Genomic DNA, 57,671 nt, shown 5'->3' with positions numbered 1-57,671 from the left:
TAATAATCATTTGAAGCAAATATGTGTGTAAAGGAGTAAAAAAATTGGATTACTTAAAAAGGTTGTTAGTAGGTAAGCCGTTAAAATCAGCTGACAACGATGACCAGAAATTGACTCGATTTGCGGCGCTTGCTCTGCTTTCATCAGATGCGCTATCTTCCATTGCGTATGGGACAGAACAGATCGTAGTGGTTTTAGTTGCATTGTCGACCGCAGCTATCTGGTATTCGTTACCAATTGCAGCATTTGTCATTATTTTATTGATTTCATTAACATTATCCTATCGTCAAATTATCCATGCCTATCCCCATGGTGGAGGCGCTTATGTCGTAAGTAGTGAGAACCTCGGTAAAAACGCAGGGTTGATCGCTGGTGGGTCGTTATTGATCGATTATATGTTGACGGTCGCAGTTTCCGTTTCAGCCGGTGCAGAAGCAATTACTTCGGCGATCCCAGCTCTATATGGGCATCAAGTGGGAATTTCTGTGGCAATCGTACTACTTTTGATGATGTTGAATTTACGCGGGTTAAGGGAGTCGGCTTCATTCTTGCTCTTCCCAGTGTATACGTTCATTATCGTCATCACGTTATTGATTGCTGTTGGTTTGTTTAATATATTAACAGGTGCGATGCCGTTACATGCAACAGCTTTACCAGGTGCTGCTGTACCAGGTGTGTCCATTGCCTTGATTTTACGAGCATTTTCTTCTGGTTCATCTTCACTGACAGGGGTTGAAGCAATTAGTAATGCTGTACCTTTCTTCAAGAAGCCACGGGCGAAAAACGCTGCTGGAACTTTGACGATGATGGCGTTGATTCTAGGCTTCTTCTTTGTAGGAATTACCTTTATCAACTATTGGTACGGAATTGTCCCTGAAAAGGAAGTAACTGTATTATCTCAAATCGGTCAAGCAGTTTTTGGTCATGGGATCTTATATTACATTTTACAATTTGCTACTGCGTTGATTTTAGCTGTAGCTGCGAATACTGGTTTCTCAGCTTTTCCTGTTCTAGCTTTTAACTTGGCAAAAGACAAATTCATGCCTCATATGTACCAAGATCGTGGAGATCGTTTAGGGTACTCTAATGGAATCATGACTTTAGCATTTGGATCAATCATCTTGCTATTCATTTTCCATGGTTCAACAGAGCGCTTGATTCCATTGTATTCAATCGGCGTATTTATTCCATTCGCGTTATCACAAACAGGGATGGTCATCAAATGGAAAAAAGAAGGCAAGAAGTGGTTAGGAAAATCAATTGCAAATATCGTAGGAGCATTTATCTCATACGCCATCATTGCAATTTTGTTTGTTTATCGTCTAGGCGATATCTGGCCGTTCTTTATCATTATGCCGATCGTCATTTTCATTTTCTATAAGATCCACGATCATTATAAAAAAGTAGCTGAGCAACTTCGTTTAGAAACGGATGCGAAATTACATGATTTCGATGGGAATACAGTACTTGTATTAGTCGGAAATGTGACTCGAGTAAATATCGGTGCGTTGAATTATGCGCGTTCAATCGGTGATTATGTTGTAGCGATGCACGTTTCCTTGGATGAAGATGTGGAGAAGGAAAAAGAGATCGAAGCCGAATTTAAAAAGCATTTTCCAGATGTTCGTTTCTCCGTAGTCCATTCGTCTTATCGTTCGATCGAAAATCCGATCATCCGCTATGTGGATCTTGTAAGTAAGAATGCTGCTAAACAAAACTATACAACGACTGTTTTGATTCCACAGTTTGTACCGAACCGTAGATGGCAAAATATCTTGCATAACCAAACAAGCTTGCGTTTACGTCTGCGTTTGTCATGGCGAGAAAATATCGTGATCAGTACGTATAGTTATCATTTGAAAAAATAATTGAAAAAAGTGTGGGGAAAGTAAAAAATACTTTCAGCCCACACTTTTTGTTTAGAAATATTTTATCCTTGATTATTCGATGTCTTCGCAGCTGGATCAAGTCGGCGTTCTAGGATTCCTAAGACCCAGTCGGTAATGATAGCCATCAAAGCAGTTGGCAACGCACCGGCTAGTATGATCGATGTACCATCTGTGGCATTGGTCCCACGAATGATGATATCCCCTAAGCCACCTGCACCAACGAAGGCACCAATAGCAGTGATCCCGATGGCTACGACTAAGGCATTTCTGATCCCAGCCATGATAACAGACACAGAAAGGGGAAGTTCGACCATAAATAGCCGTTGTGTAGCTGTCATCCCCATTCCTTTTCCAACATCAAGGATTCCTTTATCTACTTGGATCATCCCAGTGTAAGTATTTTTGATGATCGGTAATAGAGAATAAAGAAAGACGGTCACGATCACTACATTGACACCTAATCCAAGGCCAATCATCAAAATAGAGATCATTGCCAATGAAGGCACCGTTTGGATGATATTTGCCAAGCGAATCACCCAGTTAGCTAATTTTCGTTTGCGAGAAACCATGATCCCAATTGGAATCCCGATGACTGCTGCAAATAATACACCGTAGATCGAAATCAGAAAGTGGCGGATGAATTGTGAAAAGACATAGGCGCCGTTTTCTTGAAAATAAACGATGAATTGTTGAAACCAGTTCATATTTTCCATTACGCTCACTTCCCTTCAAAATAGTGATTTTCTTTTAAAAATCGTTCAGCTACAACAGAAGGTTCAACGAGATTGTTGTCTGCTTCATAGTTCAACTGCTGCATTTTTTCCGTACTGATGGTGTTGCCTAACTTATTCAATGCTTCTTCTAATCCAGGGGTATTCTTCAATACCTGATTGTCAACAACAGGAGCAGCATCATAAGGAGGGAAGAAGTTGCGATCATCTTCTAACATAACTAAGTCATAGCTTGCAATCCGTCCATCAGTGGAATAACCTAGAACGATATCCATTTTCCCGGCTTCTACAGCGTCGTAAACTAGACCGATCTGCATAGGCAGGATCGAGTCAAAAGAGAAGCCATAGGTTGTTTGAAATCCATCGTATCCATCTCCTTTACGAGTGATCCAAGAGGTATCTACACCAGCGACAAGTTGGTCAGCAACATTTTTTAAATCACTGACTTTTTTTAGATTGTATTTTTCAGCTGTATCTTTTCGCACAAGAAAAACGTAGGTGTTTTCAAAACCGTAAGAAGGGAACCATGTTTGATCGTATCGTTTTTCAAATTCTTGTTTCACGATAGCAAAAGCTTTCTTAGGATCTTTTTCTGGTGGCAAGTTCAAGGTAGTTGTTAAATCTGTTCCAGTGTAACGTGCTGCAGAGATAGAGGCATCGCCATTCATCATCGCTTGATGATTGATCGTGGTTGTCGCCAAGTTGTTGATGATAGCAGTATTTTTATCTGTATAGTGTTCCACCATCCCAGCAACTAAACTAGCTAAAATTTGCGCTTCAGAAGTAATCCCGCCGGTGATGGAGATCGTCTCTTCATCGGTGTTGCTGGCTAAACCAGGAAAAGAACAGCTTGCCAAAAGAAGAGCCGTGACCACAAGTAAGAGACTATTTAGTAATCGCTTCATTCGTCATTCTCCTCTCTTAAGGCAATAGGGGTAAGACGATTTTCTAATAGCCCTAGTAAGAAATCTGCCAGTAGTGCTAGGATCGTTACAGGAATTGTTCCAGCGAAGATCAAATCTGGCTGATAGTTATTCAAGCCACTAAAAATCAGATCACCTAAACCGCCAGCACCGATATAAGAGGCAAGCGTTGCCCAAGCGATGACATAAACGGCAGCTAAACGAATTCCTGCCATGATCGTTGGCATAGCAATCGGCAATTCTACAGAAATAATAGACTGGATATTTGTCATGCCCATCCCTTTTGCAACGTCACGATAGTTCCAGTCAACGTTTTTCATGCCAATAAACGTATTTCGCAAAATCGGTAGTAGAGAATAAATAAATAGTGCAATAATGGCCGGTGTTTTTCCGACACCAAAGAGAGGGATCATCAAAGCTAACAAAGCAAGAGAAGGGACCGTTTGTAGCGCACTAGTGATACCGATTACGATATTGGCGATTTTAGGCAGACGAGTCAATGCTACGCCAAGTGGTACAGCGACTGCGACCCCGAGAATCAAAGCTACAGCGGAGATGTAGATGTGTTCGATACTCTTGTTTAAAATTTCAGCGCCATATTGTTGAAAAAATTCAGTCATCAGTTACTCCTCCTTTGTGTCAACGGAGGTGGATGAACCAATCGCATTGGTGATCGAGTGTTCTTCTCCCCAGATGACATCATAGACGATATCCACCAGAGAAGCTCTTGTCAAAATACCTACGACTTTGTTGTTTTCATCCACAACAGGGACGTATTTCAATCCGCGTTTCAAGATCCGTTGTAAGGTATCACGTAGATAGGCGGATTCTTTTACATAAAAAACTTGTTTATTCAAAATATCACCGACACTTGATACTTTGCCACGTTTTTTATCTAGCGTTTCAACATCGATAAATCCTTTTAGAACATTTGAATTGTCTGTAACTAATAATGTATCGACACGTTTTTCCCGCATGAGTTTGATTGCTTCTTGTAATGATTTTTCAGGCGTGATCGTAATGGCTTTATTCAACATTACTTCGCCTACTCGTGTGGTGTCGGGTTTCGCTTGGAGTAGTCGATCTTCACCGATCAATTCTTCGACAAATTCATTTGCAGGATTGCGTAAAATGTTTTGAGGGGTGTCGTATTGGATTACTTTTCCTTCACTCATGATAGCGATCCGGCTCGCTAATTTGATGGCTTCATCCATATCATGGGTAACAAAAACAATCGTTTTCCCTAAACGTTCTTGCAGATCCTTGACTAAGTCTTGTAAAGAATCACGAGTAATGGGATCAAGTGCGCCAAATGGCTCGTCCATCAAGATGATATCTTGGTTAGCTGCAAGCGCTCTTACTACACCGATCCGCTGTTGTTGACCACCAGACAACTCATGAGGATAACGGTCAAGCATTTCACGTGGAAGTTCAACTAGGTCGATCATTTTTTCCGCAGTTTTATTGCGTTCTTCTTGGCTGACTTTCAGGAGTTTTTGCACGAGGGTGATATTCTCACGAATCGTCATATGAGGCATCAACCCGATACTTTGGATCACGTAACCGATTTGTCTGCGTAGCTCTACAGGATTGATATCTTGGATCGATTGACCATCGATCAATATTTTTCCTTTCGTCGGATCAGTCATTCGGTTGATCATCCGCATCGTCGTTGTTTTACCGCTTCCGCTGGTACCTATAAAGCAAATAAATTCACCTTTTTCGAACGAAAGATTGACATTATCGACGGCTATTTTTCCACCTTTGTAGATTTTTGATACATTTTGGAATTCAATCATGATGCCACCTCTTTTTCACTTTCTATAAAGACTGGTACTAATAATAGTATGCCTAAAATAACGTAGGAATACAAATGTTGCAGCTGTCATTTGTTCTTAGGTTTTTGCCAATCCGCTGGTAAAAATGGTAGAATGATGGGGCACAAGATAGAAAGTGAGTGACGATATGTTAACAACAGAAGATTTTGATTTTGACTTACCAGAAGAATTGATTGCTCAGACACCGTTAAAAGACCGTGACCAATCTCGTTTACTTGTTTTAGATCGAACAACAGGCGAAATGAAGGATAAACATTTTCATGATATCATTGAAGAATTAAATCCTGGTGATGCACTAGTAATGAATAATACGCGAGTGTTGCCAGCACGTCTATATGGAGAAAAGCCAGAAACAGGCGCACACTTGGAAGTTCTTCTTTTGACAAATACAGAAGGTGATACATGGGAAACGCTGATCAAACCAGCGAAACGTGCGAAAGTAGGCACACGGATTTCTTTTGGGGATGGCCGATTGCAAGCTGTGGTCAAAGAAGAATTAGAACATGGTGGCCGCATCATCACATTTGAGTACGAAGGGATTTTCTTAGAAATCCTTGAATCATTAGGTGAAATGCCTTTGCCGCCTTATATCAAGGAACGCTTAGAAGACCCAGATCGTTACCAAACCGTTTATGCTAAGGAGAACGGCTCGGCAGCAGCACCAACAGCAGGCTTGCATTTCACGAAAGAATTATTGGATGAAATCGAAGCAAAAGGGGTAGAACTAGTCTATCTTACGTTACATGTTGGTTTAGGAACGTTCAGACCTGTAAGTGTGGACAAAATCGAAGAGCATCACATGCACAGTGAATTTTATCGTCTAACGGAAGAAGCAGCTGAACGACTAAATCAAGTGCGTCAAAATGGCGGGAAAATCGTAGCCGTGGGGACAACATCTATTCGAACACTAGAAACGATCGGTACGAAATTTGATGGAGAAATCAAAGCGGATAGCGGTTGGACTGATATTTTTATTACACCAGGCTACCAATTTAAAATCGTTGAGGCGTTCTCGACTAACTTTCATTTACCAAAATCAACATTGGTCATGTTAGTTAGTGCGTTTGCTGGAAGAGAGCTGACGTTAGCGGCGTATCAACATGCAATTGATGAACGCTATCGTTTCTTTAGCTTTGGCGATGCAATGTTCGTGAAGTGATTTTAATAAAGAGCGTGAAGCAAAAAAACTCGAAATAATCAAAAAACAGTGGTCGCAGCAGAATTTCTCTGCTTGGATCACTGTTTTTTGATGTTGCTCAGTTTTCTGGCTGATCAACATATCTTTTTAAAGGAATAATATTTAACACTTTTTGTGCATTAGGATAAGTTGCTTGGATAGCGGTCAAAATCGATTGATTTTTCGGATGAACAACATTTCGAACGATTTTTTTCCTCCCCGCGGATTCGAAATAGATTTGATGAACATCCGCATCAGCAAAAATGATTTTTTTTCGTAACAACTCTCTTTGAAAAGGCGGTGCGACATGTCCCCAGTCGAAGAAATCAAGTTGTGTCTGTTGCTGATCAAAATGAATCTTTCGCTTTAATTCGTTTTCCGTCACACAATCGTCTGTAAAGATGAATTGTTTGAACAGATAGTGATTCCCCAATGAATCCGTTTTTTTGTCATATTGAATATAAATTTTACAGTCTAATAAATGCATCTTGCTTCCCCCTGAAGAAAAGATAGCACAAATTAGGGTGCAGAAATATCGATATTTTAGTTAATTTAAAAATTTTTTGAACAAAAAAGAGCCAAGCTCTCGATAAGCTCAGCTCTCTCGTATTCGGAAGGAATCGAATAAACAGAAATAAGTGTAACTTTCCATGATTCATGCAAAGTACGGTGTTGAATTTCTTCTTGATAAACAAAAAATCTTGTTTTCGTTACATCTTCAACAGTTGAAATGTTGAAACATCTCTTGTTCCTATTCAATTTTCAGACGTTCATGTTATTCATTTGTTACGTATCTTGTTACTTCTTGTTTTGGAGACTCGATCATCCAAACATCCATACGCATTCACTATTTATAAAGGTATACTTTACATGTAATCAGTGGTGAAACCTGTACTTCTAACAACTTTGTTTGCCTATTCTAATCTATCGAGAAATTCTTCTGTTTATTTGATGTTATCCTCCTTCCTTACACCCATATAATAGCATAGTTTGATAGCGTTTGCAAAAGAAAAGTATTTTTTTCTACCTATCTAATTTGGATACCATTAAGCGCTATACTTGAATGGATCAAAAAAAAGATGTTATAGTAAAATTAGTACCTTTTTTGTGCGTACAATATTAAAGGAGGAATAGGATGGACAAATACAAGCAGACGGTGAAAGAAGTAGAGCAGGAAACAAAGACAGATATTGAACAAGGACTGACGACGGGAGAAGCAGAAAAACGAAGTCAGCAGCAAGGAAAAAATCAATTTGATGAAGCACCAAAAGAATCGATCACAAAAAAATTTCTGCGGAGTTTATCTGATTTTACAACGATCATTTTACTTATAGCAGCAGTCATTTCGTTTTATACAGCGTTCGCAACAGAACATGGCGACTTATTTGAAGGTCTTTTGATCATTGCTATCGTCATCATTAACTCAGTGTTAGCGATCGTGCAAGAAGGAAATGCAGAAAAAGCGTTAGAGTCATTGCAAGATATGAACAAGCAGACGGCAACTGTTATCCGCGATGGCAAAGTAGAAAAAGTTGATGCAGAAAATCTGGTAGTAGGCGATGTCTTAGTTTTAGAATCGGGTTCTGCTATTGCCGCTGATGCTCGTTTAGTTGAAACATCACAGTTGCGAGTAGAAGAATCGGCACTGACAGGTGAAAGTGAAGAGGTCGAAAAAGAGGCAGATTACATCACTAAAGAAGATGAGTCGCTTGGCGATCAGTTGAATATGGTCTTTAAAGGATGTACTGTAGCGGCTGGTCGAGGAAAAGCAATCGTTACGGCTATTGGGATGGACACAGAAATGGGTAAGATCGCTGGTCTTTTGAATGACCATACAGCCCAAAAAACACCTTTACAAATACGGTTGAATCAACTAGGAAAACGGATCAGCATGATTGCACTAGCTGCTGCTGTATTGGTTTTTATTATCGGGGAACTTCAAGGTGAACCATTGCTTGAAATGTTTATGACGTCAGTTTCTTTAGCAGTAGCCGCTGTACCGGAAACATTGACCGTTATTGTTACGCTGACATTGGCATATGGTGTGCAGAAAATGGCTAAAAAGCACGCGATTATCCGTCAATTACCAGCAGTCGAGACCTTAGGGACAGCCAATGTCATCTGTTCGGATAAAACTGGTACATTGACCCAAAATAAAATGCGCGTTCGTCGTGTTTGGAGCAAAGAAGATGAAGTAACGGATATCGAGGACTCCATGACAAACAGCGCGATGGAAATCTTGAAAATGGCGGCGCTTTGTACCGACGTTACAGTAGAAAAAGAAAACGATGATCTTATCGTGAAAGGAAATCCGACTGAAGCGGCAATTGTACGTGCTGTAGAAGAAAATTATCATACAAAAGAGGAATTAGAAGAAAAATACCCACGAATTGATGAACTTCCATTTGATTCTGATCGTAAGATGATGACGACAGTCCATCAAATGGGGGAGAAATACATCTCAATTACTAAGGGAGCATTTGATGTTTTATCTGAACGCTTTACTTCAGGTGATGTGGAGCAAGCTACTGCTGTTAATGATCGTTTTGGTAAAAATGCGTTGCGTGTGATTGCGGTTGGCTATCGAACATATGACGAAGAGCCGCAAGAAATCACTTCTGAAGCGTTGGAAAACGATCTTCGCTTGATTGGTTTGATCGGGATGATCGACCCACCACGACCAGAAAGTAAAGGGGCAATCAAACGCGCGAAAAAAGCGGGCATCAAAACGGTGATGATCACAGGGGACCATGTCGTGACTGCCAGCGCCATTGCAAAAGAATTAGGGATCTTATCTCATCCATCGGAGGCGCTTTCTGGTTCTGAATTACAAGCATTGTCAGATGAAGAACTAGATGAACGGGTACAGGAGCTTTCGGTTTATGCTCGTGTGACTCCAGAAGATAAGATTCGTATCGTAAAATCATGGCAACGAACAGGTGCTGTAGTAGCAATGACTGGAGATGGGGTCAATGATGCTCCAGCTTTAAAGGCAAGTGATGTTGGCTGTGCGATGGGCATTGCAGGAACAGATGTTGCGCAGAGTGCTTCGGATATGATTTTGACAGATGATAATTTTGCTACGATCGTTGATGCGGTAAGTCAAGGACGCTCGGTTTATCAAAATATCCGTAAAGCAATCAATTTTCTATTGAGTTGTAATATTTCTGAGATTTTCATTGTGTTGATTGCGATGTTATTAGGTTGGGGAGCGCCATTCACGGCTGTTCAGTTGCTATTTGTCAATGTCGTAGCAGATGGATTGCCAGGATTCGCTTTAGGAAGAGAGCCTGCTGAGAAAGGGATCATGAATGAAGCACCGATTCCTAAAAATGAGGGGATATTTGCTCGTGGTCTGATGCAGAAGATCGCCATCAATGCGAGTGTTTTTACAGTCGTTACTTTATTTGGTTACTATTTAGGAACATTTGTAAATACGATCAGTCCATGGGTAGAAGCAAGTCAAGAAGTAGGGCAAACAGTTGCTTTCTTGGTATTGGCGTATTCGTCAATCTTACATGTCTTCAATGTGCGCAGTAGCCAGTCGATCTTCAAAGTGAACCTAGCAACGAATAAATCGTTACTAGAAATGGCTGTTCTATCGATCGTCATCACTACGGCAGTTGCATTATTACCATTTACGCAGACACTATTCAATTTAGTCCACATTAGTTTGAATCACTGGCTCTTAGTGGGATTATTATCGATCGTACCAATTGCGGTCGTCGAGTTGATCAAATTCCATCAATTACCAGAAGCAGAAGAAGAGGAAGAATGATAAATAAAAAAGGTTACTGCTTGGGGCAGTAACCTTTTTTATTTATCTAGAACGTTTAAACTTCTTTTGGTAGTTCATTATAAAATGCTGCTTTTGTTGCAGAGATATAAGGATTCAACCATAGATAACCGATTCCAAATGTTAACATCGCTAAAATGTGCCAGCCGATAAAGGTAAGATCCAACCAGAATAATTTTCCTTTATAGCCATCCATCAATTTACGACTTGCTGTGATCGTATCTAAGACGCCAGGTTTTTCTCCAGTATCTGTGACGATATCATAATAGATAAAGTAACTTTGAGAATAAGAATAACTTTTGATGATCCCAGGAATAACCAAAAGTAATGCCCACAAGGTAATAAAGATTGATGTTAAAAGTGCTAATAAAATGATCCCGCCGATGAACAAACCAGAAAATCCGCGAAAAGCATCTTTAAACGGTTCGATCTGTGTCTTAGTTCCACGTAAGAGATCTAAGTATGTCCAAGAGATCCCACTCATGAACAATGCACTGATGATAGAAGAGATGATCCCGCCACCACTACTTGCCCCACCACTGGTATTGTTTGCCGCCATATCTTGGACCGCTGTAGGATCACTATAGAAATTGACAAATAGCAAAGCAGTAGGGACAGCAATGATAAGGATAATAGCAATGGCAATCAATGTTGGAATCAGATTCAATAAGACTGCTTGCCCCCAACGACCTCTTAAACTGTCTTTTGCCTGTTGTTTCAGTTCTTTTGAAGATAACATATTTTTCACTCCTCTTTTAATTGATGTGAACAGTATAACAAAGAAGAACCATTTTGGCTTTTAAAAAAGTTAGGAGTTATTAAAAAAATTCAAAAAAGGGGTATTAAATAAAAATAGAATAAAGGAAGAGGTCTTGCAAAAAGTAGGTGAAACGATTATGATGGTGGGAGTTGTCATTGCGATTATTTTTAAAGAAAGTAGGGAATTGAATGTCACAACCTGCCATTCGTTATCGTTTAATCAAAAAAGAAAAACACACGGGTGCCCGTCTTGGTGAATTGATTACCCCTCATGGGACATTTCCCACACCAATGTTCATGCCTGTAGGTACATTAGCAACAGTAAAAACAATGTCACCGGAAGAGTTAAAAGCAATGGGTGCGGGGGTCATTTTAAGTAATACCTATCATTTGTGGCTACGTCCTGGCGAAGACCTAGTAGAAGAAGCTGGTGGCTTGCATAAATTTATGAATTGGGATCAGCCGATTTTAACTGATTCAGGAGGCTTCCAAGTCTTCTCATTAAGTGATATGCGAAACATCGAGGAAGAAGGCGTACATTTCAAAAACCATTTGAATGGTTCAAAAATGTTCCTATCTCCAGAAAAAGCAATCAATATCCAAAATAAACTTGGTTCAGACATCATGATGAGTTTTGATGAATGTCCTCCGTTTGATGAAAGTTATGACTATGTCAAAAAATCAGTGGAACGGACATCTCGTTGGGCAGAAAGAGGTTTGAAGGCACATGCCAATCCAGATCGACAAGGATTATTTGGAATCATCCAAGGAGCGGGCTTTGAAGACCTACGTCGCCAAAGTGCAAAAGACTTAGTCGGTATGGATTTCCCTGGTTATTCAATCGGCGGATTATCTGTTGGTGAACCTAAAGCAGAAATGAATCGAGTGTTAGAATTTACGACACCATTGATTCCAGAAAATAAACCGCGCTATCTAATGGGGGTTGGTGCAGCTGACTCATTGATCGATGGAGTGATCCGCGGTGTGGATATGTTCGATTGCGTGTTACCTACACGTATTGCTAGAAATGGAACATGTATGACGTCACAAGGTCGATTAGTTGTTAAAAACGCGCAATATGCACGTGATTTTCGTCCAATCGATGAAAAATGTGATTGCTATACATGTAAGAACTATACACGTGCGTATATACGTCATCTGATCAAATGTGATGAAACATTTGGTATCCGTTTGACTTCCTATCACAATCTATACTTCTTGTTGAATTTGATGAAACAAGTTCGTCAAGCGATTATGGATGATAACTTATTGGAATTTCGTGCAGCCTTTTTCGAAGAATATGGCTTTAATAAAGAAAATGCCAAAAGTTTCTAATATTTTTATCTAAATTTATGTAAAAAACTAGTGTCTAGCAGGTTTTTCTGCTAAAGTTGAGTTTGTAGATACATGTTAGCGAGGTGAAAAAAATGGGCTCATTACCAATGTTAGTGATGTTCGTGGTTATTTTAGGAATGTGGTTTTTTATGTCACGCTCACAAAAGAAACAACAACAAGAACGTCAAAGTTTGCTAGATAGTATGAAACAAGGCGATGAAGTAGTGACTATTGGCGGATTGCATGGTGTTGTTTCAGAAGTCGATAATGAAAAACGCACAGTTGTTTTAGACTGTGAAGGGATTTTCTTAGAGTACGATCGAGCAGCAATCAAGACGGTGAAACCTGGGACTGTCGTGGCAAACGATACTGTCGTTACACCAGTAGAAGAACCAGTTGAACCTAAAGATGCCGAAACAGCTGAAACAGTAGAAGTGAAAGAAGAAATCACTACCACTGTAGAAGAACCAGAGGATCACAAAGAAGTTAAATAAGCAGTTTCACAAAAAATTGTGAAAGAAGCACTTCGCCTTGAGTAAAAAGAGGTCAAGACAAAAGTCGTTTAGGTTTGAGAAATTGGAGAGAAAAACGAACAATATGCTTTTTTGTAGTGTCTGTTTTTCTTGAAATTTCCGAAAAACCTGACTTTTGGACTTTCGTTTATTCGAGATTCTGTAGCAAATCTGATGTTTAGATTTGTCTTATCGCGGAGGCAAGGCTTCTTAAATACAGCTTATTCGAGAGTGTAGGACGCAAGAGATTTTTTACTTGTGTCCTACACTTTTTTGTTAGAAAAAATAAGTTTGTTAATAGTTGAATAAGAGCATTTTGTGGGAATGTATACATAGAAAGTTGGAAACATCTAATGCATCTCCCTCTTTTATTGAATTGATAGGGATTTATACGTATTTTTAAAACTGTGAAAAAAATCACAAAAAAGTGTTTACATAAGAAAAGTTTTATTGTATGATGTGTATGTGAAATAATTAACAAATAACCAGGACCTAGTAGGAGGACTATAATGGCTAAAGTAATGGAAAAAGAACAACCAAAAACGATCGATGTCCAAGCAATGATCGATGAGTTAGCAACCAAAGCAAATGTCGCGTTAAAAGAAATGGAAAATTTTGATCAAGAAAAAGTGGACCATATCGTACATGAAATGGCAATGGCAGCCTTAGACCAACATATGCCCCTTGCCAAAATGGCAGTTGAAGAAACAGGCCGTGGGATCTATGAAGATAAAGCTATCAAAAATATGTATGCCTCTGAATACATTTGGAACAATATCAAACATGACAAAACAGTGGGTGTCATCAACGAAGATACCCAAAAAGGATTGATTGAGATTGCTGAACCAGTTGGTGTCGTTTGTGGGGTAACACCGACAACGAATCCTACTTCAACGACAATCTTCAAATCGATGATCGCTTTGAAAACAAGAAATCCGATCGTATTCGCATTCCATCCAAGTGCTCAAAAGTCTTCTGCTGAAGCAGCACGCGTAGTACGTGATGCAGCGATTGCAGCTGGTGCGCCAGAAAATTGCATCCAATGGATCGAACATCCATCAATTGATGCGACATCTGCGCTAATGAATCATCCGGGTATTGCAATTGTATTAGCAACTGGTGGAGCAGGCATGGTCAAATCAGCTTACTCAACAGGAAAACCAGCATTAGGCGTGGGACCTGGTAATGTACCTGCCTACATTGAAAAAACAGCAAAAATCAAACGTGCAGTAAATGATTTGATCGTTTCAAAAACATTTGACAACGGTATGATCTGTGCTTCTGAACAAGCAGTGATCGTTGACAAAGAAATTTATGCAGCTGTAAAAGCAGAATTCCAAGCACATCAAGTGTATTTCGTGAAACCTACAGAACTTTCACAATTAGAAGATGCAGTGATGAATGAAGGAAAATATGCAGTCAATCCAGCAATCGTTGGTCATTCTGCTGTAGAAATCGCAAAATTAGCAGGTATCAAAGTGCCTGAAGGAACAAAAATGTTAGTAGCGGAACTAGCAGGTGTTGGTGCAGATTATCCGTTATCTCGCGAAAAACTTTCACCAGTCTTAGCAATGGTCAAAGCAAATAGTACGGAACACGCTTTTGAATTATGTGAAGGAATGCTTAATTTGGGCGGATTAGGACATACAGCAGTTATTCACTCAGAAGATGAAGATCTACATGTGAAATTCGGTTTACGTATGAAAGCTTGCCGTATCTTAGTGAATACACCATCAGCAGAAGGCGGAATCGGAAATATTTACAATGAAATGATTCCATCTCTAACATTAGGCTGTGGTTCATATGGGAAGAACTCTGTATCTAGAAACGTCTCAGCGGTGAACTTAATCAATGTCAAAACTGTAGCGAAACGGAGAAATAATATGCAATGGTTCAAACTACCACCAAAAATCTTCTTTGAAAAGAACTCTTTGCTTTATTTAGAAAAAATGGAAAATGTGGAACGCGTGATGATCGTTTGTGATCCAGGTATGGTTCAGTTTGGTTATTGCGATACGGTTCGAGAAGTATTGGCACGTCGTAAGAATGATGTGAAAATCGAAGTCTTCTCAGATGTTGAACCAAACCCTTCAACAAATACCGTCTATGCGGGAACAAAACTAATGGCTGATTTCAAACCAGATACAGTGATCGCTTTAGGTGGAGGATCTGCAATGGATGCGGCTAAAGGCATGTGGATGTTCTATGAACACCCAGATACTTCTTTCTTTGGCGCAAAACAAAAATTCTTAGATATCCGTAAACGTACGTATAAAATCGATAAACCAGAAAAAACTCAATTTGTATGTATCCCGACAACTTCAGGAACGGGTTCAGAAGTGACACCATTTGCCGTTATCACAGACAGTGAAACACATGTGAAATATCCATTAGCTGATTATGCATTGACACCAGATGTGGCAATCGTTGACCCGCAGTTTGTAATGTCAGTTCCAGCATCAGTTACTGCAGATACAGGTATGGATGTGTTGACACATGCAATCGAATCTTATGTTTCAGTAATGGCCTCAGATTATACAAGAGGATTAAGTTTACAAGCAATCAAAATAGTCTTTGACTATTTAGAAAAATCAGTGAAAACACCAGATATGGAATCACGTGAAAAAATGCATAACGCTTCTACAATGGCTGGTATGGCGTTTGCGAATGCATTCCTAGGTATTTGTCACTCAGTCGCACATAAAATCGGTGGAGAATATGGTATCCCACATGGTCGTACGAATGCGATCTTGTTACCACATATCATCCGCTACAATGCAAAAGATCCACAAAAACATGCAATGTTCCCTAAATATGATTATTTCCGTGCAGATACAGATTACGCAGATATTGCAAAATTCTTGGGTCTAAAAGGAAATACAACGGAAGAACTAGTGGAAGCATTAGCAACAGCTGTTTATGAATTAGGACAAGCTGTAGGAATCGATATGAATTTGAAAGCACAAGGTGTGACACAAGAAATATTAGATTCAACAGTTGATCGTATGGCAGAACTTGCATACGAAGATCAATGTACGACAGCAAATCCAAAAGAACCGTTGATCAGCGAATTGAAACAAATCATTGTTGATGCGTATAACGGGTAATCAATAAGCAACCTAGTCAAATAAGAAAGTCTCTCAAATCAAAGGACGAATCCGAATAGATATCAAGTTTCTTACCTGATTTCTATTATGGAAAACCGTTTCTCGATTGAGAGGCTTTTTTATGTTTAGCACTCTTCTTACAATGACCGTTTTGCTATTTTCAATAAAGTTTTTTATAAGAAATAATAGTTTTAGAACACTGAGAACAGCATGCTAAACTAATAGTTACGATAGAAAATGAAAAGGAGAAATGATATGGCTACAGAACCGAACTATAAAAAAATAAATGAAGACAAACGAAAAGCAGAACTTAGCAAAAGAGAGGATGAGTTAAAAAGGCTAGAAAAATTAGAGCAACAGTTGTCAAGATACGGTGATAGTAAAATGGATCGAACCCTATACTTGAGACAGGAGATAAAGGCACTTAGAAATCCTGATCAAAGTATATCGCATAAGGCACTTCATGAAATAGAAGTCTCTAATTTAAAAGCAGAACGAACTATTTTAGAGAAGAAACTAGGTGGTAGGTATATTAATCCTAGTGAGGAAACAAATTGGATAAAAAAACTGAATATTGTGAATAAAAAAATAAAAGGAATCGACAACCAATATCTATATTTAAGTGAACAGACACCAAAAGATGAAATTTCAAAAGGGATCAGCCAGCTACTAGCAAGTGGAAGGCAGAAAAGAGACTATTATGGTAATGAGAACCAAAAAACGGATAAACTACTTACAGAAATATCTAAGTGTCAAGGAAATGTATTGGAGAAATTATACAACCGATTAGATAATATCGTAACTGAGGGTCAGAAGAAATTACTTAAAGATGTAGATCAACTTATTGATAATAATTTTATTGAAACAACTATTCCAGAGAAATCTTTTGAGAAAAATAAAACAGCCCAAAATATACTCAATAATGCAGAAAAATATAAGAAAAATTGTGTTGTAATGGTCAATAACTTTTACCAGCAAAACTATGTAGTAGCAGATGCACTAGAAGATTATGAAAAGAAGTTGAAGGGAAATAGAATGAAAAAGCCTGCTTCCGTTGATGTAATAAAATTTGTGTCACGACTTCAAAAAGCTGTTGAAGTAAGACAACAAACAAGTAAAGTAGAAATACCAGATAAAAATGATCAGAAAAAAGACCAGACATTTTATCAGGAAGTGCCGATTCCTAGTGGACAAGAAGCTACAAAAAATCAGGAAAGTTTTACACAAGCGTCAAATCCAAGTGTGAGTGGACGAGTTAGTTTAGTATCTAATGAATTTGATGCTAAAGAAACCTCGACAGACGTGGTAAAAGAAGCCGTAACTGTAAAAGTACCAGAGAGCAAGGGAACACCGACAGAAGTGAAGAAACAAGAGGCGCCTTCGAAAGAGAGTTACCCAAGGTATTCAACCGTTAACGGTCAGGTCATTAAGGATGAAACAGGCATATCCAAAAATTACAAAGAAATATTCGTATTGAATAACGGTATCTCCATCATTAAGGAAGAACTTGGGAAAGCTATAAAACAGCGAGAAGTATTCACAGATCGTGGGAAAACCCTTATAGGAAGGATACGTAATTTCTTTAGCAAAGGGACGATCAAACGGCTAGATAATACAATTAGTTCTTGCAAAGAAAAAATCGAAAGAAAGCAAAGCGAATTGGCACAGCTACAGAATCCAACAGATAGATCGAAGGAGAACCCACAGCAATCATTTGAACAGGTAACAGATCGATCAAAAGAAGTAAGCAAAGATAAAAGCAGCCACAAACCACAGGCGAAGTCTCGAACCAAGAAAGAAGTAGTAACAGAATTGGCATAACTAGCGGATCTCTAGCTGATCTAGAATGCAAGAGTCGCAGCCATACATATAATGTAATAGAACAAAACTTTAGAAAGGTCGGGAGGTGTCTTACTCCGAGAATAAGAAGAAATTCACAGAAATTGCTTTTCTGATTTTTTGTAAATTTTGGTTTGTTTTTCGGAAGAGTTGCGCTTCTGCTAGCTTCCTTTATTCATATTTAGAACGAGGTCGAGACAAAAGTCGTTTAGGTTTGAGAAATTGGAGAGAAAAACGAACAATACGTTTTTTGTATTGCTCGTTTTTTTAATTTCCGAAGGAGTTGCTTCTGCTCCCGCCGTTTATTCGAGAGTTAAATGAGATGGAAGAATCCTTGGGGGGTTACGAGAAAATCATGATGGAAAACCTCAAAATCATCTGCGGAAACTGTATTTTTTGTTGTCGGGAAATATCGTTCAAGCAATACAAAGATTCCATAGTAAGATAAAAAACGTTAGTAAATTATAAGGAGGAATGAGTATGTATGATTTGGCAGAGGAAAAAATAAAAAAAAGAATGAAAGAAATGGTATCTGAAATAAAGGATCTAAAGAAAGAAAAAGAAGAACTACAGGTAGAATTGGATACCTTAGCACGAACGAACCAATTAGTAGGGGCTGGCGAATATGAGAAACACCAAAAATTGACTATTGAAATCAGTCAGTTAGAAGAGATGCTAAAAAAATTGCAGAGTAAAGATACACTAATGAGGCATGAGACTTTTTACTCTATATTAGAAAAAGAAAAACAGTCTGAAATAGAAGCATTCCAAGTAACCGCAAATACAAATGATCCACTGACAAGAGAATATGGAAAAAAGAGACTGGCGGAAGTAAATAAGGAACTAGTTGAATTAAAAAAGTTTTTTAGTTATATCGATTTTCTAAAAGAAAAGAAACACAATCTTGAGATCATGGCAGTTGAAATAAAAGGTATGAATCGATTGAGGAAGGAACTGAGTTCTAAGTATCAAGCAGTATTGGATCTGTCTATAGTCGAATTATCTGATAGAGAACTCTCGCAAACGATTGGAAATTTAAGAAAAGAAAGCCCGCAAATACTAGATAAAATGATAGCGCTTAACTACAAGCTGGATGGCCTTAAAATTGAGGGGCTTGTCCCACTATCCAATTCAAAACTGCGAGCAAAACAGTCTGAAAATCCTGTAGAGAAAACACGAGAGGACGGTATCAATGAGATTAAAATGTATAAGAAAGAGTGTTGGATCGCCCAAAATAATCATGCAAAATATTATTCTTTTTTAGTTTCGCTTACTGCAGAGTATAAACAAATGGAGACTAAAAAATGAGTATCTCTGAAAAAAATAGACAGACAGCGACCGTGAAGAGAGTCATACATAATCTTAAAAGTGCTGACGAACGTAAAAGAGATCTTGTAGATTATCCATTCTATTTACCTATCATAGAGACATCCAATCCTGCTCTCACTGATTTTAAACAAAGAGTGGAGGATTATGACCACAATAAATTAGGTGTAAATAAAGAGAGTGACTCATCTACAAGGTTATCGATTATTTCTGAGGGATCATATGAAAGTGTAAGAGTTTTCGAAAATCAAGGGTCGACGACTAGCAAAATTCGTTCAGCTGACAGTCAGGTAGCCAGTGGTTCCGATTCTGAAAAGGGCATGAATTCAAAAGGATCTGGATTTGAAAAGAATATCGCCCTTTCAGGAATAGAGAAGTCACAACAACATATGGATGATCATAAGGAAGGTTCTAACTATGATGCAGTGGACAGTCGGTCCATTATTCTTGAAGATGATCTTAATGAAATTCGGGAACTAACCAAGCAAAAATTGGGGGAAATGACGGATAAGATAAACAATTTTTCTCATATGCTGAATGCAGTAGAAGAAGATATCAAGAAATCAGGGGAGAAGAATGCAAGCAAACTGTTGCTTAAAAAACAGGTTCTACAAGCTGATATTGAACTATATGAAGAATTAAAGGGAAGTTTCAAAACAAAATTAGAAAATTATCAAAAATCAGCTATCACAAAAGCTGCTCAAGTGAGAAGTCTTCAACCTACAAATGAAAATAAAAAAAGTAGAGAGAGGTAACAAGTAGGAATGTATATCCATTTTTTTGGAATCAGAGAGTCCAAAGTAATTAGTTAGAAGTAATCAAGTATAAGAATCTTGATGTATTTCTCGGAAAATTTGCGTTTAGGATGCCATTTATTCAAAAAAGAGTGTGTCGAGAAATTTGTCACACTCTTTTTCAATTTTATTGAAGCAATTTATCATTTATTTTTAGGCTGAATTCTTTTTTTAATAGAAATCCCTTTCAATTTTCGTCTAATTTGATTATAATTTCCTATATAGAAATAGGAGGAAGCGATATGGAAAAAAAGAAACCTTACGGTACGGTGCTGATCAAAGCATCGATTATTTTAGATTTTCTGGCTGAGCAACCAGACACTTCTTTACAAGAAATTGCGAAAGGCACAGATATGACACCATCGACAGTATTGAAAATTTTAGATACGTTGCTGCTGATTGGGTATGTCAATAAGAGTACAGAGAAAAATTATCGCTTAGGCGGGAAACTTGTGCGCTATGCCAATAAAAATATCGATCAGATCGATTTAGTCGAAATCACACGACCATATTTAGAAAAATTACAGGAAACGATTGACGAAACGATTCACTTAGGTGTGCTGGACAACGAGGAAATATTATACGTCAATAAACTAGATCCCAAAAACCAGACAATCAGAATGTCTTCTAAAATAGGGATCACAAGGCCTTTATATAGCTCGGCTATGGGGAAAGCCGTATTAGCTGAGTTCGCTGAACCGCAGTATGAAAAGTACGTGGAGTCACACCAATTGATCCCATATACAGAATATACAATAACGAATAGTTTGAAATTGAGAAAAGAACTTGATGAAGTAAAAATGACCCAGGTCGCTTTTGATGACGAAGAAGTCGAAAAGGATATTTTTTGTATCGGGGCTTCGATTGTCAAAGGAGAGGAAATCATCGGGGCTTTTAGCATTAGCATGCCTAAATATCGTTTGACACCTGAAGTAAAAGATAAAATCATCCAATCAATCAAACAAACGAAAGAAGAAATTGAAAAAACACTCAAAAAAAATTGAAAAAGCGTTTGCATTTTTTCGCCACTGTCGTATAATATGGATATAGATTTCCAAATTATAAAACTAAATTTCTTTATAGGAAACGGGTGGAAAAAATGAAAAAACTAGACATTTTGACACGTTTAAAAAAAGCTGGAGTAATCGCTGTTGTCCGTGGAGAGACGAAAGAAGAAGCGCTCAGTGCTTGCCAAGCAATAGTCAAAGGCGGGCTAAAAGGGCTTGAACTGACATTTACTGTCCCACAAGCAGATCAAGTGATCAAAGAATTGTTGTCGATCTACAAAGATCAAAAAGATGTGGTGATCGGTGCGGGAACGGTCTTAGATGCTGTAACGGCACGATTAGCTATTTTGGCAGGAGCTGAATATATTGTCAGTCCTTGTTTTGACAAAGAAACGGCTGAGTTATGTAATTTGTATCAGATACCTTACTTGCCAGGATGCATGACGATCGATGAAATGAAAACAGCACTTAAGAGTGGTGTGGATATCGTCAAATTATTTCCAGGTAGCGCCTATGGTCCTAGTATCGTTACTGCATTTAAAGCGCCAATGCCGCAACTCAATATCATGCCGACTGGTGGAGTCAGTTTAGATAATATGAAGGATTGGTTCGATGCCGGCGTGATCACTGTAGGTGTAGGAGGCAATTTATTGGCTCCTGCCGCAACAGGCGATTTTGCTAAAGTAACCGAAGTGGCTCAGCAATACGTCGCGAAATTACAAGAAATAAAGGGGTAGGTGCGATGGGGAAAGCAATCACATTAGGTGAAATCATGTTGCGTTTATCAACCGATCAGGGGAAAAGACTTGAAACCAGTGAAACTTTCCACGCGCATTACGGCGGTGGTGAAGCAAATGTGGCCATCTCATTAGCTAATTATGGACATGAGGTTGGTTTTGCTTCCAAGGTTCCTGACCATGCAATAGGGAAGGCCGTTAAAAAACATCTGCAAAGTTATGGTGTGGATACAACACATCTTTTATTCGGTGGTCCGCGGTTAGGTTCTTATTATATGGAAACTGGGGTTGGGGAACGAGCGGCTTCCGTTATTTATGACCGAGCGGGTTCGAGCTTTGCACTGATGGAAGAAAATGAATGGAACGGCAAACAGCTGTTCCAAGGAGCAGAGATCTTCCATATTTCGGGAATTACACCAGCGTTGTCACAAGCTTGGCGAGTCCTCACAAAGAAACTCATGCAAGAAGCGAAGAAAATGGGCTGCTTAGTCAGTTTTGATATCAATTATCGAGGAAAGCTTTGGACACCAAAAGAAGCAAGTGAAACAATCCAACAATTATTGCCGTATGTCGATATTTGTTCCGCTGGCGAACTAGATGCTCGTTATCTATTAGGTATCAAAGATGCTCCAGAAGAAGTGGAACAACCGTTGATTTATTATTACCAGAAAATGCAAGAAAAATATCCAAACATCAATGTTTTTTATTCGACGAAACGAAAAGTTCATTCCGCTAGTGACAATGAGTTACAAGGCACTTTATGGATGGATCATGGATATTTCGAATCACAAGTACATGAAATTACACCTATCGTGGACCGCGTGGGAGGTGGGGATGCTTTTGCCGGTGGGGTCTTACATGGCATTTTAGAAAAAAATACGCCACAAGAGATCATTGATTTTGCTACTGCTGCATCTGCTTTGAAACACACCGTCCATGGGGATTGTAACCAATTTGATCAATCAGAAGTCGCTCGCTTTTTAGCGTACGGCTCAGGAAAAATCGTAAGATAAAAAGGAGAAGATAGACATGCAAGAAATGGAAACACGTTATACACATAGCCCGGAAGATATTCGTCATTATTCAACAGAACAATTAAGAAAAGAATTTTTAGTGGAGAAAGTATTTGAACCTGGAAAAATCAGTTTGACTTATACCCACAATGACCGCATGATTTTTGGCGGAGTAACACCAACAGAAAAAGAATTAGAAATCACGCTTGATAAAGAATTAGGTGTTGAATATTTCTTGGAACGTCGTGAATTAGGGGTAATCAATATTGGTGGACCTGGATTCATCGAAATCGAAGGAAAGAAAGAAGACATGAAAAAGCAAGATGGCTATTACATCGGTAAAGAAACAAAACATGTCGTATTTTCTTCAAAAGATCCAGAAAATCCAGCAAAATTTTACATTAGTTCAGTACCAGCACACCATAAATATCCAAATGTCAAAATCAGCATCGATCAAGTGAAACCAATGGAAACAGGCGAAGGGTTGTCATTGAATGAACGCAAAATCTATCAATATATCCATCCAAATGTTTGCGAAAGCTGCCAGTTACAGATGGGTTACACTATTTTAGAGCCAGGTAGTTCTTGGAATACGATGCCATGTCATACACATGAACGCCGCATGGAAGCTTATGTTTATTTTGATTTTGCCAAAGAAGATACACGTGTTTTCCATATGATGGGTAAACCTGATGAAACAAAACACTTAGTAGTGGACAACGAGCAAGCAGTTATTTCTCCAAGCTGGTCGATTCACTCTGGTGTCGGAACAAGCAATTATTCATTTATTTGGGCAATGTGTGGAGAAAATATCACGTATACCGATATGGATATGGTACCAATGGATCAGTTGAAATAAGAAGGAGGATAAAAAATGGAATTTACAATGGATATGTTTCGTTTAGATGGAAAAGTAGCACTAGTAACTGGTGCTGTTTACGGAATTGGGTTTGAAATCGCTCGTTCACTGGCAGCAGCGGGGGCAACGATCGTGTTCAATAATTTGTCACAAGAATCAGTCGATGAAGGGGTAGCGCACTACAAAGAAGCCGGAATCGAAGCAAAAGGGTATGTTTGTGACGTAACAGACGAGCCTGCAGTTCAAGCAATGGTCAAACAAATCAAAGAAGAAGTTGGCTCTGTTGATATTTTGGTCAATAACGCTGGGATCATCAAGCGCACTCCGATGATCGAGATGGATGCGGCAGATTTCCGTCAAGTGATCAATGTGGATCTAAATGCACCCTTTATCGTATCAAAAGCGGTTATTCCGGATATGATCGAAAAGGGTGGCGGTAAAATCATCAATATTTGTTCAATGATGAGTGAATTAGGTCGTGAAACAGTTAGTGCTTATGCAGCTGCTAAAGGCGGCTTGAAGATGTTGACAAAGAATATTGCTTCTGAATATGGTCAATACAACATCCAATGTAATGGCATCGGCCCTGGCTACATCGCCACACCACAAACAGCACCTTTGAGAGAAAAGCAAGAAAATGGAGAACGTCATCCATTTGATCAATTCATCGTTGGACGTACACCAGCAGCACGTTGGGGTGAACCAGTCGATTTAGCTGGTCCATCTGTATTCTTAGCATCTAGCGCTTCTGATTTCGTCAATGGGCATATCCTTTATGTAGACGGCGGTATTCTAGCGTATATCGGGAAACAACCTTAAACAACGTGTGAGCTTAGAAGTAACAAAAAGAGGTCGGACAAAAGTGTTTAAAAAGAGGTTGGGACAGAAGGAGTTACTTCTGCTCCCACCGTTTATTCGGAGTTAGAGTCTGTGGCAAAACTGATTTTTAGTTTTGTCCCACGCTCTTTTTTTGTGATTTCTAGACCGAAGTGAGAAATTTCAAGAAACAAGAAAAAATCCACAAAAATCGAATTTACAATTTTTGTGGATTTCATTATGTTTTTCAGAGAGACTATTTCTGCCGTTTATTCGAGAGTCTGCAGCAAACTTGATTTTTAGATTTGTCCCACATTGATTTATTTACGATTTCCATATTTCGTCAAAGAGATCCCTCTTGCTTCGCACCAGTCTTTGGTAGCCCCCGTCAAGATAACTGGGTGATGATGCAGCTGATCAATTGTTTTTGCACCAACCATCGTAAATAACAAACGAAGTTCATCCTGCCAATCTTTGAGTAACTGTATAGTATCTTCTACGCCATTACTCATCAAGGAATTCAGTACGGTTCCTGATATTCCTACGGCTTGAGCGCCAAGACAGAGAGCTTTAAAGATATCAAAGGCATTTCGGATGCCGCCAGATGCTAATACCTCAACAGGATCTTTCGCTTCATTTGCTTCTAATAGTGAAGTAACCGTTGATTGCCCCCAATCAGCTAGATAGTTCAATTCTCTTTTAGAGCGACGTGCATTTTCAATCTGAGTGAAACTTGTGCCACTGCGACCACTGATATCGATTGTTTTGACGCCTAATGCAGCCAATTCGTCAATCGTTTCTCTGGTCATCCCAAAACCCACTTCTTTAACAATCAAAGGTACCGAGATTTCTTCTCTGATTGCTTGGATCAACTCTTTCCAATTTGAAAAATCACGATCACCTTCAGGCATGACCAACTCTTGGGGTGCATTTAGATGGATTTGTAAGGCATCTGCCTCAAAAAGTTCAATTGCTTGTTTCGCCTTGACGACCGAAGTACCCGCACCGACATTCGCTAAGATCTTTCCATTAGGATAAACGTCACGCATCACTTGATATGTCTCAGCTAATGTCGGATCTTTTAAAGCGGCACTCACTGAACCTGTCGCAATCATTAAGTCTGCTTCTTTAGCGATTGTTGCTAATTCGCGGTTGATTTTTTTGGTTTTTTCGCTTCCGCCAGTCATTGCATTGATATAAAAAGGATAATGCAAGTCTAAACCAGCCACGGAAGTATGAAGACTGACTTCTGAAACTGCAAGCTGCGGTAAAGCATTATGAACGATCCGTACAGTATCAAACTCATTTTTTTGTTTGTTATGGAAGGCTTTCGCTAATGAGACATGTTCATCTTTACGATTCATGCTTTTTCCTTTCTTTGATAGCTATAGACATGAAGAGGAAGTGGAGTGATCTCTGCGGCTTCCCACGCACTCATCAAAGGGAGAATACCTGATTTTTGATCAACGATCACGATCCCACAGTCGCCACCACCAGCACCTGATGATTTCGCTGCTCCCTCATATTCTTCTGCTAAACTGCATAATTTATTCAAAGCAGGTGTTTCGATCAGTACACCAGTGATCGCGGAAAGATCATGTAATAGCTCACGGTTTTTTCGGATCATTTGTTGGATCAGCGATACATTGTTCTCTTTGAATCCTTTGATCATTTCATTGACACATTCTGTACTAGCTTGTAAAAATTGTTGATAAGCGGTCATTTTATCTGTTCGTGACCGATGGACTTGGTCTACTAGATCAGAAGTGGACGCTGGACTGCCAGTCCAACCAATCAATAAACGTAAATCTTTAGGAGTACAAAGCGACTCGATTGAAAGTCCTGGCCAATCCATCGCTAAGAGTTCACTGATGGAATAATTTTTTTCTTGTTGCTGGAGCCAACGATGATCAAAAGTGGAAAAAGCGATCCAACCACCATAACAACTTGCGGCGATATCACCGCATGAGCCGTTATCTTGAACGGCCAAATTTGCTAAAGCAGCAATTTTGAATATCTCCAATTGTGTTAGATTCAAGGCGTAAAAAATATTTAGTGCCTTAACTGTCGCAACAGTAACTGCACCACTAGAACCCAACCCATATTTGCGACCATTGGAACTATCGAGTTCACTTGTTACTTTCAAGTCATAGAAGGAAAGTAAGATATTGTTTTCTTGTGCATATTTCTCAGTCAAGCGGATGGCTGCGAGAATATAATGAAATGGATTTTCACGAATATCTAGGACTAACTCGCCATGACGCCGTGTCCAACGAACCGGCATTCCGCTATATTGAGCAGATTGGATACTGCCGACTTTTCGTGCGGCTTCTACGGTGACTGTCACAAATTGATCTACAGCAACGATGATTGCTGGATGACCGGTTTCAACAACTGCATATTCTCCAGCAATATAAAGTTTTCCTGGAGCAGATACTTCAATCATAAAAATCTCCCTTTATTCAATAATCTTGATTCCTGGACCAGCATGAGCCGTAATGACTTGCTGCGGGCTAAATAAATCGCTAAATGCTTGGCGCACAATCTCTTCTTGTTTCTTTTCAACTAACACTTTCACATTTGGACCAGCATCCATTGTAAAGTAGCAAGGAATCCCTTCATTTCGTAAAGTACGGACGGCTTGCATCGCCTTTAGGCTATCAGCTGACCAATAAGTAAATGGAGGGAGAGCGGCTAATGTCGTGCCATGCATCTTCAATGCGTTTCTTTCCATCGTTTCTCCCAGTGCTTGAAAATCTTTTGTGTGAATTGCTTGTTTTAATTGATAAAGATCAGCTTCGACAGTATCTAGCCAACCTTGATAAAAACTGGAAGTTGCTACAGTACGACGCATACCATCTCTGCTAGAGACATCTTTTTTTTGATCGTTGAGAAGCACAAAGACCATAGCTAACTCTTCTTCAAAATTATTTGAGGGTACGGGTTGAGCGTAGGAACTTTCATCATCATGCCCCTTTTCCCATTCGACAAAGCCGCCGAAGATGCTGCGACAAGCAGAGCCAGAACCACGTCTAGCCAGTCTGGACAATTCTTTGTCATCTAAGCCTAAGTGCAATGCTTCATTACACGCACCAGCTAATGCAGCTAGCCCACTAGCAGAAGAAGCTAATCCAGCAGCAGTGGGAACGAAATTTCGACTCGTAATAGTTGCTTTATAGGCTATTCCTGCTTTTTTTCTAGCTAAATCTAAAAATGCACTTATTTTTTTTGTGGCTTTTTCATCTTGTAACTGATCGTCTAAGTAAAAACGATCTTCTGTAAATTCCTCAGAGAAGAGGACTTCAGTTTCTGTATAAAACGCATCAAGTGTCAATGACAAACTATTATTCATTGGGAGGATCAGCGTTTCATTTTTTTTCCCCCAATACTTGATTAGCGCAATATTCGTATACGCACGTGCTTTTCCTTTAAACATAGGTATGTACTCCTAATCCTTGAATCCAAGTTGCAGCAGCACCTGCTTGAAGAAGTGCATCGCTGATTTCTTGGGCTTTTGTTTTTGTTTGAGTAAGAGCAATCATACAACCGCCTCTGCCGCCACCTGTTAATTTGGCACCTAGCGCACCAGCGTCTTTTGCCGTCTCAATCAACAAATCTAAAAAGTCATTACTGATGGTCAAGCTTTTTAAGAGTTCTTGTGCTTCGTTCATTGCTTGAGCGAGGTGCAGCGGATCATTTTCGATGATTGCTTTTTTTGATTGCCTTGTTAAGTATCCTAGTTGTTGGATTTTTTGTCCAGTTTTCTGTTGATCTTTTTCAAATAGATGAGCGACATCTTTCACTGCTTCACGTGTTTGTCCCTTGATGCCTGTGTCAGCTACGATTAAAAAAGCATCGATATTCAAAGAAAAATAATCAAAGGGATGACCTTTGACAAAATAGATGGGTTCTAAACTACTTGTTGCAGCAGCATCGATTCCACTAGGATTCCCATGAGCGATTTTTTCTGATATTTGCACATTTCTTAGTAGCTGTTCGCGAGAAAGAGGTTGGGCAAGATAGTCATAAAAGGCACGTGTGACAGCAGTTGCTACGGCTGCACTAGATCCCATCCCACGCTCGGCGGGAATCGTACTATCGATCGTTAATTGAAAATTTGTACTGATGTGCTGTTCTTTTTTTAAACTAGCTACTAATTGTTTGATATTTTTCAACGTATGAGGAGCGCTAGTCAATTTTCCTGTATAATAAGAAGAAACCAATTGATCGGCTGACGAAAAAGGTAGCTCTTCAAAAGAAGCAGTCGCTTTAGTCGCGTAAAAAGGAAAAGCAATGGCTGGTTCGCCGTAGACGACTGCATGCTCTCCCATCAAAATGATTTTCCCATTTGATTCTCCTTGGCCATAGTTTGCCATAATCTAACTCCTTCTATATGTTACGCTAACTTTTTGAGCAAAAAATAAAGCGCCGTGTATCATTTGCGCTATCGAATGATTTTTTACATGTAAGTTCAAAAAAACAATCCATCTTTATTTTACTAAATCCAACGCAGAAGTAAAATAAAGAATACGTTTTTCCGCAAAAAAACATTTTTTTCTTAAGAAATTTTTGGGTTTTTAATTTAGTGAAAAGGGGAGATTTCTATTTGACACTACCAGATATTGGGGGTATATTTAGAAAGAATTGGAAAAAGACACTATATTTAGTGATGAAGTGAGTTGGAGGTAAATGAGCGTGATCGTTTTAGCAGGTACGATTGGTGCCGGTAAATCAAGTTTAACAGAAATGATGGCTGAACGCTTGGGCAGTCAAGCTTTTTATGAATCAATCGATGATAATGAAGTACTACCCTTATTTTATGCCAATCCTGAGCAGTACGCATTTTTGCTACAAATATATTTTTTGAATAAACGTTTTGCAAGTATCAAGCAAGCAATGGAAGAAGATAACAATGTTTTGGATCGTTCTATTTATGAAGATTCATTGCTGTTCCACCTAAATGCAGATCTAGGTAGAGCAACGGAGACTGAAGTTCGCGTCTATGATGAATTGCTTGAAAATATGATGGAAGAACTTCCATATGCTGCACACAAAAAGCATCCTGATCTACTCGTTCACATTCGAGTGTCGTTTGAGACGATGCTTGAACGGATCGAAAAAAGAGGACGTTCATATGAGCAACTTTCTTTTGACCCTACATTATATGACTATTACAAAGAATTGAACCGTCGTTATGATCAGTGGTATGAGGAGTATAAAGAAAGCCCTAAAATCCAGATCGATGGGGATCAGTTTAATTTCGTGGAAGATCCTGAAGCTAAAGAGGCGGTATTGAAAATAATCGAAGAGAAACTAGCAGAAATTCGAAACGAAGTCACTGTTTCTTAATTTTTTTTCATAGAAATGATAGAATGAGGTCGAGACAAAAGTCGTTTAGGTTTGAGAAATTGGAGAGAAGAACGAGGTTGGGACAGAAGTGTTTAACTCCGAGAAATAAGAAGAAATTCACGAAAATTGCTTTTCAAATTTTTGTGAATTTCGGCTTATTTAAGAAGGAGTTGCTTCTGCTCCCACCATTTATTCGTTTTTAAAGAATGGGACAAAAGTGTTTCTTACTTTTGTCCCATGCTCGTTTTTTTTGAAATTTCTGAAAAACTTGGCTTTTGGACGCCGTCTATTCAGAATTAGAGTCTGTAGTAAAACTGTTTTTTAGATTTGTCCCACATTCATTTTTGTGTACAAGTAAAGGGGGAGCTAAAGTGAGAGAAAAAATTTTTTTTAACCACGATCAAAATTTTTGGATGAATGTCCCAAGTGATGATGCCATCGCGGTTAAAAATCTAAAAGAAGAGTATGGGATAAGTGATGAAATGCTGACTTACTCACTCGATAAAAATGAACGAGCACGTGTAGAATATGATAGCTTAGATGATGCGCTATTGTTAGTAACAAATGTTCCGCATCAACAAAAAATCGAAAATCATTATGAGACTAGTCCAGTAGCGTTTATTTTAAAAGATGGAGGGCTGTTTACCTTTACGACTAAAAATACGGAGTATGTTATCCGTTTGCTCAATGCTCTGCTAGAAAGAGACTCAGAAGTTTCTGTTTATAGCTTGCTATTTAGAACGTTATTTCTGATTTCAGGTTCTTTCTTCCCACTTATTGAAGAGGTTAACAGTGAACGTCAACGATTGAATATGCGACTGCGAGAAAAAACAACAAATAAAAATCTGTTGGCTTTATCTGACTTAGAAGTCGGTTTGGTCTATCTAGTCACTGGGACAAAGCAAAATGTCGTTTTACTTGAGCAAATCAAAGCTCTCGCTATTTTTCGGAAATTAACAGAGAAAGAAAAAGAACAGTTGGATGACGCACTCATTGAAGCCAAACAGGCAGTTGAGATGACTAATTTAGCTTCTCAAATTTTAGACCAGTTATCAGGAACTTATAATAATCTATTGAATAATAATTTGAATGATACGATGAAATTTCTAACTGTCTGGTCATTGATTTTAACGGTGCCGACCATCGTTACCGGATTTTTTGGGATGAATTTACAATTACCCTTTACACATTCCGTCTTTGGATGGGGCATCGCCTTGATCATCAGCTTACTTTTATCGATCTGGATGTTAGTGGCATTATGGCGAAGAATCCGCTGAACTTGAAATAGTGAAAGAATGCTGTCGGAAGTTATTCGAAAGTGAAACAACAGAAAAGAATTGCTGGGAAAATCGTGAATGGATGTTTAAAAATTATTCCTACAAAAAGAGATCGAGACAAAAGTTGTTTAGGTTTGAGAAATTGGATAAAAAAGCGAACAATACGTTTTTTGTATTGCTCGCTTTTTTTGAAATTTCCGAAAAACCTGACTTTTGGACGCCGTTTATTTGAGAGAGGCTGGGACAGAAGTGTTTAACTCCGAGAAATAAGAAGAAATGAACGAAAATTGCTTTTCAAATTTTTTTGAATTTCGGCTTATTTCCGAAGGAGTTGCTTCTGCTCCAGCCGTTTATTCGAGAGTCTGTAGCAAACCTGATTTTTAGATTTGTCCCAGACTTTAGGTTGGAATGTCTTTCCTAGTTGCTTTGCTTTTTTAGTTTAAACGGAATAATGTATCTGCCTGATCAGGGGCCCAAGTCGTATCACCATAATTAACATGTGTTTGTAATGTTACGTACAGTTTCCCTTGGTAAACCACTTTTTCATGTTTTGTATAAAGCTGTGGAGAAGCGAATGTTCCTAAGATCCATTGTCTGCCTTCCGTTTCTGTGCCACCTTCTTCCTTTTTATCTGTGGTCACAGTTAAAACATTGCTGGTATCAGAAACTTCATTAGAATTACTGATTGCCTTGACTGTATAAGTATAAGTTGTATTCGCTTTTAAGTTCGTATCATCAAACGTTGTTTTTGTAGTTGAACCAATTAGAGAACCATTGCGGTAAATATCATATTGCTTGATTCCTTGCGTATGAGAAGAACGTCCCCACATAAGTGAAACACTTGAACTAGTGGTTCCCATCGAATGCAGGCTTTTAGGTGCAGTTGGTTTTTCTTGACTTGTTTGGGATAACGTCGTCACTGAAATAGCTGTTTTAGGTGAAGTTAAGCCATTTTGTCCAACCGCTTCGATCTCATAACGATAAGTAGTTTTTTCTTTAAGCTTACTATCTGCAAACTCAGCATTGGCTGTATTACCGATAAATGCGCCATTTCGATAAACATTATAAGAAGCCGTATTTGCTTGACCGTTCCAAGTTAGTGCGACAGAACTTGCTGTCACATTAGCTGTGCGGACATTTTGTGGCGCAGATGGTGCTACTGGAATACCAGCTTCGCCTTTTACATTGACATCGATCACGTTATAAAAGGCATTTGGTGTATCTGCAACATCCCAGACCGCTAAGATCACATGGTAACCTAAGCGATTGCTTGGAATAGTAATGTTATGTTTTGGATTATTTGTTGCTGCCGAGCCATTGTGGTTGATCGTACCAATCAACTCAAAATCACCGCGATCTAAAGAATCATTTGGATTCCAATCAGCTTTTGTCATGTAATAATGCCATTTAGATGTTGCATGTGAAGCTGTATAACGCCATGTGATGTTCATAGCGCCTTGTTTCACTTCTTGTTTTGTCCAACGACTCGCTGTTTGATTGTCCAAGACAAAATCACCGATTTGGCCCAAGCCACCTTCCGCAGAGGCAATCCGTCCATCCGCAGGACCAACTTGTGGAAATCCTTTTTTTGCTTCAAGTGATTGAGGGTTTGTAATAACTGCTCCGTATTTTTCCCAAGCAGCGGAATACCCAATCGTATTTCGTTCAATAGCCCCTTGATAACCTCGACTAGGTGGTGATTCCACATACCCGTGAGCAGAAGCAGAAATTTGGTTGATCATTAGGCTACCGAAAAGAGCTGTAGAGCAGAATAGAGTGGCTAAAAGTTGTTTTTTCATCGTATTCCTCCAAAATTTTTTATTTTTTTGATAACGACCATCTCAATTTACAATCAGTTTTAAATTAAAATAATTGTTATTTGAATATAGAATATCAAAAATGGAAACGTTGTCCTAATCAATAATTACCTAGTGCTAGGTAATTTTAGTTTCCTATATGAAGGTTAGAATTTAGAATCAATTTTATTTTAGAAATAACATTTATGTAAAGTTTGTGCTAAGGATGCAACAGACGGCTATCAAAATGAAAACCAATCACTTATAAGAATTTCATTGACAAAGTAACAAGGATTTGCTATACTATTTAAGTTGAGAAATAAAAGCAGAAGCACCCGCTTCTCGCCTTAGTTGACACAGTCACTGGGCTAGATAGTTTTCATCTACTTGGTTAGGTGAATGACGTGCGGGTTCTGTAAGAGAACTCGTTTTTTTATTGCCGTTTATCCGGCAAGCTTTTCTTTCTCTCATAATATTTGGAGGTGAATGACCATAGCAAAGGATATGATGGTTAACGACGGCATTCGTGCGCGTGAGTTACGATTGATCGGTTCAGATGGTGAGCAATTAGGAGTTAAAACAAAAGCAGAAGCATTGAAGATTGCAGAACAAGCAAATTTAGATCTTGTGTTAGTTGCACCAGGTGCGAAACCACCAGTTGCGCGAATCATGGACTACGGGAAATACCGTTTCGAGCAACAAAAGAAAGACCGCGAGGCGCGTAAAAAACAAAAAGTGATCAATGTAAAAGAAGTTCGTTTAAGTCCAACAATCGATTTGAATGACTTCAATACAAAACTTCGTAATGCACGTAAGTTCTTAGAGAAGGGCGATAAAGTAAAAGCTTCTATCCGCTTCAAAGGCCGTGCCATTACCCATAAAGAAATTGGTCAAAAAGTCTTAGATCGCTTAGCTGAAGAAACTGCTGATATTGCAACAGTGGAACAAAAAGCGAAAATGGACGGACGCAGCATGTTCTTGACGCTGGCACCGAAAAACGACAGTAAGTAATTTGAATGACTAACTGGCTGTTGGACAGTCGATAGTCGGATAACGAAAGATTTTGAGGAGGAAATATAGTCATGCCAAAACAAAAAACACACCGCGGATCAGCAAAACGTTTCAAACGTACTGGTAAAGGCGGATTAAAACGTTTCCGTGCGTTTACAAGTCACCGTTTCCACGGTAAAACTAAAAAACAACGCCGTCAATTGCGTAAAGCAAGCATGGTTTCTAGTGGCGATTTCAAACGTATTCGTCAACAACTAGCAAAAATGAAATAAAAAACACAAACAAACGAAATTTGAAGATTTATTTTTATTAGGAGGAATTATACATGGCACGTGTTAAAGGTGGAACAGTAACTCGTAAACGTCGTAAAAGAATGCTAAAACTAGCAAAAGGTTACTACGGTTCAAAACACACTTTATTTAAAACAGCAAAAGAACAAGTAATGAATTCATACAACTACGCATATCGCGATCGTCGTCAAAAGAAACGCGACTTCCGTAAATTGTGGATCGCTCGTATCAACGCAGCAGCTCGTATGAATGGCTTGAGCTACTCAAAATTGATGCACGGTTTGAAATTAGCTGAAATCGACATCAACCGTAAAATGTTAGCTGACTTGGCTGTCAACGATGCAGCAGCATTTACTGCATTAGCTGACCAAGCAAAAGACGCTTTAAGCAAATAAGCTTATAAAGCTATATAGCAAAGTGTCCCCACTCTTATGGAGTGGGGTTTTTTGTTTTGCAAAAAAAGTGTTGCAACCTATTAAAAAATGTAACAGAGATCATATTGCTCTAAGATGGTTAGATATACCTTATTTTTTATGCCCATTCTACCTGTATTTGTGAAACGCCTTCAACAGATAAGGGATAGAGAATACAGACAGCTATGGGTATTTTCTATTTAGGTATACGAAAATTTTTTGTAGTAACTTTTTTTTCAATAGCAAGACTATCAATATTTATATACTTACTCATTTATATTGATAGTTTATGCAAAAAAATAAATGATACACTTTTTTTGCTAGAGGATATAGAAAAATAAGGTGAGGATAGATCTTATCAAAGAAAGGGAGGATAGATGTACAGAGTAATTCTTTAATGTTGGTATAAAATGGAGGCGGTTAATAATGGTTCGTATCCTAACAGACCTCCAATTTATAAGAAAGTAAATGAATGATTTTGAATAATTTAAAGGAAAAATCACCATTTTCTTTTTGCATTCGTTCTTATTAAGCATCCCCCAATGCGCAAGAAACCTCGAGAATGAACAATAACTTCCCAAAAACGAATGCCTATTTCACTAAAGAAGAACAAATAGAACTTTCACCAGGAATGATGAAAGTAATTAAATACCACACCTCGATTTCTTAAATCAAGCACCTATCAATAATATCTGTAAAAAAATCAGTCGGTATAAAGTAGATCTAGTAATATTCAAAGGTGGTGTTTTGAATAAACCTACATAAAGTCAAATCAAAATCGTTGAATCACAGATCTAAATTAGATTGCATCTAAAAATAGATAAATCAAAAGATGAGGTATCTACAGAAGGTGAATGGATATTTTAAATTTAAATAGAGGGTAGGGGTTGAAAAAGTTGAGTAAAACAGAATTAGAAAATGACAAGCAACTCAGACGAAAAACAAACGATAGAATCGGAAAATCAGCAAATTTAATCATTACGTTGATCATGGTTATTGGCCAATTAAGTCTACTCACTGTTTTCAGTCAAAATACACAGGCTGTTGATATCGGAAAAGAAGTACCAATCACTTATTCAAATGAGAAATTGTTGCAGAATGGGAATGTAGTTCCACCAGATACAACATATACGAGTGATAGTGAGACATTCGATTTGGCATATGATTTTTCTATTCCTAATTCAACCGGAATTAAGTCAGGAGATTATTTCTACTTGTCAGATATTCCTAGCGTCTTTAAATTATCTGGTCCGTTAGCCTACAAAGTACAGGTGATGGATAAGAACATTGGAGATGTGATGGCTGAGGGGACGTTTGAGGGCAACGTACCAATGAAATTTACGTTTATCAAGGATATGCCAGCAGAACAAATTACGGGTTCGATAAAATTGAAGCTAGCGATCACCTATGATGGAAGCGGTAGTTCTTTTGATTTCAGTGGTCATCATTATGTAATTAATAAGAGGGCATCTACTGTACCATCTATAATTAAGAGTGGAGACCCTTCAAAAGTAGATGCTCTAACTAAAGATGGTAACTACTATTACCACTCAGATACTAAAATATTGACTTATGTATGGTGGGTTAATTTGAGTCACTATAAGTTATCACCAGGTAAGTACACAATTGAAGATAGTCTTTCTACCCCGTTTCTTACTTTAAATAAAGACAGTTTTTATCCTACAAGTGGGCAACTTCATGTGAGAGAGGACGGTTCAAGTCCTAGTATTAATTATGCTATGGGCACAAAATCACTCCTTGATTCGGTTGATGATGAGGGGAATGGAAAGTTCAAGATCCACGTTACAATTCCAGAAGGGAATACAGATGACTTTGGGATTAATTACACAACCACGATATCTGTCGATGATCCTAATTTTAGTTCTTTGATTACTCCTAACGGGAATAGTTTAGAAATCAGCGTAACAAATAACGCAACCCTTTTTGATAGTAACCATACTAAAATTAATGATGCGCACGCTACTTTTACTTTTGATGCTAGTGGGATGGGACTTGGTGATTATGCGAATAAAGGTCAAGCAAAAATCTTTAAGCGAGATGCAAATACGGATGCACTTTTAGCTGGTGCGACTTTTGATTTGAAAGATGCCAACAATCAAACAGTTAAGACTGTTACTACTAATGCAAGCGGTTCAGCGACAGTTGCTGGCTTGACTGCTGGAAATTATAGTTTTGTTGAAACCAAGGCGCCTGATGGCTATAGTTTGAATACTACATCGGCGGCAGTAACTGTTGAAGCTGGAAAAATAGGGACTGCGGTTGTCAAAGATGTACAACAAACCGGTAGTGTTGTTTTAACAAAAAAGGCAGCAAAGGATGGAACAAAGTTGCCCAACGCGAGTTTCAATTTACAAAAGGCGGATGGAACATTTGTTAAATCAGTTACAACGGGTGTTGATGGGACAGTGACAGTGGATCATTTGCTAGCAGGTGATTATCAATTTATCGAAACCAAGGCACCCGATGGATACACATTAGATGCCAATCCTATTCCATTCACGATCGAAAAAAATCAAACAACGGCTAAAGAAGTTACTGCAACCGATGAAGAAACATTGGGTTCTGTCGTATTGAGTAAGGTGGATGCAGATACTGGGAAAACTTTACCCGGAGCGATCTTTGAATTGTATACGGCAGCAGGGAAACGCGTCAAAGACCAATTAGTTACGGATAAAACAGGTGAGATTTTTTTAGATAAACTTTTGCCAGGTAATTATCAATTTATTGAAAAAACTGCACCAACTGGATATACATTGGATAGTCAACCAATCGCCTTTACAATCGAAAATGGGCAAACAACGGCTAAACAAGTAAAGGTTACTAACAAAGCAACGCCAGGTTCTGTCGTTTTAACGAAAAAAGATGCTGAAACAGCTGAAGTATTGCCTGATGCGGTATTTGAATTACAAAAAAGTGATGGTACAACGATCACAACAGATTTGACGACTGACGCATCAGGAAAAATCTCAGTAGATAGCTTAGAGCCAGGTGACTATCAATTTGTTGAAACGGTTGCACCAACTGGATATGAAATCGATAAAACACCTGTTAAGTTTACGATCACAAAAGCACAAGCAACAGCGTTACAAGTAGTAAAAACAAATCGTATGATTAAAGGAACGGTGGTTTTAGATAAAGCGGATAGCCGTACAGGAACAAAATTGGCTGGGGCGACTTTCAAATTGATCAATAAAGATACCAAAACAACAGTGATGGAAGAAATGACAACCTCTCAAAGCGGACGCTTAGCCGTTCGAAATTTACGTCCTGGGCACTATCAATTTATCGAAACCAAGGCACCAAAAGGGTATGAACTTGATGCCAAGCCAGTAGAATTTACGATTATACGGAATCAAAAGGATACTCTTTATCTAACAAAGATAAACAAAGCGATAAAAGGTTCGGTTCGTTTGGAAAAACGGGATAGTCAATCGAAGAAATTACTAACAGGAGCGAGCTTCAACTTGTTGGATGATCAAGGTAAAATCATCAAAAAAGATTTAGCCACGGATAAGAATGGTGTAGTTGAAATTGCCGGATTGGGTGTAGGTCACTATCAATTTGTCGAAACTAAAGCACCTAAAGGATATGAATTAGATGCAAGCCCAGTCAACTTTACTTTAGACGATAACTCTTCAAATGTGGCAGTTACAAAATTTGATACGAGCACACCAGTGGCACCACATAAAGCCGAACAACCAAAAACACCTGCTAGACCAGCAGCAAAGAGCAAATCAACAGTTGGAAAAACAGTGGCGAAGGCTTCTGCTAAACCAGAAACACACAGCAAAGCAAAAGTTGTTGGGACAGCAAAAGTGTCTAATAATGCTACCTACAAAGCCTATCCTAAAACAGGAGAAGAAAAAAATAGCATCGTTCCTTTAATCGGTGGAATAGTAGTTGTTGGTATAGGTGTCTTTGGACTAATGAAGAAAAAAGTTAAATCTGAAAAATAAGTAAATTTTTCGCAAAATCGAATATAAAAAGTGACCGTTGAAAGGTGTGAGTAAAGTCCACTGGTTTAAATGTTTCGAATTTGATTTAGTGGGCTTTTAGATATAAACGTTGCATGATTGAACTTCCCCAAAAGAACTATCTCTATAATTATGTCTAGAGCAGTCAATTCACACCTTTTGTAAAGTATAAAATGTCAGATGAACTATCTAGAGGATATCAATTATTTGTATGTAGTACTTAAAAGAACATGATCGAAAAATTACAGAAGAAATTACCTTCTTAAAGGAGATAGTTTCTTCTGTAATTTGGGCTCAAATGATTCATTCCTATACTAATTGGATAAGTTAACTAAAAATTTGGTATAGGAAACAAGAAATTTTCAAGGTGGCTTCTATTTTCGGTTCATCAAATTAGCTGATAAGTGAATAATAGGAACAAGAGCCCAGCCTCGGTTCGAATATAGCAAAATGAATAAATATACCTTTAAAGAGACTAAAAATGTTATTTAATTCATTTTATTACGATTTAGGCTAAAAAATCAGGTAAATAGTGTTAATATAAAGGATAAATATTGGAGTAACAAAGTGAAAAAGGGAAACATATGTAAATGATTTAGCTATATCGATAGAATAGGAATATTGTCACATTTAATTTTCAGAAAATTTTGGAAATAATATGATGACAACTTGTTGGGGAGGTTTGTATGGATATTTATGATTTACTTGATAATAGCGAAACTATTCAATTGAAGATCCTAAGAAAGATCTTCAGTGCGGGGGAGAAAGGGGTTGCATGTGCAGAAGTCAGGCGTTCTCTAAAAATAAACGCAAACACGGTATTGGAAGCAGTAGGGTTATTCAATGATTTTTTAAAGAAACTTATGTTGATCGTAAGGTGGCCATAAATTATACATCAGAGACGGGTCTTTTGACGTTGGATACCGAAGAAAATATCGATTTTTCTGAAATTTATAGTACATTTCTAAGAAGGTCAATAAATTATCAAATCATTCAAAAAGTTTCTTTTGAGAGTTCATCGATTTCTCAACTGGCTGTTCGCTTGTATCTTAGTGAAGCGACGATCTTTAGAAAAATAAAACTTTTGAACTCAAAAATTGAAGAGTTTCAACTCAAAATAAAAAATGTAAAAATGCATGGAGACGAGATACAGATACGATACTTATTGTACAGTCTGACTGTCAATGCGTATACATTTAACCAGCACCTTCTAAAGTTTCAGGAACGCACGCATCCATTTGCGGACGCATTTATCAATACTTTCGAAGTGCTTAGTAACTATAAATTTTCCATCCAAGGAAAAATAAAATTGCGAATATGGCTAGATATCACGATAAAAAGAATAAGACTGTTAAACGACACTTCGATGGATGCAAATTATCTAGAAGTTGAGAATCAAGCGCTATATAAAGCAATCAAGAAAAGCTTTCTCTCCATTTTGGATCATTATTCATTACTGATCGGAGAGGATGAGATAATGATTTTGTATTCCTTTATGGTATCTTTCGAATTGTATGATTCAAAATATTTACCGCTCGGAACAAAGGAAATCAATTCGAATGGAAAAGTAGCCTTACTGGATAAAGAATTTTTAAGACGAGTCCATGAAGTCTTTCCTCATTACGAAGAGAAAGTAACCATTGAAACAAGGCGCGAAATTGAGTATTCGTTGACGAATCTGCATTGTAAAATCACGAAATTTTGTGGTTCGTTCTACTATTTTTCAGGAAAAAGTATTTCTCACTTAGCGAACATGGAGATTTATCAACGATTGCTGACTATTTCAAACAAGTTGGTTGCTTCCATTGAAGAGAGTTTTTCTGATTTTATTACTGCAGAAGTATTGTCTCTTGTTTATCGAAGATACTTCAACCTCCTTTTAGAGATCCTAAAGAATTATTCAATAAAGATACGTATAGGTGTTTCTATCCATAAAGATTATTCTATCAAAGAAGGTGTCTTTTTTCGTCTAACCTACTTGATGCATTATTTTTTTGATGTTGAGATTGAAGAAGCAGCTGAACAACAAAAATACGATCTTTTGATTACAGATCTGATCGTATCTACAGAACAATTTGCGCATGATTATTATTATCTGTTGACCGATATTGAAACAACCTATGATTCTGATCGTATACAGAAGATTCTAGTAAAGATATATAAGAAGAAGGTTTAGTGAATGAAATGTATAATCATTGGTGGTTCTCATGCAGGTGTGGCTGCTGCTAGAGCATTAAAAATTTTAGATCCAAGGATAGATGTAACGCTGATTGAGAAAAATCAGACGCTTGCTTTTATTTCTAGTGGAATTAATTTGGTTTCCAAAGGTATTATTCAAAAATTAGAAGAAGCGCATAACTATTCTCCTAAAGAGTTAACGGACTTAGGAGTAAAGGTTCTTCTAAGTACAGAGGTACTGAAAATTGAAAAAAATGAGATCAAGGTAATCTGTACAATGATAAACGATGGTTCGACAATTACCCAAGAACTACCTTACGACTTCTTAATTGCCGCAATTGGGTCGACTCCTGCGATACCCCTCAGCCTTACGAGTGAGAAGAAGGATATATTGACGTATAAAAGTTTTAATGAATCTGCGTTTGCGTTAGACCGCATCAAAAAAGCTAAGAAAATTGCATTGATTGGGCTTGGTTTTGTGGGGATGGAATTTGCAGATACTTGGATGAAAGAAAAAGAATTATTTTTAATTGATCGAAGAGACTATCCACTTGCTGGCTATTTTGATGAAGAATTCATTCGTCCCATACTATCCAATATTCCGAATAATGTTACATTCAATCTGAATACTACTGTAAAGAAAATTGATAAAGATAAAAAGACGGGTACGTACACGCTAACTTTTCATAGTAACGAGAAAATTTCCAATGTCGATTTGATTGTATCTACCAGCAGTTCCTTACCTAATTCGCAGCTACTGGAAGGGCTGGTTGATTTGAATTTTGACCATACTGTTAGTGTAAACGACTATCTTCAAACATCTATAGAAAATATTTATGCAGTAGGGGATTTGCTTGAAAAGCCACTGTTCTCAACCCAACTAGAAATTGGTGGGGTGTTTAAACCACTTGTTTCGCAAGCCCAACGTAGTGGTTTTGTAGCCGCTTATAATATTTATTCCAATAATCAGTTAGCATATCAGTCTTCTAATCGGACAATTGCAACAACATTTGGAGAGTATTACTTGGCAAGTAGTGGAATGACAGAAATAGATACGATTATTTATAAACGAAAATGCGTGTCTGTTACTAAAGAAATCTCCGTTGATGGGGGAGAAATGCTAAAATTACAATTGATGTTTGAAAAAGGAACAAATATTTTATTGGGTGCAGAGCTTTTGACAACATCAAAAATTTTAGTTGAATTAATCAATTTGTTATCTTTGATGATCCAAACAAAAATGAATATATTCGATATCATTCAATCTGATTTCTACTTCCAACCAGAATTTACTTCCTATGCAAGATACCTTCAGCAAATTGCCTTAGAAAGTTTACCAGCCATAGGATAGCTTTCATTATGAATTTCATGCCCACTGACCACAGTGTTCATAATAGTAGGCAAGTTTTGGTGTACATGGAGAAGGAAAACTAATGGATGCGGTAAATGTTCAATTAACTGAGAGAGATGCAACTCTTTCAAGATAAAAGTAGATGAAGGTCAAGCAAGATTCACTCCGAGAATAAGCAGAGATTCACGAAAATTGTTTTTCAGATTTATGTGAATGTGAGCTTATTTTTGAAGGATTGCTCCTCGTACCGTCGATTATTCATTTTAGAGAGAGATCGAGACACGTTTAGGTTTGAGAAATTGGAGAGAAAACGAACAATACGTTTTTTGTATTGCTCGTTTTTTTGAAATTTCCGAAAAACCTGATTTTCGGATTTGTCCCACATTCACGCTCTTCTATTTCTATATTAGCTCCTATTTTTCGTAAGAGAACGTAGATGATTCCCAACAGCAAATTATTTTAGATATATAATAATTAGTGTTTTTTAATCATATATACACCTATTATACGCATATTTTAATGTAAGCGATTACTTAATTCGTTAGAATGAGGTAACTGATATATCAGAGTGTTCTGTTGATTTAGTTAAAAAGAAAATGGAGGGGCAGTATGAGTGATATTATTATAGGTATTTTATTAGTTATTTCGTTTTTCTTTATGGTTTGGTATTGTGTGAAGGGTTACAACTTGATGGTTGGTTTAGCGATCATGGCAACGGTTTGGATGAGTTTGGCGTTAGTAGGTAATTACTTTTCTCCTAACCCAGCAATGGAAGGTCAAGGATTGATCGATGTATTGACACATATCTATGCAACGGGCCCCGCAGAATATGCGAAGTCGATTTTAGTAAATGTATTCTTTGGTGCTTTCTTTGGTCGAGTGTTGGTGGATAGTGGTATAGCAGCTACATTGATCCGAAAAGTAGTGGAACTTGGTGGGGATAAACCACGGATCACGATGAGTTTGCTTTGCATCGTAACTGCTATTATCTTTATGTCTATGACAGGGATCGGACCAGTTATCTCGATTGCAGTAATTGTTTTACCTATCTTGATGTCATTAGGGATTTCGGCTCCGATTGCATTGTTTTCATTCATGGGTTCGATCATGGCAGGGATTTTTGCGAACATTGTGAACTTCAAGCAATATCAAACGATCTACGCTGGATTCAATCCGGCAGCAGAAAGCTATACGTATAACGATTATTTCCAAATCGGAATGATTGGTATGGTTGTAAGTTTGGTTGTTGTTTTAGTCGTAGCTAATATATCAATGAATAAAAAGAAACGTTACGCAATGGCTGCTGAAGTGCAAAGTGATGGCGGTGATGCACCGATGATTTCTTGGTTAGCAGTACTTATCCCAGTTTTAGGTGTCGTGTTATTAGATATTCCAATCATTTTAGGATTTATGATTGCTGGAATCTGGGCATTATTATTTACTGGAAAATTACGTGGAGGATATAAAGAAATCTGCCGTCAATTTGCTAAATTATTTACAGATGGAGCGACAGATGTTGCGCCGATGGTTGGCTTTTTAATGACTTTGGCGATGTTCAATAATTCTGCTGCGTATGCTTCTTCTTATTTCTCAGCAATTTTTGGGGACTTTATTCCAAAAACGCCTTTAGTTTTGGCTATAGCATTTGCTATATTGACACCACTTGGATTTTTCCGTGGGCCTTTAAGTTTAGTGGGTTCTGGTTCAGCCATTCTAGCAGTTGTTTTAGCAGTGAATCCAACAATGCCTGTTGCCTTCTTATTCCCGCTATTTGCAACAACGACGATTGCGCCACAGCATTTAGATATTACGCAATCATGGGTAGCTTGGGGCTTAGGATATACAAAAGTATCTTCAAGAGAGTATATGAAAAAATCAATTCCAACTGGTTGGATAATCGGGGCAATTGTCTGTATGATCACGTTCTTATTGTACGGTAACTTCTAACGGATTGTGATAATAGAAATGAAATGGAGGAATGACGGATGAAACGGTTTGTACGAATGGGGATCGACGTTGGCGGGACACATACAAAAGCGGTAGCAATCGACAATGCCACACATGAAATTATTGGGAAGTCTTCAGTGAAGACGACACATGATCATTTGAATGGGGTGGCAGCAGGAGTGGTGCAGTCTTTTCAAAACTGTTTACAAGAGAATCAAATCAGTCCAGATGATGTGGTTTTCGTGGCTCACTCGACAACGCAAGCAACGAATGCATTGATTGAAGGAGATGTAGCTAAAGTTGGAGTAATCGGCATGTCGAAAGGCGGTCTTGAAGGATTTTTAGCCAAAAGACAAACACGATTGAACGATATTGATCTAGGGAACAAGAAAAAAATCGAAATCGTCAATGCTTTTTTACCAGTAAAACATTTGAATGTGGATCGAGTGGCTGAAACGATCTCTAATTTAGAAAAAGAAAAAGCGGAGGTACTAGTATCTTCGATGGCCTTTGGGGTAGATAATGGTGAGCCAGAACGTGTTGTTTATGAAGCTGCTTCTTGTAAAGCCATTCCAACAACGATGGCATCTGATATCACTAAATTATATGGATTGACTAGAAGAACGAGAACGGCAGCAATCAATGCCTCTATTCTGCCTAAAATGCTGGATACTGCTACTTCTACAGAGAATTCAGTGCGTGAAGCAGGGGTCAACGTTTCTTTGATGATCATGCGTGGTGATGGGGGCGTTATGGAAATCAACGAGATGAAAAAACGCCCAGTATTGACAATGCTTTCTGGACCAGCAGCTTCCGTGATGGGGTCATTGATGTATTTGCGGGCATCCAACGGAGTCTATTTTGAAGTGGGGGGAACGACAACTAATATCGGTGTCATCAAAAATGGCCGTCCGGCAATCGATTATTCGATCGTTGGAGGACATCCAACCTATATTTCTTCATTAGATGTTCGAGTGTTAGGAGTAGCAGGTGGTTCGATGGTTCGCGCCAATCAAGCAGGGATCATTGATGTAGGCCCGCGTTCTGCGCATATCGCAGGTTTGGACTATGCTGTATTTACACCTACAGAAGAAATCAAAGGACCGAAAGTAGTATTCTTTTCACCAAAAGAAGGCGATCCGGCAGACTACGTCAAAGTCGTGATGGAGGATGGTCAAGAAGTAACGATCACGAATACTTGTGCAGCAAATGTATTGGGATTAGTGCAAGAAGAGCATTTTTCTTATGGGAATGTCTCTTCTGCCCGTAAAGCGCTACAAGCTTTAGCAGATTATTGTCAAACTACAGTAGAAGATATTGCGGAACAGATCATGGCAAAATCGTATGCTAAAATCGAACCAGTTATCTTGGAGTTAGCTGAAAAATACCATTTAGAAAAAGATCAGATCTCATTGGTAGGTGTAGGCGGCGGAGCTGCTTCGCTGATTACTTATTTTAGTAATAAAATGGGCGTAAAATATTCGATCCCTGAAAATGCAGAAGTGATTTCGTCGATCGGTGTTGCATTAGCGATGGTACGAGATGTTGTAGAACGGATCATCCCATCTCCAAGTAAAGAAGATATTCGTGCATTGAAGAATGAGGCAATGAATAAAGCAATCGAATCAGGCGCAACACCGGAATCAATTGAGATCCACGTTGAAATTGATCCTCAAACATCAAAAGTCACAGCTATTGCTACGGGTTCGACAGAAGTAAAAGCAACTGATTTAACAAAAGAGATCACGCTGCCAGAAGCGTTGGAGTTAGCTGCTGAAGATATGCGAGTTTCTACAGCGGAAGTCGAGGTAATAGAAAGCACACCGTTCTTTTATGTGGTGGGTGAAAAAAACCGTCCGAAAAATGCCGGAGCGATCCGTATCGTCGACCAAAAGGGATTTATCAAAGTACAGCGAGGGAATGCTGCTTGCTTAAAAACGACTGCTGGCAATTATTTATCTGCGGTAGAAAAACTATGGGAAGAGATGGCAGTTTATCAAACAGAACTGATCGCTCGTCCAGAATTTTATCTTTGTCTGGGGGCAAGGATCTCTGACTTTACTGCAACGGATCTTGAACAGCTGCAATTGTTGATGGATCTGGAAATCTCTACTTTGGAACCAGGGGAAGAAGTGATTGTTGTTGCTGGAAACATCAAGCAAACATAAACTAAATCGATTGCTCAATGAGTTGTTCCCTATCTCAGAGGAAAGTTGGGGGTATTATCAATTCCAAAGAGATATTTTAAGAAAAAAAGTCTCTTTAGAACAACGAAAAGAATTTATTCAACAAGCAATCATGTGTGGGAAACAAACGGCACAGGCATTGCGAAAAAGATATCCCCATAAGAACATCATGGAGCTTTGTGGAATATTAGGTACTAAGGTAGTGCACTGTAAATCAGAAATAACAGCTGAACGTGTAACTTTTGCCACCTATGACAAAGAAGAGGGTATCCGATTGATGTTGGAACCTATCCAACGGTTTGTACAAGAAAGTGAGCATCCAGATCTGACAACGACCAAAATCACTGATTCGATTTTGGCCCATGAATTATTCCATCATATCGAGATGAGTGATCCATTGATCTATACACAACAAACGAAAATCGAACTATGGCATATCTTTTCTTACAAATATTATTCAACGATTCGTTCCCTGAGTGAAATCGCCGCAATGAGTTTTTCACAGGAAATCAATCAGTTTGGTTTTCATCCATATATATTGGAGGTAGCGATGGTTTGGCCGTACGATCCAGAGCGGAGTGAAAAATTATTGGCAGAAGTAAAAGAGATCGAACAAAGAAAAATCGAAGCTTGAAATAATAAAAAGGTAGCTAAACAGGATAGTTCGATTTTGGCTATTAAAAAAGACAGTTACTCTCAAAATTAGCGCTGCTATTTTGGGATCATCTGTCTTTTTTAGTGATTTTTTTGTCTGATAGTATTTGCGAGCTAAAGAGGTGGATGTGAGTTTTTAAGGTTTGATGAACCATCTAAAGGGAAATTCAATTGTTCAATGGAATTGACCGATTCTCCTTCTCACATCTCTTGATCTAATCTTTCTCGAAATAATCTGGGTAAGCCTGTCGTACATATTCCTGTTCTTCAATGATCATATGCATATGCATGCTGCAAAGAAAACTCACTTCATCAAGGTTATGATCGATCATGGATTGAAGGAGTGTTTGGTGCTCATCTAAAACACGACCCCAACCCAGTTCTGTAATACTCAACCGTAACCATCTGAATCGGTCAAGATGTGTACTATAGCTTTCGATCCAATCCCAGATTTCTGATTTTTCAGCAACTTTATAACAGGTACGGTGGAACGCTTTATCTAAATAGAAAAATAATTTTTTATCTTGGGTCATGATTGCTTGGTCTGTTTGTTCCAAAATGTCTTCTAATGTCAGTTGATCCTGTGGGGTCATTTTGGCGCTGCATTCTTGAAGAATAGGATTTTCTAGCTTTTCTCGAGTATAGAGAGCTAAGGATGCAGAACGAATATCGATCTTTGACACGAAGGTTCCAGATTGTGGGATCGTTTTGATCAATTCTTGGTTGCGTAACTGGATCAATGCTTCTCGTATCGGTGTGCGACCGATAGCAAGTTGTTCTTCTAAGACTTTGTCTGAGATTCTGCTTCCAGGTGCTAACTCAGAATAAATGATCTGCTTACGTATTGTTTCGTAAGCCTGTTGTTGTAAGTTTGTGCCAGCCATAAATGCTCCTTTCTACACAATGTTTTACAAGTATTATAACATAAATCGTTTACAGGAGAGCGAAGAGCGAAATAGGTCCAAACAAAAAAAATCCAAACATCAAAGATGGACTGATGTTTGGAACAAGAGACTCGATTTTTTAACAAAATGATCAATCAGGTCGTATCTCATGCAGTTGTTTGACACGGCCGCCGATCTGTTTAGCAAATGCTTCAGAGTCTTTTTTCTCTTTGAAAATCAACAAGTTATCAGGGTTCTTTTCTCGTGTGCGGCAGCCAGTTTTATCAATGTAACCATGCAATACTTTAACAACATACATGATGATCACCTGCTTTTTTCTCTTTATTATACAAATTGTCCTATATAACACAAGAAAAAAGTCTCTGATTTTCTTAAATAAAAGGAAAGTTTTTTGCGTAGAGAGAAATCATTCGTTCGCCAACTGTGCGTAGTCTTTGAATAGGTGATCCAACTGTGTATCAAAACGACTGAGTTTGACTAATCGTTGCGTATCGGCAGTTAAAAAGCAATGTTTGCTCGAGCCAGTAGTTCGCAACTGATTATCTGCTAAACCATAGATTTCATAGGTGAAATCTAAGCGAGTGCCCGTATACTTCGCGATTTTCGGTAAGATACGGACGGTTTCGCCATAGCGGACCATTTCTTTGTATTGGCAAGTGACCTCAAGTACGGGAATGATCAGTCCTAATTCTTCGATTTTTTTATAACTGAACCCTAAATAATCGAGTAATGCCACACGTGATTCTTCTAACCAACGAATGTAATTGCTGTGATGGATGATTCCCATCTGATCAGTTTCATAATAAAAAGGTTCTCGAATATATCCAGTAAACAGTTCCATAAAATAACTCCTTGATCTTAATTTTTTTGACTGAAATGATGCATCCATTGTGGTAAGTGCTGACTGATTTGCGTAGGGAGCACAACGTATTGTGATTTGGCTAATTGATCTCCGATATAGCTGTGAAGATAGACAGCCGCTGCGATTGTCTGGTCATTCTTGGGGAATTGGGCGAGAAAACCAGCAATCGTACCTGCCAAAGTATCCCCCATTCCACCAGTTGCCATTGCAGCAGAACCTACGGTATTTTGATAAATCGTTTCTTGACCATAAATAGTCGTCTGGTGACTTTTTAGTACGACAGTCGTTCCTAGTTCCCGCTGTTTCATGCTATTTTTTTCTTTCGTTTGATCAGCGATCGCTAATGAGGTAAGTCTCTGCCATTCCATTTGATGTGGTGTGAAAACTGTTTGTTTAGGATAAGGAAGTTCTAGCTGTTCCTTTGCAAATAAAGTTAGAGCGGAACCATCCATGATCAGCCATTGTTTTTTAGTTTGATGGGCTAAAATCAACTCAAGCAGATCGAAACTTTCAGGAGTAGTGCCGAGTCCGGGACCAATCAATAAAATATCAGCTGTTTCAAGTACGGAAAGAATCATTTTTTTATCATGCCAATCGACACACATTGCTTCTGGTAAATGGGCATGAAGGGGGGCGTGATTTTTAGGAGCGGTGATGACAGTTGTCAAACCAGCGCCGCTATTGACTGTAGCTAAAGCACTCATGATGATTGCGCCGCCATATTGTTCATTGCCGCCAATCAAAACTGTCCGGCCGTATGTCCCTTTATGTGATTCAGCTGGACGTGGAGTAATGACTTCTTGTACCAAACGTTCATCTATTAACATCGAAATGCCTCCTTTCTTGTATTATAGCGTAGATATTTTTGTTGGAACACTCTTTGGACTAGGAATTGTCAGATTTTTTGAACTATTTTTTTCTTCGATTTATGGTATGATGAACAGGTAGACTTAATGAGTGGAGGATTAACTTTATGACAATCAATTGGCAAAAAGAAGTAGAAGCACGTAAAGAAGACTTGCTTGAAGACTTAAAAAATCTTTTACGTGTCAGCAGTGAACGTGATGATTCAAAAGTAACACCGGATGCACCCTTTGGACCTGGTCCTCGTGATGCGTTGAAACACATGTTAGCATATGGCGAACGTGATGGCTTTGCTGTCAAAAACGTGGATAATTATGCAGGACATATCGATCTTGGTGAAGGTGATGAAACATTAGGGATTTTTGGCCATATGGATGTTGTACCTGCTGGTGACGGTTGGGATACTGATCCTTATGAACCAGTAATCAAAGATGGCAAAATCTTTGCGCGTGGTTCAAGTGATGACAAAGGCCCAAGTATGGCAGCTTATTATGCAATGAAAATCATTAAAGAACTAGATTTGAAATTGTCTAAAAAAGTTCGTTTCGTTATCGGTAGTGATGAAGAAAGCGGCTGGGGCGACATGGCTTATTATTTCCAACATGAAGAAGAACCTGATTTTGGTTTTTCTCCTGATGCTGAGTTCCCAATCATCAATGGTGAAAAAGGAAATGTATCACTTGCTTTGAGATTCCAAGGCGATAACGAAGGTGACTACGTATTGAAATCCTTTGTTTCAGGCTTGCGTGAAAATATGGTCCCTGGTACAGCTACTGCAGCTCTTCAAGTACCAGATGCGGATGCAGCGATTGCGATGGAAGAAGCATTCTATAAATTTACTGAAGCAAATCCAGTTAGTGGTTCGATCGAAGCAGACAATACGTATGTAAAAATCGACTTAATCGGAAAAGGCGCTCATGGAGCAAGTCCTCAAGCAGGAATCAACGCAGGGACATTCTTAGCTCTTTTCCTAGATAACTATGAATTTATTGGTTCAGCAAAACAATTTATCCATGTTGCAGCAGCGTATGTCCATGAAGATTTCTATGGTGAAAAACTTGGCGTGGCATATGAAGATGAAAAAATGGGTAAATTAACAATGAACGCTGGCTTATTTGCCTTTAAAGAAAATGGAACAGAAGATGATAACTTCATCAACATGAACTTCCGTTTCCCACAAGGTGTGACTGTTGACGGTTTAGAAAGTGATATCTTAGCAACAGTCAAAGAAGAAGGAGCTTCAGTTACTCGTGGTGCACGTGTAATGGAACCTCACTATGTACCAATGGATGATCCATTGGTTGCAACATTGTTACAAGTCTATAAAGATCACACGGGTGAAGAAGGGTATGAACAAATCATCGGTGGCGGAACTTATGGACGTCTATTGAAACGTGGTGTTGCTTACGGTGCGATGTTCCCAGGCTACACAGATACAATGCACCAAGCAAATGAATTTATGAGTTTAGACGATCTATTCAGAGCAACGGCTATTTATGCAGATGCTATCTATCGTTTGGCAAAATAATCATTGATTAAAAGCAAAAAGAAACGAACCGTCACGGTTCGTTTCTTTTTTTTGTGCATCAAGTTGATGTCAGTTTATTCGTTTTTTCAAAAGTATGCCAAGTGTTACAAAAAATGTACCAATAGTAGACAAAAGAATTGGTGAACTTGTTTCATTTGTTTTTGGCAAGGATTTTGCAGAGGCGTTTTGTTGTTCGTTGGCTATTTTTGCCGTACTAGTTGCTTGTGGAGCTTCACTTGTTGCTGATTGAGAAAAATCTGTTCCGACATTGTTCAACGTTTCTTTGATCCGTTTGATGCTTGCTTGTAGATCTGTTTTTTTAGAGTCAAAATCAGCCATGACTGCTTTTGCGTCAGTGATTTTTGAATGGATGTCTGCACTAGCTGTTTCGATCTCTGTTTGGGCGTTGTTTATGGAAGAAGCAGCAGACTGCCCGAAAGCATCCAATTCATCTTGGAGTGCTTTTGCTTGTTGGATCTTTGCATCTATATCATTTTTGGCAAGTTCAGCTTTCGCTTTTGCATCTGCTAGATCTTGTTGGATTTGTGCGTGATCTTTATCTGCTTGGTCTTTTAATGCAGATAAGTCTTGCTCGATTTGTTGATGATGTTCAGCTAATCGATTTTTGGCTTCTTCTAAGGCCTGTTCGATTTCTTTTCTACGATTTTCTAAATCCTGTAATGTATCCCTGCTTGAAGAAGTCTCTGTAGCCGAGCTATCGGTTTCTGATACAGTGCTGGAAGTTGTTTCGCTAGTTGACTGACTGTCCGTAGTAGCTGAAGAAGAATCTTCCGCAGTAGTTGTAGTTGTTTCTATAATTTGACTATCAGACGTTGTATCTGCTTGTACTTCTTGTTGAAGGAAAATGCAACTGGAAGTCAATAAGGCTAGTGATACAATAACTATTTTTTTCATAATTTCCCCACTCTCGATACTGTTTACTAACTTATGATTATAGTAAAAAAGACAACAAATAACTATGAACAATCTTAGGAGTTTGTCTAATTATTACCAAATCATGTTAATGTAAAAAAAATTATTTTTAGTATTAAATGCAGAGAATTCCTCTCTTGTGGTCGAAATTTACGAAATTGGTATATAACATTACCGCGTAATGTTTTTACTTTTTTTGCTTTTATTATGCCATTTAAACAGTGTTTTTTATAAATTTAAAAAAATCTGTTCATTTTTATTTTAAAGTGGTATACTCATTTTATTAATTTTTAGATATTTTCTTGAAAGTTTTCAAAAAAGAAATATTTATCAAAGATTATTGCATTTATTTAGATGGATGATTGTTCTAGGAGGAAGAAAATGAAAGCTTATATGCAACGAATGGGACGCTCTCTGATGTTACCAGTTGCCGTTTTACCAGCAGCTTCATTGTTGGTGGGAATTGCAAACTGGATCGTTGGGATGGGTGTCAGTAATGCTGGTACTACATTTTTGATGAATGCAGGATTAGCAATTTTAAATCACTTGGCATTATTATTTGCCGTAGGATTAGCTTTAGGAATGTCTAAAGATAAAGATGGTTCAGCAGCACTTGCAGGATTAGTGGCCTACTTAGTTCCACAAACGGTCTTAGCATCTGCATCTGTGCAAGGACTATTAGGTTTGGAAAAGCTGAGCGATGTGAATCCTGCGTTCAGTACAATGGATAATAATGTATTTATTGGGATCATCGCCGGATTGACTGCAGCAGCGATGTATAACCGATTTAGTCAAGTTAAATTACCGATGGCGTTATCGTTCTTTAGTGGGAAACGATTAGTGCCTATCATGTCAGCATTAGCAATGTTGGTTATATCTGCCATTCTTTTATTCATCTGGCCAAGCGTTTATGATGTATTAGTAGCATTCGGTAAAGGTATCTCACGCTTAGGTTTTGTAGGGGCTGGGTTATATGGATTTTTCAACCGCTTATTGATTCCAACAGGACTTCACCACGCACTGAACTCGGTTTTTTGGTTTGATGTAGCTGGTATCAATGATATCGGGAATTTCTTAGCAGGTCAGCAAGCTTTAGACAGTGGTCAAGCAATCGTTGGTCAAACAGGGATGTATCAAGCGGGCTTTTTCCCAGTCATGATGTTCGGCTTACCGGCTGGAGCATTAGCAATCTATCAATGTGCACGACCAGAAAAGAAAAAGCAAACTGCTTCTTTGATGTTGGCAGCAGCTTTTGCATCATTTTTCACTGGTGTGACTGAGCCATTGGAATTCTCATTTATGTTTGTGGCTTGGCCATTATATGTTTTGCATGCTGTTTTTACTGGTATCTCATTAGCTGTCAGCGCCTTTTTCCATTGGACGGCTGGATTTGCTTTTAGTGCTGGTTTTGTAGATTACTTTTTATCGCTGAAAAATCCTGTAGCAAATCAACCTTTGATGCTTTTAGTCCAAGGAGCTGTATTTGCGGTTATCTATTACTTCGGCTTCCGCTTTGCTATTCAGAAATTCAATCTGATGACACCAGGAAGAGAAGAAACAGCTGGGGAAGAAACACCGGATATTGCCACGGGTGATGATAAATTTGCTGTTTTAGCAACACAGATCTACCAGGCGTTAGGTGGAAAAGAAAATGTACGTGTCATCGATAACTGTACGACGCGTTTGCGCCTTCAAGTCCAAGACACTGACAAAGTCGATCAAGAAAAAATCAAACAGACAGGTGTCCCTGGAGTGAAAGTGATCGATAAAACAAATATCCAAGTAGTCGTAGGTACACAAGTACAATTTGTTGCTGATGAAATGAGTCGTTTGCAACAAGGTGGAGCAAACACAGGCGAATCTGTAGCTAAGCCTATGATCGTAGAAGAAAAAGAAGAAAAAACAAATTTACCTGAAGAGCAGCTAGCTGTATACGCGCCTTCGAAAGGTGAATTGATTCCAATCAGCGAAGTAGCTGATCCTGTATTCTCTGAAAAAATGATGGGAGACGGTTTTGCAGTTTTACCTGAAGCGAATGAAGTATTTGCTCCTATTTCTGGAACGATCTTAAATGTCTTTCCGACAAAACATGCGATCGGTATCCAAACAGATAATGGACTCGAAGTATTACTGCACATGGGGATCAATACGGTCGATCTTAAAGGCGAACCATTTACGCTTTATGTTGAAGAAGGACAACGAATTGCTCGCGGACAATTGATTGCGGTAGTTGATTTAGAAATGCTTGAAAAAGCAGGTAAAAAATCAGACATGATCGTTGTTTTCACAAATGGAGCAGCAGTCAAGGAACTGGCTATTCGCTCAAATGCACTCGTGCAAGCCAATGAAGTGGTTGGACAGGTAAAAGGATAATTTTAAGAAAAAAAGTGCGAATGACGAGCCATTTCTGGCTGTATTCGCACTTTTTTTGTAGTATCAGGCACCATGAGCGTGGGCCAAAAGTAAGAAACACTTTTGTCTCATTCTTTAAAAACGGATAAACGGTGGGAGCAGAAGCAACTCCTTCTTAAATATGCCGAAATTCACAAAAATTTGAAAAGCAATTTTCGCTGATTTCTTCTTATTCTCGGAGTTGAATACTTCTGTTCCAACCTCTTAGTGTCTAGCGGTTTAACTTAACGGCTGTGCCACTGCAAGTAACCATTAGCATTCCATTGTCGCTACCTAATACTTCATAATCCATTTTGACACCGATGATTGCGTCTGCTCCAAGGGATTTTCCACGGGCTTCCATTTCTCGGAGTGCTTCTTCACGAGCAGTCATCAATTCGTCTTCATAACTTTTTGAGCGACCTCCAAAAACATTGCGTAAACCAGCACCTAAGTCTTTCAATACATTGATCCCTGTGATTACTTCACCAAATACGATTCCTTGGTAGGACTCGACTGTTCTATCTTCAACACTGTTCGTTGTTGTAATGATCATTCGATCACTCCTTTCTTTAAAATCAGTATACCAGAATATATGGCAAGAACAGAGAGGAGTGGAAAATAAAAATCAAAAATGTAGTGATAAGTACAGCGCATCATTTCCAAAAAAAGCCGATTGTATTATATACTGGGAATGTAGGAAAAAACGGGGGATTTACAGAAGCTTGTTTTCGAAAAATGAAAGCGGAAACAAATCTACCTGAAGATGAAAGAAGGCGAACGTAAATGAAAAAAAGTATTTTGCTTATTTCCCACAGCCAAAAGGTGACAGATGGTCTGAAAGAAATGATTGAACAAATGCAAAAATCGGAGGATGTCACTATTTTTTCTTTGGGAGGGATCGATGGTCAGATTGGTTCAGATCCAATGAAGATCATCGATGCAGTCGATCAGTCAAAGGATGCAGAAGCGTATCTAGTTTTTGCGGATATCGGCAGTGCGGTACTAAATGCTGAAATGGCCAAAGATATGCTAGATGAGGAAGTGCAAAAAAAATACTACCTTGTTGATGCGCCTCTTGTGGAAGGGGCATTTGCTGGTGCAATTACTGCAGGAGTGACGGATGATCTCACGCAAATCATAGCAGAAGCGAAAAAAGCCGGACAGAAAGGTTGGTCATAAAATGAAAAAAATCATGAATGAAGCGGGAAATATCGTAGAAGAGATGTTGCAAGGAATTGTGAAAAGCTACCCGGAACTGATCCATCGTGTAGCTGATTCCAGAGTAATAGCCAAAAATGAAAAGGTCGAACAAGTGGGGTTAGTTTCTGGTGGTGGAAGTGGCCATGAACCGGCACATGCAGGCTTTGTCGGAAATGGGATGCTAAGTGCTGCTGTTTTGGGGGATGTCTTCACTTCTCCAACGCCAGATCAAGTACAAACAGCCATCAACGAAGCAAATCAGGGAAAAGGCGTTTTGCTGATCGTGAAAAATTATACTGGGGATATTCTAAACTTTGATATGGCCAAAGAAATGGCTGCGATGGATGACATCCAAGTGGAAAGCGTTGTGGTCGACGATGATATTGCGGTAGAAAATAGCACCTATACTGCAGGAAAACGCGGGGTGGCTGGTACGATCCTGGTCCATAAGATTTTAGGAGATGCGGCTAGAAAAGGTCAATCTTTAGCAGAGTTGAAGGAACTAGGGGATCAAGTAGTGCAGGCAATCAAGACGATTGGTGTCGCTCTTCGCGCTGCTACTGTTCCGGAAGTAGGTAAGCCAGGATTTGAATTGGCAGAAGATGAGATCGAATATGGAGTCGGCATTCACGGTGAACCTGGTTATCGCAGAGAAAAATTGCAACCATCCAAAGTATTGGCTAAAGAGTTGGTTACTAAAATCCTAGCTGATTATACGGAAAAACCGAAAGAAGTCGGCGTTTTAGTCAATGGTATGGGTGGCACACCACTAATGGAACAATTTGTTTTCATGAATGATGTTTTAGCTTTGTTAGAAGCAGAAAATATAAATGTGACCTTTCATAAAGTCGGGAATCTAATGACTTCTCTGGATATGCAAGGACTTTCTTTGACGATGATCGATTTGAAGGATAAAGATTGGCGAGAAGCATTGATAAGTGACGTACAAACAATTTCTTGGTAAAGGGTGAATGACAGATGGATGTAACGGTAAAAGAGATACAAGAATGGTTGATGGAATTTACAAAAGAAATCAATGAAAACAAAAGTTATCTTAGTGATCTAGATACGCCGATCGGTGACGGTGACCATGGAAATAATATGGGGCGAGGTGTTTCCGCATTTGAAGACGCCTTTAAGAAAGAGGAACCGACAACAATCAGTGGCACCTTTAAAGTTCTTTCGATGGCAATGATCTCCAAAGTTGGAGGAGCTTCAGGTCCGCTATATGGTTCAGCATTCATGAACATGATGAAAGCGACAAAGGATGTTGACGTCATCAATTCACAAGAGCAATTAGGGAAAATCATCGAAGAAGGTACAAATGGGATACAAGCAAGAGGAAAAGCTGAAGCAGAGGATAAAACAATGCTAGATGTTTGGTTGCCTGTTACGGAAGCATTAAAAAACAATCAGCTAACTGCAGACGTCATCGAAAATGCCAAAGAACATACTAAAAATTTGGTCGCAAAAAAAGGACGTGCTTCTTATTTAGGGGAGCGGGCGATTGGACACATTGATCCAGGAGCAGCTTCTAGTGCAATCTTATTCCAGACATTGCTTGATATGATTCATGGATAGAAAGGGCTATTTATAAACTGTATAAGCCTAACTTTGAACGACAGCATAAAGTGTTGCAAAAGTTAGGCTTTTTATCTGCTTTTATGTGTCTACCTAGAGTTTTTTCTGACAGAGGTATTTACCAAAAGTTAAACGAAGAAAGAATCACTCTTTAGCATGGAAAAAAGAATTTGATCCTGATTAAAATAACGAAATAATCAAAGATGACTTGTGCAAAAAAGAGGTGAGACTACTGCTACTTTTAGCAATGGTCTCACCTCTTTTTTACTGGTTATTGTCAGGTCAAAACGGTTTTTACAACTTTATCTGTGGTATTCAAGAAGCTGTTTTTCTCTGTTCATTCTTATTGTCGGCGGAGCTGAACGGTCTTTTCACAACCTAACACGCGGTGTTCAAAGAGCTGACCTTCAACAATAAGGATGAAAATCTCAAAATATGGAAAGCTATTTCGAGATTTTCATCCTTATTGCTCAGGTCAAAACGCTCCTTTTACAACCTT

General features: G+C 38.6%; 49 protein-coding genes, 1 pseudogene and 1 other annotated feature. Of the genes and pseudogenes, 33 read left to right on the top strand and 17 right to left on the bottom strand.

Going from position 1 to position 57,671, the window contains the following annotated elements:
* The first annotated feature begins 44 nt into the window (after nt 1-44).
* Nucleotides 45-1,868, top strand: a complete 1,824-nt coding sequence (gene kimA / locus FGQ66_RS00845) for a potassium transporter KimA (protein ID WP_005875369.1) — start codon at nt 45-47, stop codon at nt 1,866-1,868.
* A 62-nt stretch (nt 1,869-1,930) separates the two neighbouring features.
* Here the strand turns inward: kimA and FGQ66_RS00840 are convergent, their stop codons facing one another.
* Genes FGQ66_RS00840 through FGQ66_RS00825 form a run of 4 tightly spaced genes read right to left on the bottom strand, consistent with a single transcriptional unit; the run spans nt 1,931 to nt 5,342 of the window.
* Nucleotides 1,931-2,602, bottom strand: a complete 672-nt coding sequence (locus FGQ66_RS00840; protein WP_016177242.1) for an ABC transporter permease — start codon at nt 2,600-2,602, stop codon at nt 1,931-1,933.
* A 5-nt stretch (nt 2,603-2,607) separates the two neighbouring features.
* Nucleotides 2,608-3,525, bottom strand: a complete 918-nt coding sequence (locus FGQ66_RS00835) for an osmoprotectant ABC transporter substrate-binding protein (RefSeq protein ID WP_113845164.1) — start codon at nt 3,523-3,525, stop codon at nt 2,608-2,610.
* The gene (locus FGQ66_RS00830) at nt 3,522-4,163 is read right to left on the bottom strand and encodes an ABC transporter permease (protein ID WP_005875373.1); all 642 of its coding nucleotides are present in this window, start codon (nt 4,161-4,163) and stop codon (nt 3,522-3,524) included. Before FGQ66_RS00830 ends, FGQ66_RS00835 begins: the two co-directional genes overlap by 4 nt.
* 3 nt (nt 4,164-4,166) lie before the next feature.
* Nucleotides 4,167-5,342 carry a betaine/proline/choline family ABC transporter ATP-binding protein gene (locus tag FGQ66_RS00825; protein WP_005875375.1) on the bottom strand — a complete coding sequence of 392 codons (1,176 nt, stop codon included), beginning with the start codon at nt 5,340-5,342 and terminating at the stop codon, nt 4,167-4,169.
* Nucleotides 5,343-5,508: 166 nt separating this feature from the next.
* Here FGQ66_RS00825 and queA point away from each other — a divergent pair, with 166 nt between their 5' ends.
* On the top strand, nt 5,509-6,540 hold the full coding sequence (gene queA / locus FGQ66_RS00820; RefSeq protein ID WP_005875377.1) for a tRNA preQ1(34) S-adenosylmethionine ribosyltransferase-isomerase QueA: 1,032 nt from the start codon (nt 5,509-5,511) through the stop codon (nt 6,538-6,540).
* Nucleotides 6,541-6,637: 97 nt separating this feature from the next.
* Here queA and FGQ66_RS00815 read toward each other — a convergent pair whose 3' ends face one another.
* Entirely contained in the window at nt 6,638-7,045 is a 408-nt protein-coding gene (locus tag FGQ66_RS00815; protein ID WP_113845166.1) for a hypothetical protein, read from the bottom strand.
* Nucleotides 7,046-7,693: 648 nt separating this feature from the next.
* Between FGQ66_RS00815 and FGQ66_RS00810 the strand changes: the two genes are divergently transcribed.
* Nucleotides 7,694-10,336, top strand: a complete 2,643-nt coding sequence (locus FGQ66_RS00810) for a calcium-translocating P-type ATPase, PMCA-type (protein WP_138301414.1) — start codon at nt 7,694-7,696, stop codon at nt 10,334-10,336.
* A 55-nt stretch (nt 10,337-10,391) separates the two neighbouring features.
* Here the strand turns inward: FGQ66_RS00810 and FGQ66_RS00805 are convergent, their stop codons facing one another.
* The gene (locus FGQ66_RS00805; RefSeq protein ID WP_016177244.1) at nt 10,392-11,093 is read right to left on the bottom strand and encodes a DUF975 family protein; all 702 of its coding nucleotides are present in this window, start codon (nt 11,091-11,093) and stop codon (nt 10,392-10,394) included.
* 209 nt (nt 11,094-11,302) lie between these two features.
* On the opposite strand from FGQ66_RS00805, the gene tgt reads away from it, so the two are divergent.
* The 11 genes from tgt to FGQ66_RS00750 all read left to right on the top strand — a co-directional run bounded on the left by tgt (nt 11,303) and on the right by FGQ66_RS00750 (nt 24,461).
* On the top strand, nt 11,303-12,448 hold the full coding sequence (gene tgt, locus FGQ66_RS00800; RefSeq protein ID WP_081133788.1) for a tRNA guanosine(34) transglycosylase Tgt: 1,146 nt from the start codon (nt 11,303-11,305) through the stop codon (nt 12,446-12,448).
* Nucleotides 12,449-12,540: 92 nt separating this feature from the next.
* Complete coding sequence (yajC, locus tag FGQ66_RS00795; RefSeq protein ID WP_005875384.1) at nt 12,541-12,942, top strand: preprotein translocase subunit YajC; 402 nt, start codon at nt 12,541-12,543, stop codon at nt 12,940-12,942.
* A 527-nt stretch (nt 12,943-13,469) separates the two neighbouring features.
* Nucleotides 13,470-16,067, top strand: coding sequence for a bifunctional acetaldehyde-CoA/alcohol dehydrogenase (gene adhE / locus FGQ66_RS00790; protein ID WP_115235029.1), 2,598 nt, complete (start codon nt 13,470-13,472; stop codon nt 16,065-16,067).
* Between the two features lie 255 nt (nt 16,068-16,322).
* Nucleotides 16,323-17,888, top strand: a complete 1,566-nt coding sequence (locus FGQ66_RS00785; RefSeq protein ID WP_138301413.1) for a hypothetical protein — start codon at nt 16,323-16,325, stop codon at nt 17,886-17,888.
* Between the two features lie 498 nt (nt 17,889-18,386).
* Nucleotides 18,387-19,214: a hypothetical protein gene (locus tag FGQ66_RS15325; protein ID WP_230315176.1), complete on the top strand. Its 828-nt coding sequence runs from the start codon at nt 18,387-18,389 to the stop codon at nt 19,212-19,214.
* A complete protein-coding gene (locus FGQ66_RS15320; protein ID WP_230315175.1) occupies nt 19,211-19,987 on the top strand; it encodes a hypothetical protein in 777 nt (258 codons plus the stop codon). The genes FGQ66_RS15325 and FGQ66_RS15320 overlap by 4 nt, the downstream gene beginning before the upstream one ends.
* Before the next feature lie 281 nt (nt 19,988-20,268).
* Nucleotides 20,269-21,030 carry an IclR family transcriptional regulator gene (locus FGQ66_RS00770; RefSeq protein ID WP_138301411.1) on the top strand — a complete coding sequence of 254 codons (762 nt, stop codon included), beginning with the start codon at nt 20,269-20,271 and terminating at the stop codon, nt 21,028-21,030.
* A 95-nt stretch (nt 21,031-21,125) separates the two neighbouring features.
* Complete coding sequence (locus tag FGQ66_RS00765) at nt 21,126-21,770, top strand: bifunctional 4-hydroxy-2-oxoglutarate aldolase/2-dehydro-3-deoxy-phosphogluconate aldolase (protein WP_138301410.1); 645 nt, start codon at nt 21,126-21,128, stop codon at nt 21,768-21,770.
* 5 nt (nt 21,771-21,775) lie between these two features.
* Nucleotides 21,776-22,783 carry a sugar kinase gene (locus FGQ66_RS00760; protein ID WP_138301409.1) on the top strand — a complete coding sequence of 336 codons (1,008 nt, stop codon included), beginning with the start codon at nt 21,776-21,778 and terminating at the stop codon, nt 22,781-22,783.
* A 16-nt stretch (nt 22,784-22,799) separates the two neighbouring features.
* Entirely contained in the window at nt 22,800-23,642 is an 843-nt protein-coding gene (kduI, locus tag FGQ66_RS00755) for a 5-dehydro-4-deoxy-D-glucuronate isomerase (protein ID WP_025479841.1), read from the top strand.
* Nucleotides 23,643-23,657: 15 nt separating this feature from the next.
* Nucleotides 23,658-24,461: a gluconate 5-dehydrogenase gene (locus tag FGQ66_RS00750; RefSeq protein WP_138301408.1), complete on the top strand. Its 804-nt coding sequence runs from the start codon at nt 23,658-23,660 to the stop codon at nt 24,459-24,461.
* 317 nt (nt 24,462-24,778) lie between these two features.
* Here the strand turns inward: FGQ66_RS00750 and fni are convergent, their stop codons facing one another.
* The 4 genes from fni to mvk are packed head-to-tail and all read right to left on the bottom strand — an operon-like array spanning nt 24,779 to nt 28,834.
* A complete protein-coding gene (fni, locus tag FGQ66_RS00745; RefSeq protein ID WP_138301407.1) occupies nt 24,779-25,822 on the bottom strand; it encodes a type 2 isopentenyl-diphosphate Delta-isomerase in 1,044 nt (347 codons plus the stop codon).
* Nucleotides 25,819-26,904: a phosphomevalonate kinase gene (locus FGQ66_RS00740; RefSeq protein WP_005875399.1), complete on the bottom strand. Its 1,086-nt coding sequence runs from the start codon at nt 26,902-26,904 to the stop codon at nt 25,819-25,821. The genes fni and FGQ66_RS00740 overlap by 4 nt, the downstream gene beginning before the upstream one ends.
* Nucleotides 26,905-26,916: 12 nt before the next feature.
* On the bottom strand, nt 26,917-27,894 hold the full coding sequence (gene mvaD / locus FGQ66_RS00735; protein WP_138301406.1) for a diphosphomevalonate decarboxylase: 978 nt from the start codon (nt 27,892-27,894) through the stop codon (nt 26,917-26,919).
* Nucleotides 27,887-28,834: a mevalonate kinase gene (gene mvk / locus FGQ66_RS00730; protein ID WP_113845174.1), complete on the bottom strand. Its 948-nt coding sequence runs from the start codon at nt 28,832-28,834 to the stop codon at nt 27,887-27,889. Before mvk ends, mvaD begins: the two co-directional genes overlap by 8 nt.
* Nucleotides 28,835-29,147: 313 nt before the next feature.
* Between mvk and FGQ66_RS00725 the strand changes: the two genes are divergently transcribed.
* The 4 genes and pseudogenes from FGQ66_RS00725 to FGQ66_RS15760 form a co-directional block, all read left to right on the top strand.
* Nucleotides 29,148-29,807, top strand: coding sequence for a deoxynucleoside kinase (locus FGQ66_RS00725; RefSeq protein WP_171024537.1), 660 nt, complete (start codon nt 29,148-29,150; stop codon nt 29,805-29,807).
* A gap of 23 nt (nt 29,808-29,830) precedes the next feature.
* Entirely contained in the window at nt 29,831-30,010 is a 180-nt protein-coding gene (locus FGQ66_RS15630) for a hypothetical protein (protein WP_138301405.1), read from the top strand.
* A 168-nt stretch (nt 30,011-30,178) separates the two neighbouring features.
* Entirely contained in the window at nt 30,179-31,084 is a 906-nt protein-coding gene (locus tag FGQ66_RS00715; protein ID WP_005875404.1) for a magnesium transporter CorA family protein, read from the top strand.
* Nucleotides 31,085-31,322: 238 nt separating this feature from the next.
* Nucleotides 31,323-31,442: pseudogene (locus FGQ66_RS15760) on the top strand (DUF3788 family protein); the annotation flags it as partial.
* 76 nt (nt 31,443-31,518) lie between these two features.
* Here the strand turns inward: FGQ66_RS15760 and FGQ66_RS00705 are convergent.
* A complete protein-coding gene (locus FGQ66_RS00705) occupies nt 31,519-32,883 on the bottom strand; it encodes a lytic polysaccharide monooxygenase (RefSeq protein ID WP_138301404.1) in 1,365 nt (454 codons plus the stop codon).
* Nucleotides 32,884-33,197: 314 nt separating this feature from the next.
* Nucleotides 33,198-33,323: a sequence feature (ribosomal protein L20 leader region), on the top strand.
* Nucleotides 33,324-33,366: 43 nt separating this feature from the next.
* Between FGQ66_RS00705 and infC the strand changes: the two genes are divergently transcribed.
* The 10 genes from infC (at nt 33,367) to FGQ66_RS00650 (ending at nt 46,885) form a co-directional block, all read left to right on the top strand.
* Nucleotides 33,367-33,891 carry a translation initiation factor IF-3 gene (infC, locus tag FGQ66_RS00700; protein WP_016177253.1) on the top strand — a complete coding sequence of 175 codons (525 nt, stop codon included), beginning with the start codon at nt 33,367-33,369 and terminating at the stop codon, nt 33,889-33,891.
* Between the two features lie 71 nt (nt 33,892-33,962).
* Entirely contained in the window at nt 33,963-34,163 is a 201-nt protein-coding gene (gene rpmI / locus FGQ66_RS00695) for a 50S ribosomal protein L35 (RefSeq protein ID WP_002289309.1), read from the top strand.
* A gap of 53 nt (nt 34,164-34,216) precedes the next feature.
* Entirely contained in the window at nt 34,217-34,576 is a 360-nt protein-coding gene (rplT, locus tag FGQ66_RS00690; protein ID WP_005875407.1) for a 50S ribosomal protein L20, read from the top strand.
* Nucleotides 34,577-35,481: 905 nt separating this feature from the next.
* The gene (locus FGQ66_RS00680) at nt 35,482-38,571 is read left to right on the top strand and encodes a SpaA isopeptide-forming pilin-related protein (RefSeq protein ID WP_230315174.1); all 3,090 of its coding nucleotides are present in this window, start codon (nt 35,482-35,484) and stop codon (nt 38,569-38,571) included.
* 704 nt (nt 38,572-39,275) lie between these two features.
* Entirely contained in the window at nt 39,276-39,476 is a 201-nt protein-coding gene (locus FGQ66_RS15315) for a hypothetical protein (protein WP_230315173.1), read from the top strand.
* A complete protein-coding gene (locus FGQ66_RS15310) occupies nt 39,467-40,765 on the top strand; it encodes an AcpB/EbpR/MafR family transcriptional regulator (protein WP_249361088.1) in 1,299 nt (432 codons plus the stop codon). Before FGQ66_RS15315 ends, FGQ66_RS15310 begins: the two co-directional genes overlap by 10 nt.
* A 3-nt stretch (nt 40,766-40,768) precedes the next feature.
* Nucleotides 40,769-42,118 (top strand): NAD(P)/FAD-dependent oxidoreductase, encoded by a 1,350-nt coding sequence (locus FGQ66_RS00665; RefSeq protein ID WP_138301403.1) that lies wholly within the window; start codon nt 40,769-40,771, stop codon nt 42,116-42,118.
* A gap of 609 nt (nt 42,119-42,727) precedes the next feature.
* Nucleotides 42,728-44,065: a citrate transporter gene (locus tag FGQ66_RS00660; RefSeq protein ID WP_095443692.1), complete on the top strand. Its 1,338-nt coding sequence runs from the start codon at nt 42,728-42,730 to the stop codon at nt 44,063-44,065.
* Nucleotides 44,066-44,103: 38 nt separating this feature from the next.
* Nucleotides 44,104-46,233, top strand: coding sequence for a hydantoinase/oxoprolinase family protein (locus tag FGQ66_RS00655; RefSeq protein ID WP_138301402.1), 2,130 nt, complete (start codon nt 44,104-44,106; stop codon nt 46,231-46,233).
* Nucleotides 46,202-46,885 carry a hypothetical protein gene (locus tag FGQ66_RS00650; protein ID WP_138301401.1) on the top strand — a complete coding sequence of 228 codons (684 nt, stop codon included), beginning with the start codon at nt 46,202-46,204 and terminating at the stop codon, nt 46,883-46,885. The genes FGQ66_RS00655 and FGQ66_RS00650 overlap by 32 nt, the downstream gene beginning before the upstream one ends.
* Before the next feature lie 235 nt (nt 46,886-47,120).
* On the opposite strand, the gene FGQ66_RS00645 is transcribed toward FGQ66_RS00650, so the two are convergent.
* From FGQ66_RS00645 to FGQ66_RS00635, 4 genes are all read right to left on the bottom strand, one after another.
* Nucleotides 47,121-47,789, bottom strand: a complete 669-nt coding sequence (locus FGQ66_RS00645) for a GntR family transcriptional regulator (RefSeq protein ID WP_005875418.1) — start codon at nt 47,787-47,789, stop codon at nt 47,121-47,123.
* A 151-nt stretch (nt 47,790-47,940) separates the two neighbouring features.
* Nucleotides 47,941-48,117, bottom strand: a complete 177-nt coding sequence (locus tag FGQ66_RS15040; protein WP_005875420.1) for a hypothetical protein — start codon at nt 48,115-48,117, stop codon at nt 47,941-47,943.
* A 99-nt stretch (nt 48,118-48,216) separates the two neighbouring features.
* Nucleotides 48,217-48,651, bottom strand: a complete 435-nt coding sequence (locus FGQ66_RS00640; protein ID WP_138301400.1) for an acyl-CoA thioesterase — start codon at nt 48,649-48,651, stop codon at nt 48,217-48,219.
* A gap of 17 nt (nt 48,652-48,668) precedes the next feature.
* On the bottom strand, nt 48,669-49,499 hold the full coding sequence (locus tag FGQ66_RS00635) for an NAD(P)H-hydrate dehydratase (protein WP_138301399.1): 831 nt from the start codon (nt 49,497-49,499) through the stop codon (nt 48,669-48,671).
* A 146-nt stretch (nt 49,500-49,645) separates the two neighbouring features.
* Here FGQ66_RS00635 and pepV point away from each other — a divergent pair, with 146 nt between their 5' ends.
* Nucleotides 49,646-51,064, top strand: coding sequence for a dipeptidase PepV (gene pepV / locus FGQ66_RS00630; protein WP_016177266.1), 1,419 nt, complete (start codon nt 49,646-49,648; stop codon nt 51,062-51,064).
* Nucleotides 51,065-51,133: 69 nt separating this feature from the next.
* Here the strand turns inward: pepV and FGQ66_RS00625 are convergent, their stop codons facing one another.
* Nucleotides 51,134-51,979: an LPXTG cell wall anchor domain-containing protein gene (locus FGQ66_RS00625; RefSeq protein WP_138301398.1), complete on the bottom strand. Its 846-nt coding sequence runs from the start codon at nt 51,977-51,979 to the stop codon at nt 51,134-51,136.
* A gap of 399 nt (nt 51,980-52,378) precedes the next feature.
* Between FGQ66_RS00625 and nagE the strand changes: the two genes are divergently transcribed.
* Nucleotides 52,379-54,370, top strand: a complete 1,992-nt coding sequence (nagE, locus tag FGQ66_RS00620; RefSeq protein ID WP_138301397.1) for an N-acetylglucosamine-specific PTS transporter subunit IIBC — start codon at nt 52,379-52,381, stop codon at nt 54,368-54,370.
* A gap of 250 nt (nt 54,371-54,620) precedes the next feature.
* Here the strand turns inward: nagE and FGQ66_RS00615 are convergent, their stop codons facing one another.
* Complete coding sequence (locus tag FGQ66_RS00615; RefSeq protein ID WP_138301396.1) at nt 54,621-54,944, bottom strand: putative heavy metal-binding protein; 324 nt, start codon at nt 54,942-54,944, stop codon at nt 54,621-54,623.
* A gap of 230 nt (nt 54,945-55,174) precedes the next feature.
* Between FGQ66_RS00615 and dhaM the strand changes: the two genes are divergently transcribed.
* The 3 genes from dhaM to dhaL are packed head-to-tail and all read left to right on the top strand — an operon-like array spanning nt 55,175 to nt 57,172.
* Nucleotides 55,175-55,570 (top strand): dihydroxyacetone kinase phosphoryl donor subunit DhaM, encoded by a 396-nt coding sequence (gene dhaM, locus FGQ66_RS00610; RefSeq protein WP_005875431.1) that lies wholly within the window; start codon nt 55,175-55,177, stop codon nt 55,568-55,570.
* A gap of 1 nt (nt 55,571) precedes the next feature.
* Nucleotides 55,572-56,555, top strand: a complete 984-nt coding sequence (gene dhaK, locus FGQ66_RS00605) for a dihydroxyacetone kinase subunit DhaK (protein WP_081133808.1) — start codon at nt 55,572-55,574, stop codon at nt 56,553-56,555.
* A 14-nt stretch (nt 56,556-56,569) separates the two neighbouring features.
* Nucleotides 56,570-57,172: a dihydroxyacetone kinase subunit DhaL gene (gene dhaL / locus FGQ66_RS00600; protein ID WP_138301395.1), complete on the top strand. Its 603-nt coding sequence runs from the start codon at nt 56,570-56,572 to the stop codon at nt 57,170-57,172.
* Nucleotides 57,173-57,671 lie beyond the last annotated feature (499 nt).

Origin of the sequence: Enterococcus sp. BSD2780061688st2 D3 (genome assembly GCF_005844145.1) — a bacterium.
In the GTDB taxonomy this organism is placed as follows: Bacteria; Bacillota; Bacilli; order Lactobacillales; family Enterococcaceae; genus Enterococcus_B; species Enterococcus_B durans.
This window is presented reverse-complemented; position numbering and strand designations above follow the sequence as displayed.

What these genes read in the sequence shown, in the direction of transcription:
- FGQ66_RS00615 (WP_138301396.1), bottom strand. Translation starts at nt 54,944, where the DNA reads ATGATCATTACAACAACGAACAGTGTTGAAGATAGAACAGTCGAGTCC.
- FGQ66_RS00645 (WP_005875418.1), bottom strand. Translation starts at nt 47,789, where the DNA reads ATGGCTGGCACAAACTTACAACAACAGGCTTACGAAACAATACGTAAG.
- fni (WP_138301407.1), bottom strand. Translation starts at nt 25,822, where the DNA reads ATGAATCGTAAAGATGAACATGTCTCATTAGCGAAAGCCTTCCATAAC.
- adhE (WP_115235029.1), top strand. Translation starts at nt 13,470, where the DNA reads ATGGCTAAAGTAATGGAAAAAGAACAACCAAAAACGATCGATGTCCAA.
- mvaD (WP_138301406.1), bottom strand. Translation starts at nt 27,894, where the DNA reads ATGTTTAAAGGAAAAGCACGTGCGTATACGAATATTGCGCTAATCAAG.
- FGQ66_RS00640 (WP_138301400.1), bottom strand. Translation starts at nt 48,651, where the DNA reads ATGGAACTGTTTACTGGATATATTCGAGAACCTTTTTATTATGAAACT.
- FGQ66_RS00660 (WP_095443692.1), top strand. Translation starts at nt 42,728, where the DNA reads ATGAGTGATATTATTATAGGTATTTTATTAGTTATTTCGTTTTTCTTT.
- FGQ66_RS00765 (WP_138301410.1), top strand. Translation starts at nt 21,126, where the DNA reads ATGAAAAAACTAGACATTTTGACACGTTTAAAAAAAGCTGGAGTAATC.
- FGQ66_RS00835 (WP_113845164.1), bottom strand. Translation starts at nt 3,525, where the DNA reads ATGAAGCGATTACTAAATAGTCTCTTACTTGTGGTCACGGCTCTTCTT.
- FGQ66_RS00815 (WP_113845166.1), bottom strand. Translation starts at nt 7,045, where the DNA reads ATGCATTTATTAGACTGTAAAATTTATATTCAATATGACAAAAAAACG.
- dhaM (WP_005875431.1), top strand. Translation starts at nt 55,175, where the DNA reads ATGAAAAAAAGTATTTTGCTTATTTCCCACAGCCAAAAGGTGACAGAT.
- FGQ66_RS00840 (WP_016177242.1), bottom strand. Translation starts at nt 2,602, where the DNA reads ATGGAAAATATGAACTGGTTTCAACAATTCATCGTTTATTTTCAAGAA.
- FGQ66_RS00725 (WP_171024537.1), top strand. Translation starts at nt 29,148, where the DNA reads ATGAGCGTGATCGTTTTAGCAGGTACGATTGGTGCCGGTAAATCAAGT.
- FGQ66_RS15630 (WP_138301405.1), top strand. Translation starts at nt 29,831, where the DNA reads ATGAGGTCGAGACAAAAGTCGTTTAGGTTTGAGAAATTGGAGAGAAGA.
- FGQ66_RS00825 (WP_005875375.1), bottom strand. Translation starts at nt 5,342, where the DNA reads ATGATTGAATTCCAAAATGTATCAAAAATCTACAAAGGTGGAAAAATA.
- FGQ66_RS00760 (WP_138301409.1), top strand. Translation starts at nt 21,776, where the DNA reads ATGGGGAAAGCAATCACATTAGGTGAAATCATGTTGCGTTTATCAACC.
- nagE (WP_138301397.1), top strand. Translation starts at nt 52,379, where the DNA reads ATGAAAGCTTATATGCAACGAATGGGACGCTCTCTGATGTTACCAGTT.
- dhaK (WP_081133808.1), top strand. Translation starts at nt 55,572, where the DNA reads ATGAAAAAAATCATGAATGAAGCGGGAAATATCGTAGAAGAGATGTTG.
- yajC (WP_005875384.1), top strand. Translation starts at nt 12,541, where the DNA reads ATGGGCTCATTACCAATGTTAGTGATGTTCGTGGTTATTTTAGGAATG.
- dhaL (WP_138301395.1), top strand. Translation starts at nt 56,570, where the DNA reads ATGGATGTAACGGTAAAAGAGATACAAGAATGGTTGATGGAATTTACA.
- FGQ66_RS15320 (WP_230315175.1), top strand. Translation starts at nt 19,211, where the DNA reads ATGAGTATCTCTGAAAAAAATAGACAGACAGCGACCGTGAAGAGAGTC.
- FGQ66_RS00750 (WP_138301408.1), top strand. Translation starts at nt 23,658, where the DNA reads ATGGAATTTACAATGGATATGTTTCGTTTAGATGGAAAAGTAGCACTA.
- FGQ66_RS00810 (WP_138301414.1), top strand. Translation starts at nt 7,694, where the DNA reads ATGGACAAATACAAGCAGACGGTGAAAGAAGTAGAGCAGGAAACAAAG.
- kduI (WP_025479841.1), top strand. Translation starts at nt 22,800, where the DNA reads ATGCAAGAAATGGAAACACGTTATACACATAGCCCGGAAGATATTCGT.
- FGQ66_RS15315 (WP_230315173.1), top strand. Translation starts at nt 39,276, where the DNA reads ATGGATATTTATGATTTACTTGATAATAGCGAAACTATTCAATTGAAG.
- rpmI (WP_002289309.1), top strand. Translation starts at nt 33,963, where the DNA reads ATGCCAAAACAAAAAACACACCGCGGATCAGCAAAACGTTTCAAACGT.
- pepV (WP_016177266.1), top strand. Translation starts at nt 49,646, where the DNA reads ATGACAATCAATTGGCAAAAAGAAGTAGAAGCACGTAAAGAAGACTTG.
- queA (WP_005875377.1), top strand. Translation starts at nt 5,509, where the DNA reads ATGTTAACAACAGAAGATTTTGATTTTGACTTACCAGAAGAATTGATT.
- tgt (WP_081133788.1), top strand. Translation starts at nt 11,303, where the DNA reads ATGTCACAACCTGCCATTCGTTATCGTTTAATCAAAAAAGAAAAACAC.
- rplT (WP_005875407.1), top strand. Translation starts at nt 34,217, where the DNA reads ATGGCACGTGTTAAAGGTGGAACAGTAACTCGTAAACGTCGTAAAAGA.
- FGQ66_RS15325 (WP_230315176.1), top strand. Translation starts at nt 18,387, where the DNA reads ATGTATGATTTGGCAGAGGAAAAAATAAAAAAAAGAATGAAAGAAATG.
- mvk (WP_113845174.1), bottom strand. Translation starts at nt 28,834, where the DNA reads ATGGCAAACTATGGCCAAGGAGAATCAAATGGGAAAATCATTTTGATG.
- FGQ66_RS00770 (WP_138301411.1), top strand. Translation starts at nt 20,269, where the DNA reads ATGGAAAAAAAGAAACCTTACGGTACGGTGCTGATCAAAGCATCGATT.
- FGQ66_RS00625 (WP_138301398.1), bottom strand. Translation starts at nt 51,979, where the DNA reads ATGAAAAAAATAGTTATTGTATCACTAGCCTTATTGACTTCCAGTTGC.
- FGQ66_RS00655 (WP_138301402.1), top strand. Translation starts at nt 44,104, where the DNA reads ATGAAACGGTTTGTACGAATGGGGATCGACGTTGGCGGGACACATACA.
- FGQ66_RS00805 (WP_016177244.1), bottom strand. Translation starts at nt 11,093, where the DNA reads ATGTTATCTTCAAAAGAACTGAAACAACAGGCAAAAGACAGTTTAAGA.
- FGQ66_RS00665 (WP_138301403.1), top strand. Translation starts at nt 40,769, where the DNA reads ATGAAATGTATAATCATTGGTGGTTCTCATGCAGGTGTGGCTGCTGCT.
- FGQ66_RS00785 (WP_138301413.1), top strand. Translation starts at nt 16,323, where the DNA reads ATGGCTACAGAACCGAACTATAAAAAAATAAATGAAGACAAACGAAAA.
- FGQ66_RS00740 (WP_005875399.1), bottom strand. Translation starts at nt 26,904, where the DNA reads ATGATTGAAGTATCTGCTCCAGGAAAACTTTATATTGCTGGAGAATAT.
- FGQ66_RS00705 (WP_138301404.1), bottom strand. Translation starts at nt 32,883, where the DNA reads ATGAAAAAACAACTTTTAGCCACTCTATTCTGCTCTACAGCTCTTTTC.
- FGQ66_RS00635 (WP_138301399.1), bottom strand. Translation starts at nt 49,499, where the DNA reads ATGTTAATAGATGAACGTTTGGTACAAGAAGTCATTACTCCACGTCCA.
- infC (WP_016177253.1), top strand. Translation starts at nt 33,367, where the DNA reads ATGACCATAGCAAAGGATATGATGGTTAACGACGGCATTCGTGCGCGT.
- FGQ66_RS00830 (WP_005875373.1), bottom strand. Translation starts at nt 4,163, where the DNA reads ATGACTGAATTTTTTCAACAATATGGCGCTGAAATTTTAAACAAGAGT.